The organism is Proteus myxofaciens ATCC 19692 (assembly GCF_001654855.1).
Classification (GTDB): Bacteria; Pseudomonadota; Gammaproteobacteria; order Enterobacterales; family Enterobacteriaceae; genus Proteus; species Proteus myxofaciens.
Map to the genome: position 1 here is coordinate 1 of NZ_LXEN01000031.1, position 57671 is coordinate 57671.

Annotated in this window: 48 protein-coding genes and 9 tRNA genes (1 of these 57 running past the window's edge); 15 read left to right on the forward strand and 42 right to left on the reverse strand. The window is 37.1% G+C overall.

Annotation, left to right across the window (positions count from 1 at the left end; genetic code table 11):
• The first annotated feature begins 213 nt into the window (after positions 1-213).
• Both M983_RS03270 and M983_RS03275 read left to right on the forward strand, forming a co-directional pair.
• Positions 214-2355, forward strand: coding sequence for a TonB-dependent receptor (locus M983_RS03270; RefSeq protein ID WP_245684002.1), 2142 nt, complete (start codon positions 214-216; stop codon positions 2353-2355).
• Positions 2356-2397: 42 nt separating this feature from the next.
• Positions 2398-3414 carry an ABC transporter substrate-binding protein gene (locus tag M983_RS03275; RefSeq protein WP_066746998.1) on the forward strand — a complete coding sequence of 339 codons (1017 nt, stop codon included), beginning with the start codon at positions 2398-2400 and terminating at the stop codon, positions 3412-3414.
• 523 nt (positions 3415-3937) lie between these two features.
• On the opposite strand, the gene M983_RS03280 is transcribed toward M983_RS03275, so the two are convergent.
• The 8 genes from M983_RS03280 to M983_RS03315 all read right to left on the reverse strand — a co-directional run bounded on the left by M983_RS03280 (position 3938) and on the right by M983_RS03315 (position 6822).
• On the reverse strand, positions 3938-4240 hold the full coding sequence (locus M983_RS03280; protein ID WP_066747001.1) for a helix-turn-helix domain-containing protein: 303 nt from the start codon (positions 4238-4240) through the stop codon (positions 3938-3940).
• A gap of 1818 nt (positions 4241-6058) precedes the next feature.
• A tRNA-Val gene (locus M983_RS03285) sits at positions 6059-6134 on the reverse strand.
• A 15-nt stretch (positions 6135-6149) separates the two neighbouring features.
• Positions 6150-6225, reverse strand: a tRNA-Lys gene (locus M983_RS03290).
• A 37-nt stretch (positions 6226-6262) separates the two neighbouring features.
• A tRNA-Lys gene (locus tag M983_RS03295) sits at positions 6263-6338 on the reverse strand.
• Between the two features lie 63 nt (positions 6339-6401).
• A tRNA-Lys gene (locus M983_RS03300) sits at positions 6402-6477 on the reverse strand.
• 37 nt (positions 6478-6514) lie between these two features.
• Positions 6515-6590 (reverse strand) — tRNA-Val (locus M983_RS03305).
• A 42-nt stretch (positions 6591-6632) separates the two neighbouring features.
• Positions 6633-6708 (reverse strand) — tRNA-Val (locus M983_RS03310).
• A gap of 38 nt (positions 6709-6746) precedes the next feature.
• Positions 6747-6822: transfer RNA gene (locus M983_RS03315), tRNA-Val, on the reverse strand.
• 313 nt (positions 6823-7135) lie between these two features.
• Between M983_RS03315 and gltX the strand changes: the two genes are divergently transcribed.
• The 3 genes from gltX (at position 7136) to M983_RS03330 (ending at position 8888) form a co-directional block, all read left to right on the forward strand.
• Positions 7136-8554: a glutamate--tRNA ligase gene (gltX, locus tag M983_RS03320; RefSeq protein WP_066747004.1), complete on the forward strand. Its 1419-nt coding sequence runs from the start codon at positions 7136-7138 to the stop codon at positions 8552-8554.
• A gap of 155 nt (positions 8555-8709) precedes the next feature.
• Positions 8710-8785 (forward strand) — tRNA-Ala (locus M983_RS03325).
• A 27-nt stretch (positions 8786-8812) separates the two neighbouring features.
• Positions 8813-8888: transfer RNA gene (locus tag M983_RS03330), tRNA-Ala, on the forward strand.
• 54 nt (positions 8889-8942) lie between these two features.
• On the opposite strand, the gene M983_RS03335 is transcribed toward M983_RS03330, so the two are convergent.
• A complete protein-coding gene (locus tag M983_RS03335) occupies positions 8943-9695 on the reverse strand; it encodes an SDR family NAD(P)-dependent oxidoreductase (protein WP_066747007.1) in 753 nt (250 codons plus the stop codon).
• Between the two features lie 182 nt (positions 9696-9877).
• On the opposite strand from M983_RS03335, the gene M983_RS03340 reads away from it, so the two are divergent.
• A complete protein-coding gene (locus M983_RS03340) occupies positions 9878-10318 on the forward strand; it encodes a MarR family winged helix-turn-helix transcriptional regulator (protein ID WP_066747010.1) in 441 nt (146 codons plus the stop codon).
• Here M983_RS03340 and M983_RS03345 read toward each other — a convergent pair.
• The 4 genes from M983_RS03345 to zipA all read right to left on the reverse strand — a co-directional run bounded on the left by M983_RS03345 (position 10315) and on the right by zipA (position 15252).
• Positions 10315-10533 carry a DUF3820 family protein gene (locus M983_RS03345; RefSeq protein WP_157091917.1) on the reverse strand — a complete coding sequence of 73 codons (219 nt, stop codon included), beginning with the start codon at positions 10531-10533 and terminating at the stop codon, positions 10315-10317. The genes M983_RS03340 and M983_RS03345 overlap by 4 nt on opposite strands.
• 173 nt (positions 10534-10706) lie before the next feature.
• Entirely contained in the window at positions 10707-11891 is a 1185-nt protein-coding gene (locus tag M983_RS03350; RefSeq protein WP_066747016.1) for a NupC/NupG family nucleoside CNT transporter, read from the reverse strand.
• A gap of 228 nt (positions 11892-12119) precedes the next feature.
• Positions 12120-14159: an NAD-dependent DNA ligase LigA gene (gene ligA / locus M983_RS03355; protein WP_066747019.1), complete on the reverse strand. Its 2040-nt coding sequence runs from the start codon at positions 14157-14159 to the stop codon at positions 12120-12122.
• Positions 14160-14217: 58 nt separating this feature from the next.
• Positions 14218-15252 carry a cell division protein ZipA gene (zipA, locus tag M983_RS03360; RefSeq protein WP_083954532.1) on the reverse strand — a complete coding sequence of 345 codons (1035 nt, stop codon included), beginning with the start codon at positions 15250-15252 and terminating at the stop codon, positions 14218-14220.
• Positions 15253-15474: 222 nt separating this feature from the next.
• Here zipA and cysZ point away from each other — a divergent pair, with 222 nt between their 5' ends.
• Entirely contained in the window at positions 15475-16245 is a 771-nt protein-coding gene (gene cysZ / locus M983_RS03365; RefSeq protein ID WP_066747022.1) for a sulfate transporter CysZ, read from the forward strand.
• 55 nt (positions 16246-16300) lie between these two features.
• Here the strand turns inward: cysZ and M983_RS03370 are convergent, their stop codons facing one another.
• Positions 16301-16840: a hypothetical protein gene (locus tag M983_RS03370; protein WP_066747025.1), complete on the reverse strand. Its 540-nt coding sequence runs from the start codon at positions 16838-16840 to the stop codon at positions 16301-16303.
• A 224-nt stretch (positions 16841-17064) separates the two neighbouring features.
• On the opposite strand from M983_RS03370, the gene cysK reads away from it, so the two are divergent.
• From cysK to crr, 4 genes are all read left to right on the forward strand, one after another.
• Positions 17065-18018, forward strand: coding sequence for a cysteine synthase A (cysK, locus tag M983_RS03375; RefSeq protein ID WP_066747029.1), 954 nt, complete (start codon positions 17065-17067; stop codon positions 18016-18018).
• Positions 18019-18361: 343 nt separating this feature from the next.
• The gene (gene ptsH / locus M983_RS03380; RefSeq protein WP_066747031.1) at positions 18362-18619 is read left to right on the forward strand and encodes a phosphocarrier protein Hpr; all 258 of its coding nucleotides are present in this window, start codon (positions 18362-18364) and stop codon (positions 18617-18619) included.
• Between the two features lie 138 nt (positions 18620-18757).
• Positions 18758-20485 (forward strand): phosphoenolpyruvate-protein phosphotransferase PtsI, encoded by a 1728-nt coding sequence (gene ptsI / locus M983_RS03385; protein WP_066747034.1) that lies wholly within the window; start codon positions 18758-18760, stop codon positions 20483-20485.
• A gap of 49 nt (positions 20486-20534) precedes the next feature.
• Positions 20535-21044: a PTS glucose transporter subunit IIA gene (gene crr / locus M983_RS03390; protein WP_066747037.1), complete on the forward strand. Its 510-nt coding sequence runs from the start codon at positions 20535-20537 to the stop codon at positions 21042-21044.
• Between the two features lie 110 nt (positions 21045-21154).
• Here crr and cysM read toward each other — a convergent pair whose 3' ends face one another.
• The 7 genes from cysM to M983_RS03425 form a co-directional block, all read right to left on the reverse strand.
• On the reverse strand, positions 21155-22036 hold the full coding sequence (gene cysM, locus M983_RS03395; RefSeq protein ID WP_066747040.1) for a cysteine synthase CysM: 882 nt from the start codon (positions 22034-22036) through the stop codon (positions 21155-21157).
• A gap of 166 nt (positions 22037-22202) precedes the next feature.
• Complete coding sequence (gene cysA, locus M983_RS03400; protein WP_066747042.1) at positions 22203-23291, reverse strand: sulfate/thiosulfate ABC transporter ATP-binding protein CysA; 1089 nt, start codon at positions 23289-23291, stop codon at positions 22203-22205.
• Between the two features lie 9 nt (positions 23292-23300).
• Complete coding sequence (gene cysW, locus M983_RS03405; protein ID WP_425415163.1) at positions 23301-24146, reverse strand: sulfate/thiosulfate ABC transporter permease CysW; 846 nt, start codon at positions 24144-24146, stop codon at positions 23301-23303.
• A gap of 11 nt (positions 24147-24157) precedes the next feature.
• Entirely contained in the window at positions 24158-24991 is an 834-nt protein-coding gene (gene cysT, locus M983_RS03410; protein WP_066747046.1) for a sulfate/thiosulfate ABC transporter permease CysT, read from the reverse strand.
• On the reverse strand, positions 24991-26010 hold the full coding sequence (gene cysP, locus M983_RS03415) for a thiosulfate ABC transporter substrate-binding protein CysP (protein ID WP_066747049.1): 1020 nt from the start codon (positions 26008-26010) through the stop codon (positions 24991-24993). Before cysP ends, cysT begins: the two co-directional genes overlap by 1 nt.
• A 283-nt stretch (positions 26011-26293) precedes the next feature.
• Entirely contained in the window at positions 26294-26890 is a 597-nt protein-coding gene (locus tag M983_RS03420; protein ID WP_245684003.1) for an RpoE-regulated lipoprotein, read from the reverse strand.
• A gap of 315 nt (positions 26891-27205) precedes the next feature.
• On the reverse strand, positions 27206-27643 hold the full coding sequence (locus tag M983_RS03425) for a GNAT family acetyltransferase (protein ID WP_066747051.1): 438 nt from the start codon (positions 27641-27643) through the stop codon (positions 27206-27208).
• 130 nt (positions 27644-27773) lie between these two features.
• On the opposite strand from M983_RS03425, the gene hemF reads away from it, so the two are divergent.
• Positions 27774-28682 carry an oxygen-dependent coproporphyrinogen oxidase gene (hemF, locus tag M983_RS03430; RefSeq protein ID WP_066747054.1) on the forward strand — a complete coding sequence of 303 codons (909 nt, stop codon included), beginning with the start codon at positions 27774-27776 and terminating at the stop codon, positions 28680-28682.
• A gap of 133 nt (positions 28683-28815) precedes the next feature.
• On the opposite strand, the gene M983_RS03435 is transcribed toward hemF, so the two are convergent.
• Positions 28816-29163, reverse strand: coding sequence for a hypothetical protein (locus M983_RS03435; protein ID WP_066747255.1), 348 nt, complete (start codon positions 29161-29163; stop codon positions 28816-28818).
• 174 nt (positions 29164-29337) lie between these two features.
• On the opposite strand from M983_RS03435, the gene M983_RS03440 reads away from it, so the two are divergent.
• Entirely contained in the window at positions 29338-30252 is a 915-nt protein-coding gene (locus M983_RS03440) for a Gfo/Idh/MocA family protein (RefSeq protein ID WP_066747057.1), read from the forward strand.
• A gap of 65 nt (positions 30253-30317) precedes the next feature.
• Here the strand turns inward: M983_RS03440 and der are convergent, their stop codons facing one another.
• From der to pepB, 13 genes are all read right to left on the reverse strand, one after another.
• Positions 30318-31805: a ribosome biogenesis GTPase Der gene (gene der / locus M983_RS03445; RefSeq protein ID WP_066747060.1), complete on the reverse strand. Its 1488-nt coding sequence runs from the start codon at positions 31803-31805 to the stop codon at positions 30318-30320.
• 118 nt (positions 31806-31923) lie between these two features.
• On the reverse strand, positions 31924-33096 hold the full coding sequence (gene bamB, locus M983_RS03450) for an outer membrane protein assembly factor BamB (protein ID WP_066747063.1): 1173 nt from the start codon (positions 33094-33096) through the stop codon (positions 31924-31926).
• A gap of 14 nt (positions 33097-33110) precedes the next feature.
• A complete protein-coding gene (locus M983_RS03455; RefSeq protein ID WP_066747066.1) occupies positions 33111-33731 on the reverse strand; it encodes a YfgM family protein in 621 nt (206 codons plus the stop codon).
• A 10-nt stretch (positions 33732-33741) separates the two neighbouring features.
• On the reverse strand, positions 33742-35028 hold the full coding sequence (gene hisS, locus M983_RS03460; RefSeq protein WP_066747069.1) for a histidine--tRNA ligase: 1287 nt from the start codon (positions 35026-35028) through the stop codon (positions 33742-33744).
• 122 nt (positions 35029-35150) lie between these two features.
• A complete protein-coding gene (ispG, locus tag M983_RS03465; RefSeq protein ID WP_066747072.1) occupies positions 35151-36272 on the reverse strand; it encodes a flavodoxin-dependent (E)-4-hydroxy-3-methylbut-2-enyl-diphosphate synthase in 1122 nt (373 codons plus the stop codon).
• 47 nt (positions 36273-36319) lie between these two features.
• Positions 36320-37279 (reverse strand): cytoskeleton protein RodZ, encoded by a 960-nt coding sequence (rodZ, locus tag M983_RS03470; RefSeq protein WP_066747074.1) that lies wholly within the window; start codon positions 37277-37279, stop codon positions 36320-36322.
• Positions 37280-37354: 75 nt separating this feature from the next.
• The gene (locus tag M983_RS03475) at positions 37355-37786 is read right to left on the reverse strand and encodes a hypothetical protein (protein WP_066747077.1); all 432 of its coding nucleotides are present in this window, start codon (positions 37784-37786) and stop codon (positions 37355-37357) included.
• A 78-nt stretch (positions 37787-37864) separates the two neighbouring features.
• Positions 37865-39046, reverse strand: a complete 1182-nt coding sequence (gene rlmN, locus M983_RS03480; RefSeq protein WP_066747080.1) for a dual-specificity RNA methyltransferase RlmN — start codon at positions 39044-39046, stop codon at positions 37865-37867.
• A 137-nt stretch (positions 39047-39183) separates the two neighbouring features.
• Entirely contained in the window at positions 39184-39609 is a 426-nt protein-coding gene (ndk, locus tag M983_RS03485; RefSeq protein ID WP_066747083.1) for a nucleoside-diphosphate kinase, read from the reverse strand.
• A 327-nt stretch (positions 39610-39936) separates the two neighbouring features.
• A complete protein-coding gene (gene pbpC / locus M983_RS03490) occupies positions 39937-42258 on the reverse strand; it encodes a peptidoglycan glycosyltransferase PbpC (protein ID WP_066747089.1) in 2322 nt (773 codons plus the stop codon).
• A 47-nt stretch (positions 42259-42305) separates the two neighbouring features.
• Positions 42306-47387 (reverse strand): alpha-2-macroglobulin family protein, encoded by a 5082-nt coding sequence (locus M983_RS03495; RefSeq protein WP_066747092.1) that lies wholly within the window; start codon positions 47385-47387, stop codon positions 42306-42308.
• Between the two features lie 319 nt (positions 47388-47706).
• Entirely contained in the window at positions 47707-48135 is a 429-nt protein-coding gene (locus tag M983_RS03500; RefSeq protein ID WP_066747103.1) for an enhanced serine sensitivity protein SseB C-terminal domain-containing protein, read from the reverse strand.
• A gap of 24 nt (positions 48136-48159) precedes the next feature.
• Positions 48160-49455, reverse strand: coding sequence for an aminopeptidase PepB (gene pepB / locus M983_RS03505; protein WP_066747106.1), 1296 nt, complete (start codon positions 49453-49455; stop codon positions 48160-48162).
• Positions 49456-49952: 497 nt separating this feature from the next.
• On the opposite strand from pepB, the gene ggt reads away from it, so the two are divergent.
• Positions 49953-51704, forward strand: coding sequence for a gamma-glutamyltransferase (gene ggt, locus M983_RS03510; RefSeq protein ID WP_066747109.1), 1752 nt, complete (start codon positions 49953-49955; stop codon positions 51702-51704).
• A 359-nt stretch (positions 51705-52063) separates the two neighbouring features.
• A complete protein-coding gene (locus M983_RS03515; RefSeq protein ID WP_066747112.1) occupies positions 52064-52969 on the forward strand; it encodes a nucleoside hydrolase in 906 nt (301 codons plus the stop codon).
• 103 nt (positions 52970-53072) lie between these two features.
• Here the strand turns inward: M983_RS03515 and iscX are convergent, their stop codons facing one another.
• From iscX to M983_RS03550, 7 genes are all read right to left on the reverse strand, one after another.
• Entirely contained in the window at positions 53073-53267 is a 195-nt protein-coding gene (gene iscX, locus M983_RS03520) for a Fe-S cluster assembly protein IscX (RefSeq protein ID WP_066747115.1), read from the reverse strand.
• Between the two features lie 15 nt (positions 53268-53282).
• A complete protein-coding gene (gene fdx, locus M983_RS03525) occupies positions 53283-53618 on the reverse strand; it encodes an ISC system 2Fe-2S type ferredoxin (RefSeq protein ID WP_066747118.1) in 336 nt (111 codons plus the stop codon).
• 2 nt (positions 53619-53620) lie between these two features.
• On the reverse strand, positions 53621-55471 hold the full coding sequence (gene hscA / locus M983_RS03530) for a Fe-S protein assembly chaperone HscA (protein ID WP_066747119.1): 1851 nt from the start codon (positions 55469-55471) through the stop codon (positions 53621-53623).
• Between the two features lie 11 nt (positions 55472-55482).
• The gene (hscB, locus tag M983_RS03535; protein ID WP_066747121.1) at positions 55483-56004 is read right to left on the reverse strand and encodes a co-chaperone HscB; all 522 of its coding nucleotides are present in this window, start codon (positions 56002-56004) and stop codon (positions 55483-55485) included.
• A gap of 48 nt (positions 56005-56052) precedes the next feature.
• Entirely contained in the window at positions 56053-56376 is a 324-nt protein-coding gene (iscA, locus tag M983_RS03540) for an iron-sulfur cluster assembly protein IscA (RefSeq protein WP_066747124.1), read from the reverse strand.
• 87 nt (positions 56377-56463) lie between these two features.
• Entirely contained in the window at positions 56464-56850 is a 387-nt protein-coding gene (gene iscU, locus M983_RS03545) for a Fe-S cluster assembly scaffold IscU (RefSeq protein ID WP_066747127.1), read from the reverse strand.
• A gap of 24 nt (positions 56851-56874) precedes the next feature.
• Positions 56875-57671, reverse strand: partial view of an IscS subfamily cysteine desulfurase gene (locus M983_RS03550; protein WP_066747130.1) — the 3' portion only. 418 nt of this gene lie beyond the right edge of the window; 797 of the gene's 1215 nt are visible here — the last part of the coding sequence; the start codon falls outside the window, past its right edge; its stop codon occupies positions 56875-56877.

Here is a 57671-nt window from a genome sequence, read left to right on the forward strand (position 1 = left end):
TTTTGATCTTTATTCAGAAAAGATTTCATAACTGGATTATTAACAATTATATCATTTTATTTGCATATTATTGGGTGTATAGTCTGCCTCCATCCTCGTTATATACCATTTTATATAGTGAAATATCACAAAATTTTTGTGACGCCTATCGCTATATATAATTTTACCTATCGCAGGATTTGAATAATTAAAAATACATATTTGGAGTTAATCGTGAATAAGTTTATTCTTTCAGCAGTAACTTGTGCTGTTACACACGCTTTCGCTATACCCGCTAGTTTTGCCGTTGGAACAACAGAAAAAATGATTGTGACTGCTCACCCTGTTAATAATAGTGAAGCCGGTGCAGGGTTTATTACTCGTGAAGTGGATATGGGCCCACTGGGTAATAAAAAGTGGTTAGATATACCTTATACAACAAATACATTTACTCAGTCTATTATTGAAAATCAACAAATTACCAGCGTTGCTGATATTTTAAAATATAATGCCTCATCACAAATGCAAGCACGTGGTGGAATGGATGTAGGGCGTCCTCAAAATAGAGGAATGCAAGGCAATGTTGTTGCTAACTCACGTTTAGATGGCGTTAATATTATTTCTACTACTGCATTTCCTGTCGAAATGCTTGAAAGTGTTGATATTATTAATGGCTTAACAGGTTCTCTCTATGGGCCAGCAAGTCCAAGTGGGCAATTTAATTTCACTCAAAAACGCCCTACTCTTAAACGATTAACTTCTATTAATGCTACTTATGTCAATGATGGACAATTCAAAGGACACCTTGATTTAGGTGGCTTTGTTGATGATATCAATACGTTTGGTTATCGTATTAATGTCTTACAAGATGAAGGTAAAGGCTATGTTGCGGGTAGTAAAACACGTCGCCAATTAATTAGTACTGCGTTTGACTGGAATATCTCACCTGAAACAGTATTAGAAATTAATTTCAGTGATTATTGGTTTAAAAAAATGGGTTACCCTGGTGCATTCTCTTATGGACCTAACGTTACTGCATTGCCTGATGCGCCAGATCCAACTAAAGCCGGTTATGGGCAAGCATTTGCTGGTGTTGATCTCCATACCAGAACCATGAGTAGCCGTTTAAAACATGATTTTAATGAAAACTGGCAAATGAGTGCAGCTGTAGGTTATCAAGTGGCTGATCGTGGTTTCCGCTCTATTTCTAATAAATTAAGTGCTGATGGCCAAAAATTTACGCAAAGTCTTTCTGTACCCTCTACTTATGGTCGTTTTACGGTATTAAGTAATTCATTTAATCTTAATGGCCATGTCATGACAGGCGCGCTTTCTCATGATTTAGTGCTTGCAACCAGTGGTTATCGCTGGGATATCTATAGCGCAAATGGTGGTGATAAAACATTTAATCTACCAGTTCAAGATATCAATCATCCTCATCGTTATGATGATCCTTCTCATGATGGTTTCTATACAGGCAGTGCTCGCACAAAAGGAAGCCGTTCTCAAGTACAATCTATTACGGTAGGCGATACTTTAACCTTTAATCCTCAATGGTCTGTTATGGGATCACTTAGCCAAAACTGGATCAAAGAAACGTCTTATCGTAATGGTGGATCAAATCATACTGAAAATGGGCTAAGCCCAGCAATCGCGTTAATGTTTAAACCTGTTCCCAATGTGATGACCTATGTCTCTTATGCTGATTCTCTTGAAGAAGGTGATGTAGCACCTGATACCGCTAAAAATAAAAATGAAGTCCTAAAACCATATCGTAGTGAACAATGGGAAATTGGGGTGAAATCTCAAATTGGCGACCTAAACCTTAATGCTGCTTTATTCCAATTAGAACGACCATTTGCTTATGTCGGTGATGATAATGTCTTTAAAGAGCAAGGCAAGCAGCGTAACCGTGGATTAGAGCTTATTGCTAATGGACAAGTGACTGATGAGTTTTTCATTTTTAGTAGCATGACTTGGTTAGACCCAACATTAACCAATACCGGTAATGCTAAAACACAGGATAAAGATGTTGTTGGTATACCAAAATATCAAGCAAATTTATTAGCGGAGTATCATTTCCCTACTGTTCCAAATATTACTTATAGTGCGAATATCCATCACACGGGAAAACGTGCTGCGAATACAACCAATACTATGTGGGCTAAAGCATATACCACGCTTGATCTTGGTACCCGTTATCAAACAAATTATTGGAATAAAAAAACAATCTTTAGAATTAATTTAGATAATGTCACAAACGAACATTATTGGGCATCTATCTTTTCAGGTAACCAAAATGGAGCTATTGGTGGTGCTAACGCATTCTTAGGCACACCTCGCCAAGTTTCAGTGTCTGTCAGTGTCGAGCTTTAATGAGAGAATAATATGCACAAAGGATTTTTTAAGATCCTGTGTATGACATTGCTGGGAGCTTTTGCTCTCAGCATGCCATGGGTGACACAGGCACAAAGAACTGTTAATTATTATCAAAATAAATCTGTCACTGTTCCTGATAATCCTAAAAGAATCGCAACAAGCTGGAATGCCCATAATGCGATTTTAGCCATGTTAGGTGCTGGTGATAATATTGTTTCTACTACTGATTTAGTTAAAACTATTCCTTTTTTTACTGAAATAGTACCCGCGATAAAATCAGCTTCTATTTCCAGTAAAGGAAATAACGATACACTCAATATAGAGACATTAATTGTTAGCCAACCTGAGATTTTTTTCGCGACAGGAAAACTGTCTGATGCTCAATCTAGTATACTAGAACATGCTGATATTCAAGTCGTTTTACTAAAATCAGGCTCAATGGATGCATTATTAGAAAGAACCTTAATTACTGGGGAAATTTTAGGTACTAAAAGCTATCATCATGCTCAACACTACATTGATTATTTTGAGAGAAATAAAACGCTCGTAAATAGTACAACCAGCAATATAGCTAAAAAATCCCCAATGAAGGTTTATCATGCCTTTGGATCACCGTTAAGAACATCTGGCGCACCTTCTTTAAATCATGATTGGATAACGCTTGCAGGCGGCATTAACGTTGCTGAACATTGGTTTGATACTATTCCTAGTAGGACCGGTGAAGTCTCTTTAGAACGAATTATTAGTGCTGATCCTGATGTTATAGTAACAATGTATGCAAAAGATGCAGAATTCATTAAAAATTCACCACAATGGCAAACTATCACTGCTGTTCGTAATGGGCGAGTGTATACAAATCCTAAAGGGTTATTTTGGTGGTGTAGAGAAACAACCGAAGAAGCGATGCAATTTTTGTGGCTAGCCACAATATTATATCCAGAGCAAACTCATGATATTAATATCAAAGAAGAAACACGCTATTTCTATCAAACGTTTTTTAATATTTTATTAGATGATACACAGCTAATCAGTATCCTTTCACCTAAGGATAACTGAGTATAATATCATTATCACCTTTTCGTTTTTATGAATGTTAAGGTGATAAATATTATTTATAAAACTCTTTATTATTGTATTTATTTTTTGACTTAATGATTAATTATTTCTCTTTTTTGTATGTCCAATATTCTTCTTTCACATTGCTTTGATATCTCTCAATAATACCTATAAAAGGTTATTATTACAAAATCAGTAACCCTCTATAAAGAGGATTTATTCCAATGAATACTTTTTAATTGTCTCTATATTTTTATATATCTTAATTTCTTAACATCTAAAAATAGATTTTATAATATAGAAATAACACTATTATTGGCTGTATATTTAATTTTTATACGGCTTCAAATCAGGGTGAATAGAAAAACGAAATGCCCTATAAAGGGCATTTAATATAAATAAAGACAATAATTTCATGGAGATAAGAAAATTCTCATTACTCAAAAACCACTAATTACTGCACAAGAATTTTCTCATCCTATCTAGTTAAATCCGAAATAAGCAAAAGTATATACGGATATTATCAAAATATAGAAAGAGCTTTACTGTCGAAATGAGTCGAAATATGTTGTTCATTGCTATCAGATTCTTGAGCAAATCCCCCCATGACTTCTTCGAAGAATTGCCCAATATTAACACCTAATACATCAAGAACCTTAACTAAGCAATCAATATCGATACGGTTAACACCACGCTCATAACGGAATAATTGTTGTTCACTGATATCAATCTCTTTTGCTAACTGGAATACAGTATAACCTTGAGATTTTCTTAATGACTTTATTTTTTGTCCAACTGCATAAGCGACTGGATACTTGCTACTCATAATATGTTCTCGCTTTTTACTTTGATTCATATCTAAATTTATAATAGAGTGTCAAATCAATAATATATAAAAACATATAATATTGGATGCACCTTTTTAGTATTAATAAAAAAATAATTATTTTAGATAAACATATGACTATTCATAACATTGCTTATCATATGTAAATAATATACTACGCATTCAAACACTTTCAACCAATCAAAAAAAGATAATATGAGTTAATCAACACTATTTATTTAGATGAAAATACGTAGGAATAATAGGTAAATCAATATTTATCAATACGTTAAACGAATTATTTAATATGAAAAATTGACAGACAACTTAAATCATACTAAACAATTGGAATTAATAACTATAAAGTTTTTAATTTGAAAAATGATAAACTGAATTGTGTGAAATTTAGCCACTATATTTTCGTTTAATTTATTTAAATTTACAAATTAACTTCAAACATTTAACTCTTTTCTTTATTATCACAATGGAGATTAACCGATATCAATGAAATTTTATGAAAATAAAAAAATCTATAGAATACATTTAAAATCAATAAATTAAATAAACTAAAAATGCCATATGTTAATATGGCTCATTTTAGTTTAAATAATTATTAAATACTTGGCATAAGCGTAAAAATCATCTTTTAAATTAATTGTGTTTTAGAGTTAAGATTAATACAGCGCCCTTCTTACAAAAATAGTTATTATTTTATTCGTGAAATTTTATATTTAATAAAAAATAAAATCAAAATATATCGTAGAAATAAAAATCTATATTTATATTTAATCCAACAAGATCTTTTTTAGATATTATTTTGTTTATCAACTAGTTAATAGCTTTTACTTTAAAGTTATATAGAATATACTTTAAATCATAAATTTTTTTTCGTTTTAATGACGTTATTTAAATATTAGTTAATCTTACAAAAATAACGACTGAGCTAAAAAATTAAATAGTAATCAATGACTACATCTCACTATGAAGATATCATCATACTAAAAACAATCAGGCTACCTCTTATTTATCTTAGGTAAAAACCCTTAACTCTAGTCATGATTATTATTAACACAATATATACATTAATATTTTTATATTATTGTTATTATTAATATAAACCATTGTCATTATGTTGTTATTAAAATATGACAAGCTTAAAAATTACTATAACAATATCTGAGATGTAGTTAACTTGACACTGAAAAATAAGAGTCGTTTATATTTTGTAACTAATAAGAATGAATCGGATTTATTTAATTTTAAATCAACAAGTTGCGTAAAAATCAAACAACACACTTCATATATAAAAATTTCATTAAGTTATTATTTGTTAGCCAAAAAATAAAAGGCTAACTTAATAATAGAGCTTAAAATAATCCATCATTTATAGATATTTTCTTTTCCATTAGAATTAAATTATTCTTATAAAAATAACTAAAATCACTCATATTATGGATCATAACTTATACTTTATACTTTTTAATTAGATTTAAATAATATATTAGAAATTATTAATAAAAATTAGAAAAATTTATCCTTTCAATATAAATTAAATAAACTATCTTTAAAAAAGCTGTAGGAACATTTCAATAATTTTTTAACTTTCACTGTATTATTGACTATTTATCATTATCTTATAGGATAATCATTAAAGATTATCTAATAAAAATTTTTACACATCTATTTAAACAAGATAAAAATCAAGTAAATATCTCATTATAAAAATATTTATATTTAAAAGATAAATAAACTTTAATGATAAACAACGGAATTGTTATAATAATGAGAGTTTTATTTGCTAATGGGGATAAATAAAGATGGTGGGCGGTATTGGGCTCGAACCAACGACCTCCTCCTTGTAAGGGAGATGCTCTACCAACTGAGCTAACCGCCCGCTTTGATTATTAAATGGTGGGTCGTGGGCGATTCGAACGCCCGACCAATTGATTAAAAGTCAACTGCTCTACCGGCTGAGCTAACGACCCATTTAATAATTTTTGCGATAAGGAAAATTTTTGAGAATGGTGGGTCGTGGGCGATTCGAACGCCCGACCAATTGATTAAAAGTCAACTGCTCTACCGGCTGAGCTAACGACCCATTCACAAAATATTACTTATTTTAGCCTTTAAGCTTATACAAACTTAAATGTTGTATCAGGAGTGGTGGGTCGTGGGCGATTCGAACGCCCGACCAATTGATTAAAAGTCAACTGCTCTACCGGCTGAGCTAACGACCCTTACCTGAATGTGATATTTTGAAAAAATAAAATGAAGTGGTGGGCGGTATTGGGCTCGAACCAACGACCTCCTCCTTGTAAGGGAGATGCTCTACCAACTGAGCTAACCGCCCACTTCATGATGACTTAATTCTTTTTACCACATTTGATATAATTGGTGGGCGGTATTGGGCTCGAACCAACGACCTCCTCCTTGTAAGGGAGATGCTCTACCAACTGAGCTAACCGCCCAATCATATCAATTATACAACTTATCACAACGAAAATAATGGTGGGCGGTATTGGGCTCGAACCAACGACCTCCTCCTTGTAAGGGAGATGCTCTACCAACTGAGCTAACCGCCCGTCGTGATGGGGTGCATTATAGGGATACTTGGCTGTGAGTCAACGATTTTTATCGGTTTTTTATCGTAATCATGATTGTTCGTTTTATTTTTAGACAAGATGCTTTTTTTAACAGCACAACTTATACAATAGTTATCCAAACTAGTCCTTCATGACGAGTTCGTCAAACAAAAAAGTAATTTTAAAACTTTTATTATGGTTAAAAGCGTAATGTCATTGAGGTATTAGCATCCAGTGATAAAATAAGGCAACAATTTCGTTTTTTTGATAATCACGTTTAACTTTATAAGTAAGACGTACTAAGGCAATTTCAATGAGTAAAATAAAAACCCGTTTTGCACCAAGTCCGACTGGCTACCTACACGTAGGTGGTGCACGTACCGCACTTTATTCCTGGTTATATAGTCGTCATAATAAGGGCGAGTTTGTACTGCGTATTGAAGACACCGATTTAGAACGTTCTACACAACCTGCTATTGATGCCATTATGGATGGCATGAATTGGTTAAACCTAAATTGGGATGAAGGTCCTTATTATCAAACCAAACGTTTTGATCGTTATAACCAAGTTATTGATCAAATGTTAGCAGCAGGCACTGCTTATCGTTGCTACTGTTCTAAAGAACGCTTAGAGCAATTACGTGAAGATCAAATGGCTAAAGGTGAGAAGCCTCGTTACGATGGTTGTTGCCGTGATGGTAATCATACTCATACTCCAGCTGAACCTCACGTTGTACGTTTTTTAAATCCTCAAGAAGGTTCTGTTGTTTTTGACGACAAAATTCGTGGCCCTATTGAATTTAGCAACCAAGAACTTGATGATTTAATCATTCGTCGTACAGATGGTTCACCTACTTATAACTTCTGTGTTGTTATCGATGACTGGGATATGGAAATTACCCACGTTATTCGAGGTGAAGATCATATTAATAATACACCTCGTCAAATCAATATTCTTAAATCGTTAGGCGCGCCAGTTCCTGAATATGCTCACGTTTCTATGATTTTAGGTGATGACGGTAAAAAACTATCAAAACGTTATAATGCAGTAAGTGTTATGCAATATCGTGATGATGGTTATCTACCCGAAGCATTACTGAACTATTTAGTGCGTTTAGGATGGTCTCATGGCGATCAGGAAATCTTCAGTATTGATGAAATGATTGAAGACTTTACTTTAGAAGCGATTAGCAAATCAGCAAGTGCATTTAACACAGATAAATTACTTTGGTTAAATCATCACTATATCAACACATTACCTGCTGAAAAAGTTGCCGTTTATTTAGATTGGCATATCCAGCAACAAAATATTGATACAAGTAATGGCCCATCACTTGTTGAACTCATTAAATTATTAGGCGAACGCTGCAAAACACTAAAAGAAATGGCTGAAAGTTGCCATTATTTCTATGTTGATTTTGAAGACTTTGAAGAAGCAGCCGCTAAAAAACATTTACGTCCTGTTGCTCGTCAACCATTAGAAGTTGTTCGCGATAAGCTATCTCTTATTACTGATTGGACTGCTGAGAATGTTCATAAAGCGATTCAAGATACTGCTGATGAACTCGAAGTGGGTATGGGCAAAGTCGGCATGCCATTACGCGTTGCTGTTACTGGCGCAGGTCAATCACCAGCTTTAGATGTCACTGTTCATGCTATCGGTAAAGCTCGTAGTGTTGCTCGTATTAATAAAGCATTAGACTTTATTACAGCAAGAGAAAACCAAGCATAATTTCTACATCTTTATTACCAAAAAAAGATGCGTTCTTAATTTTAAGGATGCATCTTTTTTTTTGCTCTCTTTTTCAGCAATCAATAAATAATGAGAGATTAAGTGATTGACAGCATTGCGCTTGTTGCCTATTATCAAGCCCGTTCGAGTATATTGGGGCTATAGCTCAGTTGGGAGAGCGCTTGCATGGCATGCAAGAGGTCAGCGGTTCGATCCCGCTTAGCTCCACCAATATATTAATAGAACATCCACATTTGTGGGGTTATAGCTCAGTTGGGAGAGCGCTTGCATGGCATGCAAGAGGTCAACGGTTCGATCCCGTTTAGCTCCACCAAAATTTAAGATCCTGAATATTATCCTTCAGGATTTTTTTTTATTTATCTTCATATCATTGCGCCGTATATCCTCCATCAACAGCATAAAAAGCCCCCGTTGAAAAACTACTCTCATCAGAAAGCAAAAATGCGACTGTTTTAGCAACCTCTTCTCTTGTTCCCATTCGTTTCATTGGATGAGTATTTGCCATCCATTGACGTGTTTCATCGGGTAATAACTGCATTCTTGGTGTGTCAACATAACCAGGACCTATTGCATTAATTCGCACTCCTTTATCCGCGAATTCAAGTGCAGCAGAGCGAGTTATGCCCAAAACAGCATGCTTTGCTGCTGTATAAGCAGAAATACCCGCAATTCCAACAATACCATTTGATGATGAAAGATTGACAATACTACCACCCCCACTTTTTAAAATGTTAGGAATACCGTATTTCAATCCGTAAAACACCCCGTTAATATCGGTATCTATCACTGTTTTCCAATCTTCAATATCATAATCAACAATAGAGGTATTATGAGGGCCTGTTATGCCTGCATTATTCACTAATCCATGTAAGGCGCCTTGCTGTGACATGACTATTTCAAACATTTTTTCAACTTGTGAAGGTGAAGTCATATCAGCCTGCAAAGCGATTACTTTTTTACCCGTTATATCAATAGAGCTTGCTGTTTGTTTCACTTGTTCTAAGTGACGTCCTGTAATAAAAACAGTCGCACCTCGTTGATAAAGTAATTGTGCAATACCTTCACCAACACCTGTACTTGCGCCTGTCACAAGGATGACTTTATCTTCAAAATATTCCATTTTTTAGCCCTTTTATTTCTCGATATTTCATATAAAGAAATGACTTTCCGCTTTAATATGATTAACCAAAGTTAACCATATCAAGTCTACTTGATTAACTTTAGTTAATCAATATGACGTTTATTCATGAATGCTGAGCTGGTATTATTAGCAAAGTGAATAACGGAATAAGTAGCAGATATATGGATAAAAATGAGTTAGAAAATGCATTATCATTGTTGCAATGTACTCTTGTTGCACAGCGTACCCGCTATACTCCAGAGCAGGTCACTTGGGGGCAATATGATATTTTAGAATTATTACGTTTACGTGGTGACCTTACCCCCTCGCAATTAAGTGATACTTTAGCGATTTCAAGACAAAACTTGTCTAAATTTATGCGAGGATTAAAAACATTAGGATTTATTGGGCAATATCGCTCAGATAAAGATAAACGAGAATTAATTACTCATTTAACAGATGATGGCCATGCTTTTTTAGCAAGAGCAGCATTAGGCCGTAAGCAAAATGCTGAAAAAATTCGCTTAGTTTTAACGCGTGATGAACAAGCACGCTTTATTGAACTAAGCCATAAAATTATCAACTCTCTTAGCCCTGAAAAATCAGATGAAAACAAAAGTTAACGAGCGTGTTTTAGAGGCTTTAGAAGCCCTTCTAAGCCATCAATTTTAATTGCTAGCGTCATCTCCATAAGTTGCCCTAGCTTTCCTTCGGGAAATGCGCCTTTTTTGGCAAACCACAATAAATACTCTTCTGGCAAATCGACAAGCATGCGTCCTTTATATTTACCAAATGGCATTTGTGTATTTGCTATATCAATAAGATGTTGTTTTTCCAGCATGGCAAGGTTCACTGTCTATTAAGAATAATCAGTACGATTATAGAGATTTTTTCTTATAAAAAAAGCAGTACCCAAAGGTACTGCCTTATTTTTCGATGACTGGCTAATGCTAACTAAGTATTCGAACTACATCATTATTTAATTCACATGCTACAAGTTTAACTTGTGTATTAAACAAATAGACCTGCGATAGCTGCTGATAAAAAGCTAACCAATGTAGAGCCAAACAGTAGTTTCAGACCAAAACGAGAAACAACGTTGCCTTGCATTTCGTTCAAGCCTTTGATAGCACCTGCAACAATCCCGATTGAAGAGAAGTTTGCAAATGAAACTAAGAATACAGATAAGATACCAACAGAGCGTGGTGTTAATTGCGCTGCCATATCTTGTAAGCTACCCATCGCAACAAATTCGTTAGAAACCAGTTTTGTTGCCATGATACTACCTACACGTAACGCATCTTGCTCAGGAATACCAATAACCCATGCTAATGGATAGAAAACATACCCTAAACAATCTTGGAATGTGATACCGAAAATCATGCTAAAAATTGCGTTTACAGCTGCAATTAAGGCAATAAAACCAATTAACATAGCCGCTACGATTAAGGCAACTTTAAAACCAGCAAGAATATATTCACCTAACATTTCAAAAAAGCTTTGGCCTTCATGAAGGTTACTCATTTGAATATCTTCTTCACTATCAACTGAATATGGGTTGATAACGGAAAGAACAACGAATGTACTGAACATATTCAGTACTAGAGCAGCGACAACGTATTTAGGATCAAGCATTGTCATATATGCACCAACGATTGACATTGATACTGTAGACATAGCGGTTGCTGCCATTGTATACATACGACGTTGAGACATTTTGCCTAATACATCTTTATAGGCAATAAAGTTTTCAGATTGTCCTAAAACCAGTGAACTCACTGCGTTAAAAGATTCTAATTTCCCCATACCGTTCACTTTAGAAAGCACAGTACCGATAATGCGGATCACGAAAGGTAACACTTTGATATGTTGAAGAATACCAATTAATGCAGAAATAAAGATGATTGGACATAATACATTCAGGAAGAAGAATGCTAATCCACCTTTAATCATACCTCCAAAGACAAATTCTGTACCTTGTGCGGCATAACCGAGTAAGTGATCAAAGAGCCCAGCGAATCCACGAACAAATCCTTCACCCACATCAGATGTGAGGAAAAACCAAGCGAGAGCTAGCTCAATAACTAATAATTGCACGATATAGCGAATACGAATTCCTTTGCGATTATTGCTCGCAATGAAAGCCAATGCGCCAATCACAACAAGTGCTAAAACGAAGTGAATGATAGAGGACATGCATGCTCCAAAAATAAAAATGAATCTTGGAGAGCATTTTATGTAACGCGCAACATTAGGATGTGACTATTGTCACAATATCATGAAACTATATACACACTATTTATTAAATAATCTAGGTTGATCACACTTTACAAGTGGTTGAAGTAACATGAAATATAAATTTGACTTAAGGAGAGGATGTTACTGAGATGTTTTCTCAGTAACACCATGCGCATACTAGAATGATTATTCAGATTGATCAAGCAATCTTATCATCTCATTTTCATCAATAACATTAATGCCTAATTCATTTGCTTTCGCTAATTTTGAACCTGCGGCTTCACCCGCTATGACCATATCTGTTTTTTTAGATACACTACCGCTCACTTTGGCACCTAACGCTGTTAATCTCTCTTTAGCTTCATCACGGGTCAGTTGTGATAGTGATCCTGTTAAGACAATCGTTTTACCCACAAAAGGATTATCTCCTGTTTTGTGAGTAACAATAACGGGTGCTTGCCAAGTAATTTTAGCGTCATTAATCAATTGATCAATAACCATTTTATTGTGTTCTTCTTGGAAAAAATTAACCACATGTTTAGCGACAATATCCCCAACGTCTGGCACTAATTTTAACGCCTCAACATCAGCAGTACACAGTGCATCTAATGTTGCAAAATGCGCGGTTAAACCACTGGCTGTTGCTTCGCCAACTTCTCGAATTCCCAAAGCATAAATAAAACGTGCAAATGTCGTTGATTTAGACTTTTCTAATGCATTTATCAGTTTTTTTGCCGATTTTTCACCCATTCTGTCTAAACCAACTAATGTTTTTTCATCTAAACGAAACAGATCAGCCGGCGTTTTGACATACTCTTTTTCAACTAGCTGGTCGATAATTTTATCGCCCATACCATCGACATCCATTGCTCGACGAGAAACAAAATGTTTCAGTGATTCTTTACGTTGAGCGCCACATATCAGCCCACCAGTGCAACGAGCCACAGCTTCGCCTTCAACTCGTTCTATATCAGATTGACAGATAGGGCATTGTGTAGGAAATACAATAGGTTGTGCATTTTCAGGTCGTTTTTCTTCAATCACACTGACAACTTGTGGAATAACATCACCAGCACGACGAATAGTCACTGTATCACCAATACGTAGACCCAAGCGCTCAATCTCATCCGCATTATGTAATGTTGCATTACTTACGATAACACCAGCAACTTGAACGGGTTCTAATCGAGCGACAGGCGTAATCGCACCTGTACGCCCTACTTGAAACTCAACATCTTTAATCACCGTCATTTGTTCTTGAGCTTGGAATTTATAGGCAATAGCCCAACGTGGTGCTCTTGAAACAAAACCTAACGTTTCTTGTAATGCAATATTATCGACTTTGATAACGACGCCATCAATATCAAAGCCTAATGTTGGTCTAATCTCTTCAACATGATGATAAAACTCAAGAACAGCTTTGCTTCCTTTACAACGTTGTACTTTATCACTGACAGGTAAACCCCAGAGTTTAAACTGCTGTAAACGGTCATAATGGCTATCAGGTAGCTCACCACCTTCTAAGACACCAACACCATAGCAAAAGAAGGTCAGAGGTCGTTTTGCAGTAATACGAGGGTCTAATTGGCGTAATGAGCCGGCAGCCGCATTCCTAGGATTAGCAAAGACTTTACCGCCAGTACGGCGAGCTTCTTCGTTTAAATGCTCAAACCCCGTTTCTGTCATAAAGACTTCACCACGAATTTCAATTCGAGCAGGAATATTATCGCCATATAAACGTAAAGGGATGGCTTTAATTGTTCTCACATTTTCGGTGATATTTTCACCTGTTGTACCATCACCACGGGTAGCCGCTTGAATTAATACACCGTTTTCATATAACAAGCTTACCGCTAAACCATCGAGTTTTAGTTCACAACAAAATGTAATTTCTTCACTATTTTTTAAGCGTTCACGTAAACGTTTATCAAATGCGAGATACGTTGTCTCATCAAAGGCATTATCAAGCGATAACATTGGAATTTCGTGTCTGACTTGCTCAAAAGCCGTCAGTGGTAAGGCACCTACACGTTGTGTCGGTGAATCTGACGTAATTAATTCAGGATATTGAGCTTCTAATGCTTTTAGCTCATTCATTAAACTATCGTATTGCACATCAGGAATTTCAGGCGCATCCATGACATGATAAAGATATTCATGGTGACGTAAAGTAATGCGAAGTTTATCAATTTGCTGTTGGATTTGCTGTTGGGTATTTGTATTCATGAGTTATCACCAAAGAAGAAAAACCCCCGCAAGCGGGGGCTTTTTTACAAACAAAAAACTATTGATGTAAATCTAACGTTCTGCGTATTCTCGATTTATAAAGTTCGATTTTTTGCGGTGTCAAAAGCTTACGCTCTTCATCAAGAACAACACCACCAACATCAGAAGCGATTCTCTGCGCTGCAAGTAACATCAACTTAAAGTTTTGATTAGCATCACCGTAGGATGGCACCATCATAAACATTGAGATACCCGGCGTTGACAGGCTTGCCATTGTATCGATGTCAAATGTGCCAGGCTTCACCATATTCGCCAAACTAAACAAAACAGGACCATTACCTGTTGGGTTTAAGTGTCGATGGAAAATATTCATTGCACCAAACTGGAATCCCGCTTGAATAATACTTTGCAATAAGATTTCGCCATCTAACATTTGACCATGATGAGCACTGACATTTAAGACCAAAACAAGCTCTTTTTCTGCTGGCTCTTCAGATACTGATTTTTCAGCCTCTTTTTTATCAGCAACAACAGTATCTTCTATATCAGTATCAGTGCTTGCCATATTAGGTGTAACAGGTGATGAAGGCGCTAGCTCAGAATTCACTGTAGAGTCTACTTTCGCTTCACGTGCTTGTTCAGCGTGTGTTTCAACAACGACTGTTTCTTTCTGTTCCTCTTTCACCACCGTTGTATTCTCTTCAATATCATCATAAACACCAAGGCTAGGCTCTTTGTGTGACGATATTTCATGAGAATGCATTGCTGATGATTGTGCTGTCGATTCAGACACAAGGGGATCGTTATCCTCAACTGTGGAAGTCGGTTCAAATGTTGGCGTCGGTTTTATCGACGGCACATTCTCCTCTTGCTCAGAAGTGGATAAAGAAGGTGTCTGATGACGAGTCTCAGCATATTGTGGTTCATCATCGTTCTCATCTGACTGATAATTCTGTTTCTGACGTTTTACTGGGCGATTACGGAAAAGCTTGGAGCGCTCTTTTCGACCAATCCATAAGCCGTGTAGTAACAAAGCTATGATTAAAATCGCACCAACAACGATTAATATCAGACGCAAATTTTGCTGCATCATTTCTATCTCTGTTGTCTTGAGGTTTAATAGCCACGTTGGCGAATATACTTTTTACTAAGAGTATTTGCCAATGCTTATAAGTGCAAGCCAATACTTAATTTTCTTGTCACAAAGATACACTATCGATAATCTTATGCGCATTTTTTAGACAATTCATGACTAGTAAGGCTGATTATCTGTCTATATGATACTAGCTTGGGTTTATCGATGAGAATAGGAAGTATGACAAATTTGACAGAAACGAATAAAAATTTAAATGGATTTCACTATTTCAATTTAGGTTGGCGCTTAATTACGCGTCCTGGCCTAAAACGTTTTGTTATCTTACCTTTACTTGCCAATATCATTATTCTCGGTAGTGCTTTTTGGTGGTTATACAGTCAAATTGGTACTATGGTCAATTGGATGATGGAGAAAGTACCTGACTGGCTACAGTGGCTAAGTTATGTTATTTGGCCATTATCTGTAATTTTTGTTTTATTGGTATTTACCTATTTCTTTAGTACGTTAGCCAATATTATTGCTTCCCCTTTTAATGGTTTGTTAGCTGAAAAACTTGAGGGAGAAATTACAGGTATTGCGCCACCTGATACGGGAGTTATGGGAATATTAAAAGATCTCCCCCGCATTTTAAAAAGAGAAATGGTAAAGATAGTTTATTATCTTCCTCGTGCTATCGTCTTATTATTATTTTATTTCATTCCCGTTGTAGGTCAAACAGTTGCACCTATTTTGTGGTTTGTTTTTGGAGCTTGGATGATGGCTATCCAATATAATGATTTCCCTTTTGATAATCATAAAATTCCTTTTGCTGATATGAAGTCAACATTGAAAAAAGATAAATGGAATAATCTGCAATTTGGCATGGCTGTAAATATTTTCACTATGATCCCAATTTTAAATTTAGTGATAATGCCCGTTGCTATTTGTGGTTCAACTGCAATGTGGGTCGATCGTTATCGCGATCAACATACCTCAAAAGGGCATTGGTAATTTATTATTAAGATAGGCGCTTTAACAGCGCCTATCTTATGTAAACCTTTTAGATCTATTCATCGGAATGAAGTAGCGATTGGATAAATTCTAATGTTTGCTCTTTATCCATCGGCGTATGTTCATTAATTCCCATCTCAAATATATTTAACGCTGTATCTAATTTTTCGATAATGTCTTCATCGTCGCGAATACAAAAAATATAGCCATTTTCAAAAGGCGTTAATTCAACAATTCGTAATCCTTTCTCAGATAAAAAGTGATTAATGTACTCTAAATATGGCAACTCATAAGGGATAGTATAAGGGTCGGTATCTAACTCATCCCATTCTACATTTTCCATTTGAGATAAAATAAGTTCATTAGGTGATACAGGAAAAACGATTTGTTCTAATGGCTTTAAATCAGGAATTTCACCAAAATACTCTTTCCACTCGATATACTCCATTAAACCTTGTTCTGATAGTGATGCATATAACCAATCAAGCACTTCATCCGATGTATCTGATAAAGGTAAATTTTCACGTAATGCTTGTATATCAAGCTCAGGAACGGCTTGTTCAAGTACTGAAATTAGCTCTTCTATCGTTTCCATTGTTACCTCAGAGTTTCAATTGTTTAATTATTCACCTAGACTATCAGAATAACATCATTCATAGGATGAATTCTGTCCTTTGATTCATGCACTACGATTAGATTTTTTTGGAATAAAAAATCTAAAAAGTTATAAGGATATACATAAACCTTATTTCCATCTTTTTCTTGATGGCGTATTGTAATTTTATCTGACCTTATAAAAATGATGTACCGAGGATAAAAATGAGCAAAATTTTCGAAGATAACTCGCAAACTATCGGCCATACACCTCTTATCCGTTTAAAACATTTCGGAAATGGAAATATTCTGGCTAAAGTAGAATCTCGTAACCCAAGCTTTAGTGTCAAATGCCGTATCGGTGCAAACATGATTTGGGATGCAGAAAAAAAAGGTATCCTGAAACCAGGTGTTGAGCTTGTTGAACCAACTAGCGGTAACACCGGTATTGCATTAGCCTACGTTGCCGCTGCTCGCGGTTATAAATTAACGCTAACCATGCCTGACACTATGAGTATTGAGCGACGTAAGTTATTGAAAGCCTTAGGCGCTAATTTAGTACTAACAGAAGGTGCTAAAGGCATGAAAGGTGCAATCGATAAAGCGAATGAAATTCGTGATAGCGATCCTAAACGCTATATTTTATTACAACAATTCAGCAATCCTGCTAACCCCGAAATTCATGAAAAAACAACAGGACCTGAAATTTGGAATGATACTGATGGCAAGGTAGATGTCGTTATTGCAGGCGTTGGTACTGGTGGGACTATCACTGGTATAGCTCGTTACTTGAAAAAAACACAAGGTAAACCAGTTACTATTGTTGCGGTTGAACCAACAGGTTCTCCTGTTATCACACAAGCATTAGCGGGTGAAGAAATAAAACCAGGCCCACATAAAATCCAAGGCATTGGTGCTGGCTTTATTCCTGAAAACTTAGATTTATCTTTACTTGACCGTGTTGTACAAATTACCAATGAAGAATCCTTTGAAACTGCACGTGAAATTATGACAAAAGAAGGTATCTTAGCGGGCATTTCATCAGGAGCGGCAATAGCGGCTGCTGTAAAATTAGCAAAAGAACCAGAATTTGCTGACAAAGAAATTGTCGTTATTTTACCATCTTCGGGTGAACGTTATTTAAGTACACCACTTTTTTCTGATATTTCGGAGAGCTAAATCGCGTCAGCTCAATTGTAAAATATTTATTACAAAAGCACCTAATTGGTGCTTTTTTTGTGGTTTTTTTGTGCTCGAGATCAAACTTTGTCATGTCAATAGGTGATTTATTCTTTCGAGTTTAGTATTTAATCAACTAATTATTTCGCGGGTCGAAATTAATCAGAAAATAAACATCGCAATAAAATATTATTCGCTCTGTTTTCTGGAATGATTTTTTATCAGATGATACGGTATGACTTAATATTATCTGATATTGTTACGCAAAGCAGGACAAAATCATCTACACTTAGAGAGTCCTGACTTAATGTGAATACTTGAGTTATAAAAGGAAAAAAATCCTATGTACCAGCAAGAAGTTACTATTACAGCACCAAACGGCCTACATACTCGTCCAGCAGCTCAGCTCGTAAAAGATGCAAAAACCTTCTCTTCTGATATCAGCCTCATCTCTGGTGGTAAATCTGCCAGCGCTAAGAGTCTCTTTAAGCTACAAACTTTAGGCTTAACTCAAGGTACTGTTGTGACCATCTCAGCTGAAGGCGAAGATGAAAAAGAAGCTGTTGAACATCTGGTAAAATTAATGGCTGAATTAGAGTAATCCTCTTTTCATCATTAACACGGTTTTGTTCCCCTGCTTATATTCAGGGGAACTTTCACTTAGTCGATTATTTTAAAACAGTAGTATCTTTTGATCCTATTCTTTTAAAATTATCACCAGCAAGTCGTAGGATAAATTATGATTTCAGGAATTTTAGCATCACCAGGTATCGCTTTCGGTAAAGCACTTCTTCTTAAAGAAGAACCTATTACGATTAGCCAACGCAAAATTAAAAGCGAAGAAGTAGATACCCAAATTGAACGTTTCAAGGATGGTCGGAATAAATCAGCACACCAACTAGAAATTATCAAAGAGCGTGCTGAAAAAAACCTAGGAGCAGATAAAGCCGAAATCTTTGAAGGTCATATCATGCTCTTAGAAGATGAAGAATTAGAGCAGGAAATCGTTACACTTATCAAAGGTGAAAAGAAAACGGCTGAAGCTGCGGTGCAATCTGTTATTGAAGATCAAGCAACAGCCCTAGAAGCATTAGATGATGAATACTTAAAAGAACGTGCCGCAGACGTGCGTGATATTGGTAAACGTTTACTGCAAAATATCTTAGGTATGACAATCATCGACTTAAGCGCTATTTCAGAAGAAGTGATTTTAGTTGCGACTGATTTAACCCCTTCAGAAACCGCGCAGTTGAATTTAGATAACGTGTTAGGCTTTATCACAGACTTAGGTGGTAGAACCTCTCACACATCTATCATGGCACGTTCTTTAGAGATCCCAGCTATCGTTGGTACTTCTAATGCAACTAAACAAATCAAAAAAGATGATTATCTTGTTCTTGATGCCATTAATAACAAAGTCATTATTAATCCTTCAGATGAAGAACTTGAAAAGTTAAAAACAATTAAAGAAGACTATCTTCACGAAAAAGAAGAACTTGCTAAGTTGAAAGACTTACCAGCAATTTCACTGGATGGTCATCAGGTTGAGGTTTGTGCCAATATTGGTACTGTACGTGATGTAGCAGGAGCTGAGCGTAATGGTGCTGAAGGTGTAGGCCTTTATCGTACTGAGTTTTTATTTATGGATAGAGACTCATTGCCAACAGAAGAAGAGCAATTCCAAGCTTATAAAGCAGTTGCTGAAGCAGTAGGTAGTCCGGCGGTCATTATCCGTACTATGGATATCGGTGGGGATAAAGATTTACCTTATATGAATCTGCCAAAAGAAGAGAATCCTTTCCTTGGATGGCGTGCAATTCGTATTTGTCTTGATCGTAAAGAGATCCTTCACGCTCAATTACGTGCTATCTTAAGAGCGTCTGCTTTTGGTAAACTGCGCATTATGTTTCCAATGATTATCTCTGTTGAAGAGGTACGTACATTGAAAGCAGAACTTGAAATACTGAAAAGCCAACTTCGTGAAGAGAATAAGTCATTTGATGAATCTATTGAAGTTGGTGTGATGGTTGAAACCCCTGCGGCAGCTGTTATGGCGCGTCACATGGCTAAAGAAGTTGACTTTTTCAGTATTGGGACTAACGATCTAACACAATATACTCTGGCTGTAGACCGTGGAAATGAGCTGATATCTCATCTATACAATCCAATGTCACCTGCTGTATTGAATTTGATTAAACAGGTGATTGATGCATCACATGCTGAAGGTAAATGGACTGGAATGTGTGGTGAACTTGCTGGGGATGAAAGAGCAACACTGCTACTTCTGGGCATGGGATTAGATGAGTTTAGTATGAGTGCCATTTCAATTCCTCGCATTAAGAAAATTATTCGCAATGCGAATTTTGAAGATGCGAAAAACCTCGCTGAGCAAGCACTTGCTCAACCGACGGCTGAGGAATTAATGGAATTAGTAGAAACTTTTACTAAAGAAAAAACACTGTGCTAATCGCATTAGCCAGAGCCCGGTCCCATTTAAAATAATTAGGAGAAGATTCATGGGTCTGTTTGATAAATTAAAATCACTGGTTTCAGAGGAAAAGAAAGGCAGTGGCACGATTGATATTGTTGCACCACTTTCTGGTGAAATCGTCAATATCGAAGATGTACCTGATGTTGTTTTCGCTGAAAAAATTGTAGGTGACGGTATTGCTATCAAACCTGCTGGTAACAAAATCGTTGCCCCAGTAGATGGTACTATCGGTAAAATTTTCGAGACTAACCATGCGTTCTCTATTGAGTCTGACAACGGTATCGAGTTATTTGTCCACTTTGGTATTGACACTGTTGAACTGAAAGGTGAAGGTTTTAAACGTATCGCTGAAGAAGGTCAAAAAGTAAAAACGGGTGATACTATTTTAGAGTTTGACTTGGCTGTATTAGAAGAAAAAGCTAAATCGGTATTAACACCGGTTGTGATTTCTAATATGGACGAGATCCAAGGTCTAACAAAAATGACAGGCCCAGTAACAGTTGGTGAAACTGTGGTTATCCAAATTAAAAAATAAGTTTTATCACTTATTATTAAATAGAAACCGCCACTGATGTGGCGGTTTTTTTCGTTGCTATTCTTTTATGCTTTTTTATATTGTCTTGTTTTATAATGACTGCATATCTATCAACCAAATACGCCTGTTGATAAATAGCGATCACCTCTATCACAAATAATAGCAACGATAACGGCTCCAGGATGTGTTTTAGCAATGCGTAAAGCGCCTGCAACAGCCCCACCAGAACTTACTCCGCAGAAGATGCCCTCTTGACTTGCTAAAAGGCGCATTGTCTCTTCTGCTTGTGTTTGAGACATGTCAATGATCTCATCCACCAGCTCTTTCTCAAAAATACCAGGTAGATAAGCGGGAGACCAACGACGAATTCCCGGAATTTGGCTTTTCTCTTCAGGCTGTAGACCAATAATATTAACGCAATCTGATTGCATTTTTAAATAACGACCCACACCCGTAATCGTTCCTGTTGTGCCCATACTCGATACAAAATGGGTAATACGTCCTTGTGTTTGTTGCCAAATTTCAGGCCCCGTTGAAACAAAATGTGCACGTGGATTATCAGGATTATTAAATTGGTCGAGTACTTTACCCTCGCCTCTTTTTTCCATCTCTTGCGCCAAATCACGAGCGCCTTCCATGCCTATCTCTCGGCTGACTAAAATAAGTTCAGCGCCATAAGCTTGCATAGAGGCTTGACGCTCTTTGCTCATATTTTCAGGCATTAATAACTTTAAGTGATAACCTTTCACTGCAGCAATCATTGCTAACGCTATTCCTGTATTACCACTTGTCGCTTCAATAAGCGTATCACCCGGTTTAATTTCGCCTCGTAATTCTGCTTGCTCTATCATCGATAATGCAGCTCTGTCTTTTACTGAGCCCGCGGGATTATTACCTTCAAGTTTAACCCAAATTTCAGCATCGATATCTTTTGTTAATCTTTGTAATTTGACTAATGGAGTATTACCTATAAATTGCTCTAACCCTGCCACTATAATTCCCTGCTTATTTATTTGTCTGTATTAATGAAGAAATCATATTTAACTTATTAACGCAATCATATTCATATAATTTGATCTGTAGATAAGATAAAAAAAAATTACCCGCGCTGAAAACAGCACAGGTATAAAAATAATGAGAAACTATGACTAAACCTATTTATGCAGTATATGCTAAAGAAACTGTTTTTAGAGGTGTATCACCTGAATATAAACGCGCTTGAGACCCTCCCATATAATAAGTCATCCCTTTAGTTGGTAACGAGTTCATATCATGCCAAATCGCAGTAAGTGGTGTTTCACTCCAACCTATAGGTTGTAAAATTAATTGCCAATAATGCCCTTTTGGCGAAACTTCTACGATTTTAATAGGTAGACGACAAACACTATCAGTGTGTGCACTTAAAGCAATTTCCCAAGGTCTTAGAAAAACATCAACACGGCCTTGATGAAGAGGCGTTACCGATAATGGTAAGTGATAGCCCCCAATTTGTAGTTGAGCACCGTTAATTTCACCTTGTAAATGATTAACATCACCTAAAAACTCTAATACAAAGCGACTTGCAGGTGATTGCCAAACTTCTTGTGGTGTCCCTACTTGCTCTATTTTGCCATTACCCATTATCACAACACGATCAGCAACTTCCATTGCTTCTTGTTGATCATGCGTCACAAATACACTGGTAAATTTGAGCTCTTCATGTAATTCTCGTAACCAACGACGTAATTCTGTTCTGACTTTAGCATCAAGTGCACCAAAAGGCTCATCGAGTAATAGGATTTGCGGTTCAACGGCTAAGGCTCTAGCTAAGGCAACACGTTGTTTTTGTCCTCCTGATAATTGTGCAGGAAAACGTTCAGCTAAATGAGGCAATTGGATCATTTCTAACAATTGCTCGACTTTTTTACGAATTATCTTTGAAATTGGGCGTTCACGTCGTGGTAATACTGTTAATCCAAAAGCAATATTATCAAATACCGTCATATGGCGAAAAAGCGCATAATGTTGAAAAACAAAGCCCACTTTACGATCCCTTGCATGTAATCGGCTTACATCATTACCTGCAAAACTGATTATTCCACGGGTTTGATTCTCTAATCCTGCAATAATACGTAAAAGTGTTGTTTTTCCTGAGCCTGACGGCCCTAATAATGCCACCATTTCACCTGATGCGATATCAAGGCTGACATCATGCAACACTTCAGTGCGATCAAAATATTTTGTGACTTTATTAATTTCAATACTCATATTTTGCTCCTACTTTGCGTTTTGCTGACGCGCCAAGTGCCACTGCAATGCGCTTTTAATGATTAAAGTAACGATAGCCATTAAGGCAAGTAATGATGCTGCGGTAAAAGCACCAACGGTATTGTAATCTTGGTGAAGTAATTCAACTTGTAATGGCAAAGAATATGTTTCACCTCGAATAGCGCCAGATACCACAGATACCGCACCAAATTCACCAATCGCTCTTGCATTGGTTAAAATAATGCCATAAAGCAAAGCCCAACGCATATTTGGTAGCGTTACACGCCAAAACATTTTCCAACCACTTGCCCCTAATAACACAGCAGCTTCATCTTCTTGGCTACCTTGACTCATCATTACAGGAACTAACTCACGAACCACAAAAGGGCAAGTGACAAACACAGTAACTAACACCATGCCAGGCCATGAAAACATCAACTGAATATCAAACTCAGCTAACCATTGCCCAGCCCAACCATTACTACCATAAAAAAGAAGGTATAAAAGTCCAGCGACAACAGGTGAAACAGCAAAAGGAATATCAATTAATGTCATTAATAATTGACGTCCTACAAAACGAAAACGAGTGACTAACCATGCCATGCTGATCCCAAATAGTAAGTTCACTGGCACAGTAATTAATGCAATTAAGACGGTTAACCAAACAGCATGTAACATATCGGGGTCTAATAGATTTTCAGTAAAAACTGAAATTCCTTTTGAAAATGCCGTCATAAAAATCCAACCAATAGGCACAACTAAAAAAAGAAAAGAGAGTGCTATTGCGGTAATAATTAAACCCCATTTTCCCCAATTAATTGGATAGCGATAATGTATCTTCTCTTGTTGTGACATTAAATCCGACATTAATGCCCTCCTAAACGCTTGCCAAATCGGTTTTGTAGACCATTAATTGCAAACAGTAAGACTAAAGAAACCATTAAAATAACGGAAGCAACGGCACTTGCTGCGGAATAATCAAATTCTTGTAATCGCACAAAAATCATTAAAGAAACGACTTCTGTCTGCCATGCAATATTGCCCGCTATAAAAATCACTGCACCAAACTCACCTAGGCTACGTGTAAAAGAAAGCGCCGTTCCTGCTATTAATGCAGGAGAAAGTTCAGGTAAAACAACTTTATAGAATGCTTGCCAACGTGTTGCCCCTAATGTTTGTGCTGCTTCTTCATATTCAGGACCTAATTCTTCTAAAACAGGCTGAACTGTTCTTACAACAAAAGGTAAGCTGGTAAAAGCCATAGCAACTGCAATACCAATCCAAGTGTTAATAACTTTGATATCAAATTTATCTAAAACAAAGCCATACCAGCCTTGTGTTGAAAATAAAGTGGCTAAAGTTAAGCCTGCAACCGCCGTAGGTAATGCAAAAGGTAAATCCATTAATCCATCAAGAAGCTGCCTACCTGGAAACCGGTAGCGTGTAATAACCCACGCTAATAACATACCAAAAAGTGCATTAAACACACTGGCAACAGCGGCCGCTAATAAGGTGACTTTATAAGCCGCGATTATTTGTGGATGCGTAATAACATTCCAATACTCAGTCCAGCTCATATCTGATAATTGAACAACTAATGCACTCATTGGCAAAAGCAATATAAGACAAGTGTAAAATAGCGAACTGCCTAAACTGAGTCCAAATCCGGGTAAAACTCGCTTACTTGTAATGGCAAACATTATCGACGTCCTTGTGCTAATAACTGATCAAGCACTCCATTAGTTAGAAAATGTGTTTGCATAACATTATTCCAATCACCAAAAACGTCTTCGATGGTAAATAGTGAAGTTTCTGGGAATTGGCTACCTTTTTGCTCCATTACCACGCTATCGTTAACCCGATAATTAAATTGCGTCATGGTTTGTTGCGCTTTTGGGCTATAAAGATAATTAAGGTACTCTTTTGCAACTGTTTCAGAGCCATTACGCTCAACGTTTTTATCAACCCAAGTCACAGGAAATTCAGCTAAAATATCAACAGGAGGTACAATCACTTGATAGTCATCTTCGCCATATTGCTGGCGAATATTATTAACTTCAGACTCAAAGCTTATCAGCACATCACCGAGTCCTCGTTCAATAAAAGACGTTGTTGCACCACGCCCACCAGTATCAAAAACCTCAACATTTCTAAGTAGCTTAGTCATGGCTTCGCGCGTTTTTTCATCGCTACCATAAGCTTTTTCAAATGCACCCCATGCTGCTAAATAGGTATAACGACCATTTCCTGATGTTTTTGGATTTGGGAATACGACTTTAACGTCATCACGGGTAAGATCTTCCCATGATGTAATATTTTTAGGATTTCCTTTGCGAACAAGGTAAGCCATTGTGGAATAATAAGGTGAGCTATTGTTAGGCAAGCGTTGTTGCCAATTAGCAGGAATTAATTTGCCTTTATCGTGTAGGATTTGAACATCTGTGACTTGATTATAAGTCACAACATCAGCAGGTAGACCTTGTAAAATAGCAAGTGCTTGTTTAGATGAGCCTGCATGGGATTGTTTAATTGTTATTTTGTCATCAGGATGTTGTGCATCCCACTGTGTTTTAAAATCACGATTTAACTGCGTAAATAACTCCCGTGAAATATCATAAGAGCTATTTAATAGTTGTGCAGCGCCTACATAGCTACTGACAACTAAAGATAATGCCGTAGTTGCCTGTATTGCCAAAAGGGTTATTCTATTTTTTTTCATTAAAAGTACCCATCAGTGTAAGTGCAGTAAGTGCAAATCTTAATCTAATGGCTACTTTATCGGCTTTATTTATAACAGGGTAGTTAGGTTTTGTTATTTGATATAACTAGTAGCTATTACAAACAAATAAGAGTGATCTAGTTTGCTAATAATTCAGTAATGCGTTACTAACTTGAAATGTTTTCAATCTGTTGCAGGACAATAAAAATAAATCATAAAAAATGCCAGCTTAATTAATAACTGGCATCACTCAATATTGAAACGTTTTATTTGATATAACGACTTATTTATTTTGCCAAACAATCTGTGTTAATGACCAATTAGATAGGGCCTCATCTGGTGGCATTAAACCATCAGGACCATCCCATCTACCACTAAACACATAACTTACCGATTTGGCTTGCTGTGATTGACATAGAATTGTCTTTTTATCTTCAGCTTTAGGGCCTTTAGTACAGGCACCAAAGGCTTTTTTATAAATATCTTTAAATGGCATTCCTACTTTGGTACCCCATGATGTGGTGGCATTAACATCAGAAACAGCAATTTTTTCTACGTTACCTTTTTCCTTACCGTAAAAAGCAACTTGTACTTTATTATCTTCTAGCGCTTGAACTGTGACTACAACATCACCATTTTGCATTTCCATACCTTGGCGATAGTGATAATGACTCCCTAACTCATTTTTTATATCATCTTCAGAAATTTTTGTTGAGCTATTAATATTACCAAGGCCATCAGCTGAAATTGCTAGAGGTTCGCTAGAAAACCAATTCATTGGATTTAGTGCAGAAAAAGACATTCCCCCCATGGATGAACAGCCACTTAATAGCAAAACACTTGCGCTTAAACACAAGGGTAACCAAAACTTCGGCATCATAAATATCTCCATTACACTTTTTCATAGCACATTGAAATCAAATTTTAAATCATTTTATAGGCTTATATTATGGCAAAATATAGATAACGTATTCGTTAATAACGGCCTAAAAAAGAGAGCTTAATTACGACCATTAAGATTTCCATTTGTTCAACAAATCCCTTAATTCGCAATTTTTGTAGCCAATAATTTAACTTATGAATGACTTTTAATCAGAAAAATAAAGCAGGCGAGGAAAAGGTAAAAATAGCATGGCAGAAATACAAAAAATCGCCCTTATGCTTTATATAGAAATAAGAGCGATGATTCTGTTTGTTAAATATCAAAATCTTGGTCGATAATTAAGCGTTTACTATACATTGTATTTTCTTGATTTTGGTCTTCATACATGAGTTTTTCAAACATGAAAATCGTTGAGTCATTTTCTTCAGGTATGACCAAATTAATTTGTGGACATCCCTTTGCAATTAATTTTTTCTCAAGACGAGAAACTAATGCATTAGCAATACCTCTACCGCGAAAATCAGGATGAACACCGAGATAATATAATGAGCCTCTATGTCCATCATATCCGCCCATTGCACTACCTACAATCTCACCCGATACTTCTGCAATTAAAAACAGATCAGGTGAATGGTTTATCTTTCTTTCAATATCTATTTCCGGATCGTTATCAGGCGAAATTAAATCGCAACGTTCCCAGAGTGTAATGATGGCCTCGAAATCTTCTTGGCGAAATACACGTATTTCCATGGTTTAGCCTGTTATTTTCATATAAATCTTGAATTATTATCCCTTGTTTGGTTTATGAATCAACTCGAAAGTGAGAACATAGGGGATAAGACTTTATTTTTAATAAATATGATAAAAATTATAGGTTATTATGAGTTTACCTGACATTCATCGTGTTAAAGAGTTTTTCTTATCACTACAAGATAATATTTGTCGTTCTCTTGAAAACATAGACCAAAAGGCAACCTTTAAGCAAGATAATTGGCAAAGAAAAGAAGGTGGTGGTGGTCGTACCCGTGTATTAACAAAAGGGGGTATATTTGAGCAAGCTGGTGTTAATTTCTCTCATGTTTATGGCGACACATTACCACAATCAGCCACTGCACATCGCCCTGAATTAAGTGGGCGCCGATTTCAAGCAATGGGTGTTTCCCTCGTCATTCACCCTCTCAACCCTTATATTCCAACATCTCATGCTAATGTTCGTTTTTTTATTGCTGAAAAAGACGGTGAAGCCCCTGTTTGGTGGTTTGGCGGTGGTTTTGATTTAACACCTTATTACGGTTTTGAAGAGGATGTTATTCATTGGCATCGCGTTGCAAAATCAGTTTGTCAGCCATTTGGTGACGATTATTATGTGCGTTATAAAAAATGGTGCGACGATTATTTTTATATTAAACATCGTAATGAACCTCGTGGTGTTGGTGGTCTTTTCTTTGATGATTTAAATACACCTGATTTTGATCATTGCTTTGATTTTGTTCAACATGTTGGTCAGGGGTTTCTTGAAGCTTATCTACCTATTGTTGAAAAGCGCAAAATCATGGAATGGGGTGAAAGAGAACGCAATTTCCAATTATATCGCCGTGGACGCTATGTCGAATTTAATTTAGTGTGGGATAGAGGCACTTTATTTGGTTTACAAAGTGGTGGACGTACTGAGTCTATTTTAATGTCAATGCCACCTTTAGTTCGCTGGGAATATGATTATTCTCCTGATCCTGATACTCCTGAGAATAAGCTTTATCGTGATTTCTTAATCCGCAAAGAGTGGGTATAAAAATATCAAATCAAACTACCCTTATATGCTCATCATTTCATAAAATAAATGATAGGAGATAAGGCGCAGTTTGATTTTGACTCAAAGGCGATGTAATTATCGCAAATAATAAAAGTTAGATAAATGGCGAAATTTAGTTAAAAAGAAAACCAAGTAACCCGGTTACTTTGGTTTTATTTTCCCAACCTTCTGCTTTCATACACGTATTAAAATAGTCTTTGCGTGCCCATTCATTTCTATCTGATGAAAATGAGTGACCATTTCCTGGATTAGGAACACTTACACCATTAATAATCATCGGTGAAAACGAAGGTGATGGACTTGATGATAACATCACTGGATATCGTTCTTTAGCCTGCTGTAAGCACATCTCTTTAGCAATTTCTAAAGGTGATGGATTAGTTGTTTTAGCTTCCCATTTATCAGGTGTTGCACAAGATGAAAGAATAAGTGTTGATGCTATAAGAATATATTTTTTCAAGATAAACTGCTCATTAAAACGAATAAGAATCACTCTTATTTTAAACATTTTTTTTAAACTATAATTAATTTTTTATGAAAAAATGATGAGTTGGCATTTTTTATCATTGCTATAAATTCTTTTTCAGTCACTTTATAGTGATAATTGCGTAAAAAGAAAAACTTGAGGATAATTATGAGAAAATTACGTATTGGACTTGTTGGTTTAGGCTCAATTGCACAAAAAGTTTATCTTCCTATTTTGAGTAAAGCAACACAATGGGAAATTATTGGTGCCTTCACTCCTAATCAACAAAAAGGCAACTTAATTTGCTCCTCTTATCGTATCCCTTATTTTGATAATTTAGCATCACTCGCTAAACACTGTGATGCAATATTTGTCCACAGTGCAACCTCAAGTCATTTTGAAGTTATCAACTATTTATTGAATGCAAATATTCATGTTTATGTTGATAAACCATTAACAGAAGATATTCAGCAATCTGAAGCATTAATTGAGTTGGCGATAAAGAAAAAGAAAAAGCTCATGGTTGGCTTTAATCGACGATTCGCGCCTTTTTATCAATCGTTAAAACAGCAAAATACCGGTTTATCTTCTCTTCGTATTGAAAAACATCGATGTAATAGTATCGGGCCTAACGATACGCGTTTTACACTCTTAGATGATTATTTACATGTTGTTGATACAGCACTTTGGATAGCGGGTTCACAAGCAAAACTAGTCAGCGGTAGTATTATTGAGACAGATAAAAACTGTCTTTTTTATGCTGAGCATCATCTACAAGTAAATAATTGTTGGGTAACAACATCAATGCATAGGAAATCAGGTAGCCAGCAAGAACAATTAACGGCTATTTATCAAGATGTTATCCATCAAATAACTAACATGAATACGTGGCATAGTGAAAATAGTCAAAGTTCAACAATAAAATCACCTAATAGTTGGGATTCTATATTATTGCAACGGGGTTTTATTGGGGCTGTTGAGCATTTTATTGATTGCGTAAACAATGACACCGCGCCAATAACAAGTGGCGAACAAGCTATCATTTCACAGCTAATGATAGAGAAAATGTTAGCTAATCGCTAAAGTCTAAAGATAAAAATGGCGTTCATAACAACATGAACGCCATTTTTTTGTAAGATTACTTAGCGCTATTTCGATTTTTTCAAGTGTGCTAATAAACGTTTACGCTTACGCATTTGAGATTGCGTGAGTTTATTTTTCTTATCAGCATAAGGGTTTTCACCCTCTTTAAATTGAATACGAATTGGCGTTCCCATCACTTGTAATGTGCGTCGGAAATAATTCATTAGATAGCGCTTATAACTATCTGGTAAATCAACAACTTGATTACCATGAATAACAACGACTGGTGGGTTGTAACCACCTGCATGCGCATATTTCATTTTTACACGGCGACCACGGATCATTGGTGGTTGGTGATCATCTTCTGCCATTTTCATGATACGTGTAAGCATTGACGTTCCTACACGACGTGTTGCACATATATATGATTCTTGAATAGATTCAAATAAGTTACCAACACCACTACCATGTAATGCAGAAATAAAGTGAACACGTGCAAAATCAACAAAGCCTAATTTAAGATCAAGCATCGCTTTTACTTGCTCACGATCTTCTTGTGTCATGCCATCCCATTTGTTGACAGCAATAACTAATGAACGCCCTGAATTAAGAATATAACCTAATAAAGAGAGATCTTGATCTGAAATACCTTCTCTTGCATCAATGACCAATAAGGCAACATTACAATCTTCAATCGCTTGTAGTGTTTTGATAACAGAGAATTTTTCAACCGTTTCTTTAACTTTACCGCGTTTACGCACACCTGCTGTATCGATAAGAATATATTCTTTATCATCACGTTGCATAGGAATATAAATACTATCACGAGTTGTTCCTGGCATATCATAAACAACAACGCGCTCTTCACCTAACATACGGTTAGTTAATGTTGATTTACCTACATTAGGACGACCAACAATAGCTAGTTTTACAGGTAATGTAGAAGGATCGAATTCATCTTCTTCTTCACTTTCTTGTGCTTCTTGTTCTGCTTCAAATGCAGCCCAATACGCCGCATTTTCTTCTTCTTCAGTTAGCTCAACTTCTTCTTCAATCACTTTGCCTGTAATCGGTAATAATGCTTGTTCAATAAGTTGTGCAACACCTCTACCATGAGAAGCCGCGATGGGAAATATTTCCCCTAAGCCTAAAGAGTAAAAATCAGCTAACGCTGTATCAATATCAATACCGTCTGTTTTATTCGCAACTAAATACGTTTTTTTCTCAACACCACGAAGATGTTTTGCAATGCCTTGGTCAGCAGGCATTAATCCTGCACGAGCATCTACTAAAAAAAGAACAATATCCGCTTCTTGAATAGCCTGTAATGATTGTGATGCCATATGGGTTTCTACACCCTCTTCAGCGCCATCAATACCACCAGTATCAATAATAATAAATTCTTCGCCGTCTAACTCTGCGCGACCATATTTACGGTCTCGTGTTAAACCAGGAAAATCAGCTACCAATGCATCTCTTGTGCGTGTTAGTCGATTAAATAATGTGGATTTACCCACATTAGGGCGCCCTACAAGGGCAATAACGGGTATCATTTTTTGATGCCTCATAAAAATACAATCATCATCCTAATTGTATTTTACATGTAATTACTAAAAAGACGAAACGGCTCCTTAAAGGAGCCGTAAAATAAATAAAGTTGTTAGCGATTAGTTATCGACTATAAAGATATAACTTACCATTACGAGCTTGGATCATTAGCTTATCTTTAGCAACTTGAGGGCGACTTAATAGACCTGAGCTATTTACTTTGTTTTGTGCAATAAATTTGCCAGTGCTGGTATCAATCCAGTGAAGATAACCTTCTGCATCACCAACAACCAAGTAGCCATCATAAATAGCAGGTGCTGTTAGATTACGATGCAGTAAATCTTCTTGTGTCCATAATGTGACACCATCAGATTTACGAATAGATAAAACACGATCATTTTGGTCAACAAGGTACAAATTATCGCCTGACATAACCATGTCATTGACTGAACCTAAATCACGTTTCCAGAGAATTTGTCCTGAACGCATATCTAAGCTGACTAAATTACCATTATAAGCCACCGCATAAACGGTATTTTCATCAATGACTGGCGTAATATCAACATCATTTAATCGGCTAATTTCTGTAGAACCTTTAATTTGTGAGATATTTTGTTGCCAAATCAATTGACCTTGGGATAACACAACCGCACTTACACGACCTGTGTCTGCACCAATAATTGCCGCACCATAAGCAACGGCGGGTGCTGACTCACCGCGAACAGATAATGATGGCGTATCAAGATTTACTGACCATGAAATATTACCGTTAAGTAAATCAAGACCTTGAAGCATACCGTTACTTGTGTGGATTAGCACTAAACCATCACTCACAACAGGTCTTGAAATAGCTTCACCAGCAACATCTGATTCCCAGTCAATAGAGCCATCATCTGTATTTAATGCATAAACTTTTGCTTTTTCAGTTCCCACAAATACACGGGTTCCTGAAACAGTTAAACCACCAGAAAGTAATGCGGATTCATTAGACGAGAAAAAGCCTTTTTTAGTAGAAAGATCTTGCGACCATAGCTCTTTACCCGTTTCTAAATCTAACGCTTTAACTAAACCATGGCGATCAGCGACATACACAACTGAACCATCCCATGCTGGTGACAAGTGGGAGTAATATTTTCCAATACCATCTCCTACTGATTTGTCCCAAATAACGTTTGGTGTAAATTGATTCTGCACCTCAGGCAATGGAGACATTGTCACATTATCCTGTTCACTAGAACATCCTGCTAAGAAAACAGAAGCTAGTAGACCAACCAGGAGAGTTTTACGCAGTTGCATGTCTGAAGATCCCTTTAGTTGGATAAATTATTGAGTTTAAGTTCTACCAGTGAACGAATAGCACCCGCATTTTCGTCACTTAAAGCACTACGATAAGCAGCTGCGGCACCGGTGTTATCACCTTTTTTCGCTAATACATCACCACGGATATAATTTTTCATGCCATTCCAAGCTGTATTTTTCACTTTTTCAAGTGAAATCAATGCTGCATCTGTTTTATCTAATGCGAGTTGAACACGTGCTAAACGCAGGTTAAGCATATCTGCGAAAGCATCGTTCTGAACTTTTGAAGCAGCAGCCGTTAGATGGCGTTCACCATTAACTAAATCATTAGATTCAATAGCGACTTGGGCTAGCTCTAGCGATGCTAATACACCGTAAATATCATTTGTGTCAGTAACAAATTTTTCAGCAGCCGCAATACTCTCTGGCGTTGGTTTTGTCAGTGCTTCATTGACTGTTGCAAAAGAAGTTGCACTTTCTTGTAAGCGATTTTCTTTGTGTGATTGCCAATATTTCCAACCATATAGACCACCACAAGCCACTGCAATAGACAAAATAATCGTTAAACCATAGCTTTTAAAAAATTGCTTAATTGCATCAACTTGTTCATTTTCAGTGCCGTAGATTTCCACACTTCTCTCCTTAGCTTAATAACAACGTCAGTTGCTCTGCTAGCTCATTACGAGCAACGATTTTTTGTTCTCCTGAACGCAAATCTTTAACTGCAACAGTGCCCGTATTAATTTCATCTTCGCCTAAAATAAGTGCAATTTTAGCACCTTGCTTATCAGCGCGCCCTAATTGCTTTTTAAAGTTACCTTTACCGTGGTTGGTCATTAAACGCAATGTAGGTAATTGATCACGAATTTCTTCAGCTAATTTTAAGGCTGCACTTTGGCTATCATCACCGCCAAAAGAGGCAAGATAGACATCAGCAACATTCGTATCAGCAACAAATTCTGGATTAACCGCTTGAACCAATAAGATCATGCGTTCCATACCCATTGCAAAGCCAACCGCAGGTGTTGGGTGTCCGCCTAATTGTTTCACTAAACCATCATAGCGACCACCAGCACAAACTGTACCTTGAGAGCCTAGTGCACTTGTCACCCACTCAAAAACAGTACGGTTATAGTAATCTAACCCTCTGACTAAACGCTGATTGACACGGTATGTGATTCCTACAGAGTCTAATAATGCGCAAAGACCATCAAAGTGTGCTCTTGATTCGTCATCAAGATAATCGAAAAGTTCAGGCGCATCATTCAATAAAGTCTGAATTTCAGGATTTTTAGAGTCTAAAACACGCAATGGGTTAGAATACATACGACGTTTGCAGTCTTCATCTAACTTATCAACGTGTTGCTCTAAAAATGAGACTAATGCATCACGGTAATTTGCTCGCGCTTCAAGTGAACCGATAGAATTTAATTCTAATGTCACATGCTCGGCAATACCTAAAGCACGCCACCAGCGAGCGGTAAGCATAATTAGCTCAGCATCAATATCAGGACCTTGTAAACCAAAAACTTCAGCACCTAACTGGTGGAATTGACGATAGCGACCTTTTTGAGGGCGTTCGTAACGGAACATTGGCCCTAAATACCATAAACGTTGCTCTTGGTTATAAAGTAAACCATGTTCTATACCAGCACGTACACAACCAGCTGTATTTTCAGGGCGTAACGTTAAACTTTGTGAATCTTCACCACGATCGGTAAAAGTATACATTTCTTTTTCAACAACATCGGTAACTTCACCAATTGCTCGCTGAAATAGAGGGGTATGCTCTACGATAGGTGTTCTAATTTCACTAAAACCATAACCCGCTAAAATTTGTTTTAGCGTATTTTCTATTTTCTGCCATACACGTGTATCAGCAGGGAGATAATCGTTCATACCACGAATGGCTTGGATTTTTTGTGCCACTTTTTTTCTCTAATAGTTATTAATTGATAGTTAAGATGATTATAGAAGCGAACTCAATCTGTATTCAACGTAAAATCTAAAGTAAAACTGGCTCATTATAAAATGAGCCAGTGAGTTGATCGTTATTTATCCAGTTGATTTATGTTGATTCGCATGCTGTCATCGAGCATTGAGGCTTTAGCGCGAATTTTAGCTTCTAATAAATCAATCATATTGCTGTTATCAAGGCGTTCTTTTTGTCTCACACCATCTTCATAGAAACCGCTGCGCGTTTTTGCACCAGTAACGCCTAAGGTTGAAACTTCTGCTTCGCCAGGCCCATTAACGACACAGCCGATAATAGAAATATCCATTGGTGTGATAATATCTTCAAGGCGTTGCTCTAACTCATTAACAGTTCCAATAACATCAAACTCTTGGCGAGAACATGTTGGACACGCAATAAAATTAATGCCACGTGAACGGATACGCAAAGATTTTAGAATATCAAAGCCCACTTTCACTTCTTCAACAGGATCTGCTGCAAGTGAAATTCTTAATGTATCGCCGATACCTTCTGATAATAAGATCCCAAGACCAATTGCTGATTTAACCGATCCTGCCCTTGCGCCACCCGCTTCGGTGATCCCAAGATGTAAAGGTTGATCAATTTTCTTTGCCAGCAACCGATAAGAATCAACAGCAAGGAAAACATCGGATGCTTTTACACTAATTTTAAATGTATCAAAGTTTAATCTATCTAAGATATCGACATGACGCATTGCAGATTCAACTAGGGCTTCAGGTGTTGGTTCACCGTATTTTTCTTGAATATCTTTTTCAAGAGAGCCTCCATTGACCCCTATACGAATTGGGATATTATAAAAACGTGCACAATCAACAACTTGTCTAATTCGCTCTTCATTACCGATATTTCCTGGGTTGATACGTAAGCAATCAACGCCATATTCAGCAACTTTTAATGCAATACGATAATCAAAATGAATATCAGCGACCAAAGGAACGTTAACTTGTTGTTTAATAAGTTTAAATGCCTCAGCAGCATCCATAGTTGGTACAGAAACACGAACAATATCCACCCCAACACGTTCCAGAGATTTAATCTGGCGGACAGTCGCTTCTACGTCTGTCGTTCGTGTATTCGTCATCGATTGAACTGCGATAGGTGCACCATCGCCAATAGGTACATTACCAACATAAATTCGCTTCGATTTACGACGAATAATAGGTGATTCTTTATGCATTGATTAATTCTCCCACGCTTCCATGCTTGCTCAAATATGTAGTCAGATTAAGCGCTCGGTACTGTTATTTTTGCTATTTTTCCAGTAAAACGACTTAGATCAATCGATTCGCCATTAAACTGTAAGCGAGTTACAGTAGGTGCGCCTATTTTTAGTTTATAAGGTTGCTCACCATTAAATTCCAAACGATCACCTGCTTTCTTAATACCGTTAAATACGACTTTATTTTGAGCATTACGGACTTCTAACCAACATTCACCATCGAACATAATAACGAGTTGATCAGCAACAGCCGGTGTATCTGACGTTGTATTTTCATCTGCATTAGCACGAGATGTAGTTGATGTTGTCAGCGGTGATACGGGTAATGGAACCGTTTTTACCTCAGCTGTCGATGCGGTATCAATGGTTGATAATTCACCAGCCTTATGAGTCTGATTATCTACTAACGATGTTGCAGGTTCTTGTATATTTTCGCCTTCAGACATATCCGTATTATCTAAGGTTGAAAGCGGAGAATCTATCTCATTGGTGTCTTCATGTTGATTATTTTGCCCCACATCTTGTGAAGCCATTGAAACTAGATTTTGTTGATCTGCTTGATGACCTTGCCACCACCAAGCACCGACTAACGCAACAAGAATAATTAAAATTACCCAAGTAATTTTCATTAACCAGCCTTCACGTTTTTTGTGACTTTTGCCTAATGAATAGTTTTGCGTTGTCGCCATTTTGACTTGTTTAACAGGCGCCTGTTGGTTAATTAAACCAATAATTTCACTTTCAGGAAGACCGACAAGTTTTGCATAAGAACGCATATAACCGCGTAAAAATGTTGGTGCAATATTGGCGGGAACAGAGTCTGCTTCAATTTCGCGAACTGTCGTTAACTTCAAACAAAGTCTATCAGCAACAGTTTCTTGTGTTAACCCTACCTTTTCACGTGCCTGACGTAAAAGTTGACCAGCTGTTAATTTCACTTCTTCGGTTTTGTTTTCAGTATTCATTAGCAATCTAGGCACTGTGGCTATTGGATGTTTAACATTGATGAATCCGCAAAAGCACAAAGTACCTTAGCGTTTTCACCGCGAATTCTGTGATATATCACTATCACTACGCTGACAAACTAAGTATTCTGACGGTATATTTTCAACCAACGCACGATTACCGTTTAGTCGATTTTGCTCACAAAGAAAATTACCATAATGTCTTAATACATTAACATTTACTGGCTTCGACTTCATCGCTAATTTGTAATATTCGAACGCCTTTAGATGATTGCCTAATAACTGAGAAGTTAATGCCATTCCTAAATTTGCATCAACATTATTCGGCATCACCGATAACACCTTTTGAAAATGGTATTGTGCAATAAGGTATTGTTGTTGTGCTATATACGCATCACCTAATTGTAAACGTGTAGAAACAGCAACATATTTTTGATGTGTTGTTGAATGGCAACCTAAAATTAATAACAACAAACCAAAGATAGCTACTGATGATATCCTTATCATCGACATATCCTCAAAGATATTTATCCCTAATTTTCTCTCTATTATCACAAAGATAATAAAGAGAGAACACCAGTTTTATCAGACTGCTTTTACAGAAATTAGTTCACCTTGTTGACGTTTTTTCAGTGTACGCTTAGTACGGTCAATAACATCTCCCGCTAACTGTCCACATGCAGCATCAATATCATCGCCACGAGTTTTACGAACAATCGTGGTAAAACCATATTCCATTAGTACTTTAGAAAAACGGTCAATACGGCTATTTGAGCTACGTCCATAAGGTGCACCAGGGAACGGATTCCATGGGATTAAGTTAATTTTACACGGCGTATCTTTTAAACATTCTGCTAATTGATGAGCTTGTTCTGTGCTGTCATTAATATGATCTAGCATCACATATTCAACTGTAACGCGACCTTGGTTTGCATTCGATTTTGAAATATAACGACGTACACCTTCAAGAAACATTTCAATATTATATTTCTTATTAATTGGCACAATTTCATCACGCACATCATCCGTTGGTGCATGTAAAGAAATCGCTAAAGCAACATCAACTGCATCAGCTAGTTTATCTAATGCGGGTACAACTCCTGATGTAGAAACAGTGACGCGACGTTTGGATAATCCAAACCCAAAATCATCCATCATAATTTCAAGAGCAGGAATAACATTATTTAAATTCAGTAATGGTTCGCCCATTCCCATCATAACAACGTTAGTAATAGGACGACGCCCCGTTTCTTTTAAAGAGCCGATAATTTTAGCAGCACGCCAAACTTGACCAATAATCTCAGAGACTTTTAAGTTACGATTAAAGCCTTGTTGTGCTGTAGAACAGAATTTACATTCTAAAGCACAACCAACCTGTGATGAAACACATAATGTTGCGCGATCGTCTTCAGGAATATAAACCGTTTCAACTTGTTGATCACCGACTTTAATCGCCCATTTTATGGTGCCATCAGTTGAACGTTGTTCTTCTGAAACTTCGGGTGCTTTTATTTCAGCAATTTCTTTTAACTTAGCGCGTAATACTTTATTGATATCTGTCATCTGATCAAAATCGTCATAACAGTAGTGGTACATCCACTTCATTATTTGATCAGCGCGAAAAGGCTTTTCGCCCATAGAGACAAAAAGTTCACGCATCTGTTTACGATTTAAATCTAACAGATTAATTTTAGTTTTTTGATTCACGGTATTTTCTTTAGAAACAGCGACAGAAGCGCTCAGCGCTGGAGTTGTAGATTGGGTCATGACATTGCCTCGTTGTTACACTATGCGGCCTGCGTTAACGAATAAGTTAACGGGATACTTATAAAAATAAAAGACGCCCTGTCTATTTTTAACAGGGCGTCGCATTGTACAGTTTTTCGTATAGAGATGCTAATTAATTAGCGTGCGCAGATTTCATTTTCAGTAAAGAAATAAGCAATTTCACGAGCTGCTGATTCTTCTGAATCTGAACCGTGTACTGCATTTTCAGTAAAGCTATCTGCGTAATCAGCGCGTAAAGTACCTGCTAACGCGTTGTCTGGATTTGTTGCACCCATTAAATCACGGTGGCGTTGAATTGCATTTTCGCCTTCTAACACTTGAACCATGATAGGGCCAGATGTCATGAATTCGACTAAACCGTCAAAGAAAGGACGGCCTTTGTGCTCTTCATAAAAACCTTCTACTTGTTCACGAGTTAAATGAAGCATTTTAGCTGCAATGATGCTAAAACCCGCACTTTCAAAGCGATGGTAGATAGAACCAATCACATTTTTTTTCACAGCATTAGGTTTAATAATAGAAAATGTACGCTGAATAGCCATGTCTTACCTCAGAATTGTTTCACTAATGACAACTTTTTGTTATCTCTTTTTATCGCAGATCATGGAAAAGCGAATCAAAAACCGCATTTCCTGCAAAAATAAGGGCACGATTATAGGGGCATAGAACCTAATTGCACAGATGAAAACGTTCTTTTTTTTAAAAAACTGTAGCAAAAAAGTAATAAATTATCGAGCCAATCACATTTTTGTGCTTTCCATGACAATAGATGTAAAAAAATAAGATAAAAAAAGCTATGCGATATATTGATAATTAATCACTTTAATTAATGATGAATATGATTAATTATCAATTTTTATTAAATAGTTTTAACGAAAAGTAAAGTTAACCATAGCGGTTTGCCCACTTAAATCAAGAACAGAAAGTTGATATTTACCTCGTTTTTCCAATAAATAGGAAAAAACCTCACCATTTTCTGTCTTACCTATTTGTTCTCCATTTAAAAACCACCATTGAGTTCCATTTCCGCCTTGTGTTGAAACAGCAAGTTCAACCGTAGTTTCACCAGGTAATGGTCTTAGTAAATCATCAGCTCGAACACCCGAAATAAACAATGGAATGATATCTTCTTTAATAGGTGGACATGTTAATGAAATAGACGGTAATCGTTTCGCTCTACGCTCTTTTTCAGGCAACCATGCATCTAATGCTATCGGCCATAATGCGATATCTTTTAATTGCGCATTTGGGCAATTAGGTCCTGTTCGTTTTCCGTCTTTATCTAGCCATATTTTTTCATTAATTCCAAGAATACCCTCTTGGCTTGCATTAATTAATGTAGGAGGGATAGTATTGTCTAATATCCAACTACGTCGACTTACACGACAATTAGTATCTTCTTTTGGTAGAGCTTTGCCTGTAGGCCAACAAATTAATGCGGTAGTAACGCTACTTGGTCTTAAATCCGTTGGTGGTGATTGCTTATTTTGGTAGAGATAACCCATTAATAAGTTATTAACTTGGTTCATAATTGGCACAGCGGTCGCAAAACCAAACTGCCCAGCAACAGGTGTGCCATCAGGTCGCCCAACCCATACACCAATGGTATAACGCGCATTTACGCCAATAGACCAAGCGTCACGATAACCATAGCTAGTACCTGTTTTCCATGCTAATGGGGCAATAGGTGAAAGTGCATTATCAGGGCGAGGTCTTGCTTCACCCGCTAATATTCGCCTAATAATCCAAGCTGCACCGGGTGACATTAATACACGATTTTCAATCGTTTGCTCTGGTGTAAAGCGTAATGGCGCGGTTTTTCCTTGTCTTGCCAGCGCACTAAAAGTAGCGACTAGCTCATCCATTCGTGTTGCTGTTCCACCTAAAATCAGAGCCAAATTAGGCTCTGAGCCATAAGGAAAACGCAGTTCTAAATGATTATGACGCAATTTGGCTGCAAATTTTTTAGCACCATATACTTCGATAAGTTGCACTGCGGGTAAATTAAGTGAACGACTTAATGCCTCACTAGCACTAACTGCACCGTTAAATCCTGAATCAAAATTACCTGGTCTATAATTATCAAAACGTCGTGGCACATCTTGTAATAAAGATTCAGCATGAATTAGGCCTTCATCTAATGCCAACCCATAAATAAAAGGTTTTAATGTTGAGCCAGGAGAGCGCCATGCACTAATCATATCAACATGACCAAAGCGATTATTATCACTAAAATCCGCAGAACCTACATAACCTTTGACACTCATATCAGTGTGATCAACAACCAGAATTGCGAGAGATGTTTTATCGGCTAATTGGTATTTCCATCGATTAGCGATATCTTCAAGTTGTCTTTGGATGTTTACATCAATCGTTGTGGTGATAATAGGAGCACGCTTTTCATTATACATACGACGAGCTAACAAAGGCGCTAATTGTGGTGTCTGTCTTGGCGCTAATAAAACTTGCTCTTCTTTTATCTCATCGACTTTTTCTTGTGACCAAATCTGGTAGTCAGCCAATCTATCTAATACTTTATCTCTAGCAACTTGTGCCCTATCAGGATATCTATCAGGTCGTAAACGGCTTGGTGCCTGAGGTAATACCGCCATTAATGCAGCCTCACCTGCTGATAAATCTGCTGGCGATTTACCAAGATATGCCCAACTTGCTGCCCCTATTCCTTCTAACGTACCACCATAAGGAGCTCGATTAAGGTAGATTTCCAGAATTTCGTCTTTTGAGTAATACCATTCAAGCTGTAATGTGCGCCAAAGCTGTTTAATTTTACCGCCTATCGTTCGTGAATGAGGATCAATCAGGCGAGCAACTTGCATAGATAATGTACTTCCACCAGAAACAATACGCCCTGATGTAATGTCTTGCCATGTAGCACGAATTATCGCCATTGGGTTAACACCAGGGTGTTGATAAAACCAGCGATCTTCATAGGTGAGTAACGCATCTAAATATTCAGGAGAAACATCAGAAAGTTTAACGTGATAACGCCATACCCCTTGTTTATCAGCAAAACGCCAAAGCGGTGTACCGTCTTGTGCTGTCACAATCGTTGCAATTTGTGGTTCAGGATCGGGTAATGGCCATATTTTATTTGCTATCCAAATACAGATTGGAGCAACAAATAGAAAAATAATGACAACGGCAAAAAACCACTTATATCTCAGTTTCATTCAATTACTCAAAGGAAAAGCCCTTTCCTAAGAAAGGGCTATGAAGCTTAAGGAACAACGTCAATTTTAGGTTCTGTCATTCCTATTGCGCGCCAATAAGGCACATACATTGATTCAACTTGCGGTGGTGGAACTTGATAGCTTCCTGGTGTCACAGCCCTTGCTAAATAAAGCAAGGTTGTTGGGCGATATCTATCAATAGAAACAGCAGCGACAAAACGATCATCTCGGTATTCAAGATGTTTGATATTCGCATGTCCCATATCATCAATAAATTCCTGCAAGTCTGTTGCACTATCACTTAAACTTGCACTACTTGATGCTAGGTTTTGGTTCTCTATTTCAAGACCGGCTGGTAATAAATCAACCACTAATGCATCAGGTACATCTCTATCTGCTGATACTTCTAGTTTTACCACTAGCATCTCACCACTTTGTAAACGGCTAGGATTTACACGACGTCCTTTAAGATCATAGTAGCTACGGTTAACATTCAACACATTACTATAAGGTGCAGGAATAGTTTTAGGATAACCTACAATATTCATTCGTGAATAAATCGTTGTACCACCACGATTGTTTAGTTCTAGCCCTTCTTGAAGTTGCGTTGCCGTTAATGTTTCATTGACAGCGCGATCGCTATTAATTGGCGGAACTTGTCTATTAACAACAACTTCCCACGGTTGTTCTGCCATATTAATGAAGAAGCGACCAGCAAGGTATAGAGAGTTACTCTCTTGCGTTGAGAACCATTCACGTCCTGTTAGATTATCAGAAAGCGTCATTACGCTAGCATCACGAGATTGTGAATCAAGGTTATTTTCACTCAGTAAAGCGATAATCAGAGCTTGATCTCGAATAACACTACCATAGTCACCTAGTCCGTAATTGTATTTACGTGTTGTCGTTACGCCTTCAGCAATCAATCCTTCAGCACGGCTGTTATCCCCCATCAGCTTAAGCGCAATACCTAATTGTACTAATGCTAAACCACTACCTGATTGGTTACGTTCAAGATAAAGACGGCGTAATTCACCTAAAGGTGCTTTTTGCTGATTTGCTAAAACCAGTGCGGCATAAGCCCTTGCTGAGAAACGAGCAGCATCTTGATTAACGGCATATTCATAGTTAACAAGATTCTTGTCTTGTAAATAGCGCAGTAAACGATCATTAGCACGTTTTAATGCATCAGCAGGAACAGCATAACCTTGTTGTGAAGCACGGAATAAGAAGTCTGTTGCATAAGCTGTTAACCAATATTCTTCACTACCACCTTGATCCCATAATGAGAATCCACCCTCTGTTTTCTGCATTGTTAATAGATGAGCAATTCCTTTTTCAATCGCCACTTTTCTATCAGCATCAGTTTGTGTTTTGATACCTAGCTGTTTTAGCTCTTTTTCAGTGGAATAGAGAGATGGATACAGCCCACTTACAGTTTGTTCTAAACAACCATATGGGTAGGCAAAAAGCTCTCTAACATAACGTGCAACCTGCAATGGTGGGCGACTTGTTAGTAATAATTCACCTTCGAGTGTCGCGTTATTAAATTGATTTAACGTTTCTGAAGGTAAACGCCATGTTTCACCATCTTTTAAGGTATTAGCATAATGTACAGTTTCTGCTGGATATGCAGGACGCACGCCAATTTTCCATGTGTTATGATAAGGTTTTATCTCTTCATTAGGCACTTTAATACCCGTAATTGAGAGTGAAAACTCACCTTGACCAAAGCCATATTTCGCTTTAACTGGAATTTGAACTTGTGTACGTTCACCTTTATTCAATGAAACGGTTTTGCTTTCAGCGCCATTTAAGCCAACAAGCCCAGATACGGTATAATTTAGTGTGATGGCTTGTGGATCATCAGTTAAGTTAGTTAAATCTAATGAAAGCAGTGCACTATCTCCTCCTGCCATAAAGCGAGGTAATGATAATTGAGTGACTAATGGTGCAGCAATCACGACTTTACCTTCTTGGCTACCAAATTTATCAGCAGTCCATGCCTGTGCCATTAAGCGTACTTCACCGTTAAATTCAGGAATAGGTAGAGAAACTTCACCTTCACCCTGTGCATTTAATATTACTGGGGCTGATTGTTGTGCGATGATTTGCACTTCAGTTAATGGTTTTTTACCACCGCGAGAAAGAGCCGCCTCTTCGCCACCATCGCCCCCAAAGCGTAAATTAGCTAAACGACCTTGTCCTTCAATTAGTTGCCCATAAACATCATATTGATCAACGCTATAGCGTTTACGACCAAAGAAAGCATCATAAGGATTTGGGGTTTTATAATCTGTAATATTTAAGACACCAGTATCAACCGCAGAGACGAGGACATTGATTTTTTCAGGTAATGACTCGCCTTCATTAGGTTTAGCCTTAATGCGAATTTTTAAGTCTTGATTTGGTCTTATTTTTTCAGGTGCATCAAGTGCGATATCAATACGACGGTTTTTATCTTGTAATGGCAAATGCAAAATACCCACAGCACGTTTAACTGTCGCTTGTTTTGAGGCATCACCAGGTCTTACAACAACTGTTGTCAGATAAAGGTCATGCCTTGCCCATTCTTTATTTATAGGCACTTCAATATCAAGGCCTTTTTCAGGCATATCGACTTCTTGCCACCATAATGGTCCATTACTTGATTCTAATAAAACATAGCCTTTACCAGGGTGAGGAGCAATAACATTCAGTTTTACTTTGTCACCGGGTAAATATCCTTTTTTATCAAGAGATAGCTTAACTTGATCTGGTCTAACAGCACCTGTACCGTTTGTGTTGTCCATCCAAGAATAGCCTGCCCAAAAGCGTAAGCTACTGACAAGATTTGTTTTAGGATCAGAAACTTCAATACGATAAGAGCCCCATTCAACAGGAAAAGCAACCTTTGCAGTACCCTCTTTTGCTATCTTGATAGTCTGCTCATCCATTTGAAGATCTTTTTGGTTATATCCTGACTCCCAACCATTAGAGTTAGACCAACGCCAGTAATAATCATGACGTTCATAAATCAGTTTCACATTAAGATCATTGGCTGGTAATTTATTGCCATCTTGATCGGTGTAAACAATATCAAACTCTGCCATTGAGTTATCATCAACAGAATACCCTGCTTTGTATTTATCAGCTCTATAGTCATACACCTCTTTTTTTACAAAAAGAGGACGAATCCCCGCAAGATGGGTTGCTGGCCATACTGCTTGCTGATAACGGCGTGTTACAGGACGGCCACCCGCTTCAAGTAAGCTTGCTTGTAGAATAATATTTACTGGTGATTTTAATTCGGCATAACGTTCATTATCGACACTCAGTGTTGTTTCACCATCAGCATCAAGATTTAATTCGAATTCATCTAATAAACGATTAAAGCTTTCATCTTTTACATCACCAAATTCATAGCCAGGTAATTTACTTACGGCTTCACGTGATGATTTTAAGAAAATTTGCCCTTGTAAGCGGTTATCTGAGGCAGGTGCACCATAAAGATAACGTCCTTTGATATCAAAATAAGCATTATTACCACTTAATAAAATGCCTTTTTTACCCGTAATATCAAGCGCCATACGCTCTGGCATAAAGTCTTCAACTTGGAACTCATAAAAACGTGGCGTTCCATCACCAATATCGAAACGTAATGTTCTTGTTCCTGTACTTTCATTTTCAGGAATAGACAGTTTTAATTGGTAAAGCCCATTTTCAGGTTGCCAAACAAAGCTTTGAGATATTTGACCATCTGTTTTTAATAAATCAACTTTTACTGGCTGCTCTTTAATTGGATTACCATCACCATCACGCAGTAACGCATTAACAATTAAGATCTCGCCCGGTCTATAGAGATCACGAGGTCCAAAAACAAAAAATTGTTTGCTATAACCTTGAGGTCCACCAATATCAAACTCTGAAAGATCTAACGCAGGCTTACGCAGGTCAATCATACTTGTTTGTCCATCACGAATAGCCATCAATAAACGTGCTTTATCATTTTTCTCTAATGATGCATGTCCTTGATTATCTGTTAGTGCTTTGGAGATAAGCCCACCTTTTTCATCTAATAAACGGAGCTCGACTTTATTTAGCGCAGCGCCGTTATTTAGAGATTGGGTGAAAATATCGATATTATTGAGGTAGCTATGAACTGAAATCCCAATATCACTGAATGTGAATACCGTAGCGGGCATGGTGTAAGAGTATTTTCCAGCTTGTTGCATCACTGCAATATAAGCGCCCTCTTTTTTCAGTGCATCAATAGATTTAAGAGGAAGTAATACATTTTCACGCGTATTTTTTTCTGTGTTTAATTCAAAGCGACCGGTATAGACAAGATCAGCCTGAGATAAAAATTCGTCAGATTCCCAATAATTAATATTAGAACGATTTTCCCATTGGGTTAAAAACTGCGCTAATTTATCATCTTTAACACGGAAAAAGTTAACATCAACCTGATCCACATTTAATGCCGTAATAGATAAGCCTTCAGCAGATTCTAAAGGTAAAAGAGAACCTTTGCTGGTGAAGCCAACAGAAGGAAAAATTTCTTCTGTTGTTAATTTCTGGCTAAATGGTGTAACTAAAGTACGATCGTTAATGCCTTTAATTGTTTTATCAATGGTTAAATTTAATTCTGTTGATGGGGGTAAATGTCGAAAACGCAGTTCCATCAGATTATCCGATAGCTCCCATGCACCTTCTAATTTACCTTTTTTGGTATCAACAAGGCGGATAACATCATCAAATTTTTGGTCAGGATCAAGCGGGACAGAGAAAGTCACTACCATCGTGCTTGCACCATCACGCTGCAATTCAGAAGCATCTAATACAGTGACATCTTTGGCTGCATAACGCGTTGCTAATTCATTGCGTTTTTCTTGGCTAGTTAATGCAGTTTGATTATTTATTTTCGTTGTAACTGACGATTTTTCACCATTTTGTGAAGCAGAAGTTGCTTTTGTTTCTGTTTTATTGCTTTGTGTCGTTTGTACATTATTTGCTGTTGATGAAGCGCCTTCATCGGTATTTTTATCATCACAGCCAGTAACAGCCAGTGCTGATGCCAGTAATACAGCAAGAGAGCACCAACTATACCCCCTCTTTTCTGTATACTGTCTAAATTGGTTTTGGTTCATATCCTTTTCCTTTAATTCAACCCAATAATAATGTGATATGTGCAATGTGCACTCTGTTTTATACGCGGTGAAATGAAATATAAAATGATTCAATCAAATAAGAAAAAAAGCCGTTTTAGGCAGTCTTATTTAATAATATAGAATCATTGAATATACTATTTCGATGCTTTTTGACTTTTGTTATTTCCCTTAATCAGGACGCTAGAGTAAAGATTTCATAAATAATATGTTACATAAAATATAAATAATTTACCGATTAGATCATTATAGGGTAAAAAAAAGCGATATCTCATGAGATATCGCCTAAATATGAAAAGGTTTATTCGCCGGTTATATTGACAATTGGAATGCCTTTTCGAAGAAAGCCTCCTAATTTCCGTTGATAAAAAGGTGTAACATGATGAGCCATAAAGTGCGCTACACCTTTTTCTTCTTTATTCACAAAACAAAAATCAATAGACTGCCCTTCTTCTAAGTGTTCAAATGCTGATTTCGCCGCTTTAGGAAATAACTCTGCAATCGTGCTTTCTTCTCCCGTTATTTCTAGCCCAATAAGATAAAATGTTTCTTCTTCATCTTGCTCCTTTGCATTAACAATAAATGCGCGACGAATAGGTTTATATTCGCCAAATAATTCACTTAATGCATTTGTTAACTTTTCAGGAAGTGGTTCTAGAACACTTAACTTTAGAGAAGAACCCTCAACGGTAACAATTTCTTGTACCTCGAATTGCTCAGATAAATCCATGACAAACTCCAACTTAGCTTATTGTTATTTTGCTTTTGTTAATAACAAATTAGCAATTGAACGAACACCATAACCTGTTGCACCAGCAGCCCATTGTTCTACAGAAGATTTTCTGTAAGTTGCAGAACAATCGATATGTACCCAGCCTTTTTTATAATCGGTCACAAAGTGTGATAAAAAGGCTGCCGCAGTACTTGCACCAGCAGTATGAGATGGCGCTGCAATATTATTAAGATCAGCAAAGCTTGAAGGGAGTTGGCTACGATGGAAATCAGCTAATGGTAAGCGCCAAAATAGTTCATTTTCTTGTTCAGCACTTGCTAATAATTCAGTCGCTAATTTGTCATCAAAGCTGAGAATTGAATGATAGTCATTACCTACTGCAACTTTTGCAGCCCCTGTTAAGGTTGCTGCATCAATAATAAGCTCAGGAGATGCATTACTTGCATCAATTAGACCATCAGCTAATACTAAACGACCTTCAGCATCTGTATTCATAATTTCAACAGATTTACCATTACGATAACGAATAATATCACCCAGCTTAAACGCATTACCACTGACCATATTATCTGCAATGCAAAGTAGTAATTTTACTCGTTTATTTAAACCACGAGTCACAGCAAGCGCTAAAGCACCAGCAAGGGTCGCAGCCCCACCCATGTCAGCTTTCATTGAGTTCATTGATGATGTGGGTTTAATGCTATAGCCACCTGAGTCAAACGTAATACCTTTACCAACAAGACATGCAAACACAGGAGCATTAGGGTCTTGAGTAGGGTTAAAATCTAAAGCCAAGTAGACAGGATCACGAGAAGATCCACGACCAACAGTATAGATGCCGGCATATTGTTGATCTCGAAGATCAACGCCTTTCGTTATTTTATAACTTATTTCTTCTTTATCTAAGCCACAAAATAAATCAACAGTACGTTGTGCTAATTGCTCAGGACCGAGTTCTTCTGCTGGTGTATTGATTGTATCTCTTACCCAATCAACAATGCGGATACGCGATTCTAATTCCTTTTTATCTGCTTCACCTAATTGTGGCCATTCGATAGAACGAGCGCCTTTAGGTGCTCTAAATCCTAACCAAAAAGCCCAACTACGCTCTAAATCCCAATTATCACCAACGAGTGCAACATTACGAATACCTTGGCCGTCAACTTTGCGACCACCACGTTGTATAGCACCTAATCGATTTTCTTCGGTTAAGTGAATTGTCATGCCAGTTTCGCTAGTGCTAATTAGTGCTTTTTCACCCCAACAAGCTGCAGCAGGTTCATTAGACAGCATGATAGGCATTATTTGTTTGTTCATTAATTATCTCACTTATTATTACTGATGGCAGTTAACCCATTCAGACTACCAGATATTTATCTTTCAGAGTGATTAATTTACTGCAAAAAGAATACAGACTCCATTATCGTCAAGTTGTCTCATAGGCATACAAAGTATTCTTAGAAGAATATCGCACAACCTAGCGCGATGATTTCCCACTTTGTGGTTATTTTTGATTTTATGTTAATAAAGATATCGATAAGGTTGAGATTTGATAGCGCGTTAATAATGAAAAAAATTCAACATAGTTACCTTTAAATTTGAGCGTGTTCACCAAATTGAATGATATCGACTAATAACCCATTGTTTAAATAGATTAATCATTTTAAGTCTTCTATCTTTAATAAGCATTTTTATATTAATAAAAATGATAATGATACCAATAAACAATTATTTATTTTCGAGTTCAGTATGTAGTCATTAATACTGTAAGTTAAAGCGTGTAGAAATACGCATATTTAATTTAAGGGCTTAGTATGAAGTTAAATTCTGTATTTTCTTTTCCAGTTATGTTTTCCTTATGCTTTATTAGTTATACTTCAAATGTTTATGCCATTAATACGTATGAACAAGGTCAATATTGTCAGACTGCTTCTGAATGTATAAATCCCATCACACCAAATGCCATGGTGACATCACCAAATTATTTAGCGACACAAGCCGGTATAAATATATTAAAACAAGGTGGGAACGCGGTTGATGCTGCTATTGCTGTAGCGTCTACACTTACTGTTGTTTATCCTCAAATGAATTCTATTGGCGGTGATAATTTTTGGCTTATTTATAATGCCAAAGACCAAACAGTGGTAGGAATTAATGGTAGTGGTCGTTCAGGGCAGCAAGCAACTATCGATTTCTACCGTCAAAAAGGATTAGATAAAATCCCAGCTCGCGGTTATTTATCCATTAATACCGTACCTGGCGCTATTTCAGGATGGGATGAAGCCTATCGCTATGCAACAAAAAATATGGGAAATTCATTACCATGGTCTTCATTGTTAGATTCAGCGATTAATTATGCTCAAGATGGATTTCCTGTTTCTTACAGCCTAGCTTATTGGTCACAAATTAATCTTGATCCTAATGATAAAGAGTTTCGTGATTTAGCGCGCTTTAAATCATTCTCTGAGGTTTTTTTAAAGCCAAATAAACAACCTTATCATGTTGGCGAAATAATAAAGCAACCTGCTCTTGCTAATTCACTAAAATTAATTGCTAGCAATGGTGCGAATGTATTTTATCAAGGTGAGCTAGCTCATAAAATAGTTGATGATATTCAACAAAATGGTGGTTTGTTAACATTGGATGATTTTGCTAATCACAAAGCACAATGGATGACGCCAATTCATGTCAATTATCGAGATTATATTGCTTATAATTTGCCTCCTAATACACAAGGAATCGCCTCTCTCGAAATATTAAATATTTTAAACAATATTGATATTAAATCACTCGGTGAAGGTAGTGCAGATTATTATCACACGATGATTGAGGCAACAAAAGAAGCCTTTATTGACAGAGACCAATATCTCACCGATCCTGCATTTAATGATATCCCTATTGAATTTTTACTTTCAGCGCAACATGGTAAAGACCAAGCCAAACGTATTGATATCACAAAAGCAAAACAGGATAGAACCTTATTAGATCCTAAAGGAGATACAGTATGGTTTGGTATTGTTGATAAAGACGGTAATGCTGTTTCAATGATCCAAAGTATTTATCATGATTTTGGCTCTGGTATTGTGGCTAAAGATACCGGAATTTTATTACAAAATAGGGGTAGCTTCTTCTCTCTCGATCCTAAACAAATTAATAAGTTAGAACCTAATAAATTAACTTTCCACACTCTTAATCCAGCCATGTTATTAAAAGATAATAAACCTTATCTTGTCTATGGAACGATGGGAGGTGAAGGACAGCCACAAACTCAAGCAGCCTTAGTTACTCGTATTGTTGATTTTGGATTATTACCACAAGATGCAGTAAATGCTCCACGCTGGTTATATGGCCGTACTTGGGGAGCCTCATCAAATGATATTAAAATAGAATCTCGCGTTGGTGAATCTATTATTGAAGTACTACGTAAGAAAGGTCATCCCATTAAAGTAGAAAAACCCTATACTGAAATTATGGGACATGCTGGTGCTATTTTAATTGATAACGAAAATCATGTGTTATATGGCGCATCAGATCCACGAAGTGATGGTGAAGCCGCCGGTTATTAATATTTCAAAACAACGCGTTGGTAAACAGTTTTATAGATATGAAAAAAGTTAAACCGTTTTAATTTAATCAATCGCTTGATCTTAATATAAAGAGAGATTGAATAAAGTATTCATTCAATGTCTCTTTCAACTGAAAATATGAATCACATCGTATTTTTTAAAAACGCCAGTTTCATGAAAGAAATAAAAACATTAGTATCCCAACATCATAAATCAACCATCCCAAAAGCATTCCATTTTTCATTTCACCAAAATGCAATTGTAGAATAACGATAAAAACTAGTTTTATCGTTAATCTCTACAATTAGTTAATTACTATAGTTATATTTTCTATATAAACCCAAATTGAGGAGTTGTAGATGCATAGAATTATCATTGATAGTGATCCCGGTGTTGATGATGCTGTCGCTATTTTTCTCGCTCTCGCTTCACCTGAAATTGAGTTAGTAGGGATCACGACTGTTGCAGGAAATGTAAGCTTAAATAAGGTTTATAATAATGCTAAACGCTTATTATCCTTAGTAGAAAGACCTGATATACCGGTAGTTAAAGGTTGCTCTCATCCTATTATGGCGAGAAGAAGCAATCACACAGAAGTACATGGAGAAGATGGCTTAGCCGGTATCGCTTTACCTGAATCAAATTACCCTGATTATTCAGGACATGCGATAGACTTTATTATTGATACTGTCATGTCAAATCCTGGTGAAATAACACTTTGCCCAATAGCACCTCTAACAAATATCGCAATGGCAATGATTAAAGAACCAAGATTAACCGATAATATAAAAGATATTGTACTCATGGGTGGCGCTGTATTTACCCAAGGAAATATCACACCCGCTGCTGAGTTTAATTTTTACGTTGATCCTCATGCTGCTCATATTGTTTTTGATAGCGCTCGTCATATCACTATGCTGGGTTTAGATGTCACTATGAAGGCAGATATTAGAGCTGGTCTTTGTCGTTCATTAGAAAAGAAAGGCCATATTGCTAAGATAGTTGCAACAATGTCTCAAAAATACGCTGAGTTCGATCCATTTCTTCACGATCCTTGTGTCATTGCCTATCTTATTAAACCCGAGATATTTTCATCGATAGAAGGAGATATCTATATTGAGTATGGTTCTAAAACACTTTTTGGACATAGTTTAGCTTGTAGCGCTAAAAATAAAGAGGCTGAGCCCAAATGTACTATTGTTACCGATGTCGATACTTCAAAATTAATGCCTCTTATCGCAGAGCGTATCGGTACACTTGGTTAAATAACATTATTCAGTTGTTATTCAATGTATTATATTGATTGTGCTACTTACAATGCAAAAAGACTGGTACTTGACCAGTCTTTTTCAGTAAAAATACAATCAATTATTCAAATTCATCAAGCCAAACTAATAATATAGCTTCCAGAATCTTTTCATTCGATTTTTGTGGATCATCATCAAAATCTTCTAATTCACAAATCCATTTGTGCATATCTGTAAAGCGCACCGTTTTAGGATCTATATCAGGATATTGGTCAAATAAGGTTTCCCCGATTTCACGAGTATCACTCCATTTCATTTTTGACTCCTAATATTAGTGCTCTCTTGCATGGTTAATTGAATATTTTGGTATTTCAACCACTAAGTCTTCATCAGTCACTTTTGCTTGGCAACTTAAACGACTGTCAGGCTCTAACCCCCAAGCTTTATCTAGCATATCGTCTTCAAGTTCTGAGCTTTCTTCTAAAGAGTCAAAACCTTCACGCACAATGCAGTGGCATGTCGTGCAAGCACATGACATTTCACAAGCATGCTCTATTTCAATGCCATTGCGTAACGCGACATCGAGAATAGATTCACCTTCAGTGGCTTGTGCTACCACACCTTCAGGACAAAGTGTGCTATGGGGTAAAAATACAATTTTCGGCATAGTTATATCTCATCCACAGAATGACCTGCCAGCGCTTGACGAATAGATGAATCCATACGACGCGCGGCAAATTCCTGAGTTTGCTTATCCAGTTGTTTAATGGCGTTTTCAATGGCGACTGCATCAGTGCCTTCAACGCTTTCTATTAAGGTATTTACAACATTGTCGATAGCTTTTTTCTCATCCTCATTTAAAAGGTGAGCATCTTCTTGTAATGCTGCGGTTAAACTTTCTAACACGCGAGCTGCTTCGACTTTTTGCTCGGCTAAACGGCGAGCTTGTAAATCTTCTTGGGCATTTTCCATCGAAGATTTGAGCATATTAGCAATTTCATTATCACTAAGACCATAAGATGGCTTAACTTGTACAGAAGCTTCTACACCTGTTGATTTTTCCATCGCACTCACACTGAGTAAACCATCAGCATCAACTTGGAAAGTCACACGAATATGTGCACCACCAGCAGCCATTGGAGGTATGCCTCGAAGTGTAAAACGAGCAAGCGAGCGACAATCATCAACCATTTCTCGTTCACCTTGTAGAACATGAACACTCATGGCTGTTTGCCCATCTTTAAACGTGGTAAATTCTTGTGCTCTAGCAACAGGAATAGTGGTATTGCGTGGAATGACCTTCTCGACTAATCCTCCCATAGTTTCTAACCCTAATGAGAGAGGAATAACATCAAGAAGTAGCATTTCGCTATCTGGTTTATTACCAACAAGAATATCAGCCTGAATTGAAGCACCAATAGCGACTACTTTATCAGGATCAATCGAGGTTAAAGGTTCACATTTAAAATAGTCACCCACCATTTTACGTACAAGGGGTACGCGTGTTGAACCACCTACCATGACAACTTCTAATATCTCATCAATATCAACTTCAGCATCTTTTAATGCTCTACGTACTGATAAAAGCGTACGTTTAACTAAAGATTGGATTAGTAATTCAAATTCAGCACGCGTTATTTCGCCTTTCCAATCATTAATCGAGATATCAGCAACATCATTATTACTTAAGGCTATTTTAGTTTCACAAGCAACATCGAGAAGTTGACGTTGTAATACCCTGTCATTTTGATGACCAAAACCAGCTCTGTCTCTTATCCAGTCTGCTAGCATCATATCAAAATCATCACCGCCTAACGCGGTATCACCACCAGTCGCTAAAACTTCAAAAACGCCTTTAGTCAAACGTAAAACAGACACATCAAAAGTACCACCACCTAAATCATAAACAATAATAGTACCTTCTTTTCCTGAATCTAAACCATAAGCAATAGCCGCTGCTGTGGGTTCATTCAGCAAGCGTAAAACATGTAACCCAGCACGACGAGCAGCTTCTTTTGTGCCTTGACGTTGTGCATCATCAAAATAAGCAGGAACAGTGACAACAACGCCATCTAATTCTCCACCTAATGATTCAGTCGCGCGCTTCGCTAACACTTTTAAGATATCTGAAGAAACTTGAATGGGATCAACAATACCTGCCGCCGTTTTAATAAGGGGTAATCCCTTATCATTTTCATGAAAATGATAAGGGAGATTAGGATAACGGGTTTGAATATCAGAAAGTGAGCGCCCTACCATTCTTTTAATTGAACTAATAGTATTAGCGGGATCTTTTTCTGCGTCTTTTTTCGCATTCCAACCCACATCAATATTATCAACCTGATACTGTACAACAGAAGGCAATAAATAGCGTCCTTCATTATCAGAAAGCGCTTCGGCTTGCCCACTACGTACAGTAGCAACCAATGAATGCGTGGTTCCTAAATCAATACCCGCAGCACGTTTGCGTTGATGCGGTGCAGGTGTTTGGCCTGGCTCGCTGATTTGTAATAATGACATAGAGGTTTCCCTTAAAGATTGTCAAGCAAACGTTCTTCTAGCTGTTCAACTTGTTCTTTCAATTTAGCTAAAAAGCGTAATTTTCTGACACTATCAGCCGCTAACTCCCAATTCTCTTGATTGAGTAACACGACCATTTCGTTATAGCGCGAGGTGTACATTTGATTTACACGTTCAGAAAAATCCGCTAATAAAATACCCACATCACGACTATGCGTAATATTTTCAAATTCTTCACGAAGCATAAGTTGCTCCATAAGAAACGCAGAGTCTTGCATTGTTTGCTGTTCATTAGCGATATCGATTCCCTGTAAAAAGAGAATATATTCCGCTCTTGTCAGTGGATTTTTTAAGGTTTGATAAGCCTGATTGACCGTTGAAGCTAGGGATAATGCTTGTGCTTGTTCTTTTTCTGACTTACCTGCATAGCGATCAGGATGATATTGGCGTTGCATTTCTTGATAGTGTGTAGCAAGTTGCTGTTTATCAAGATCAAAACAGTTAGGCATGCCTAATAGCGTGAAATAGTCCATACATCTACTCTTGGATTAATTAACGTAAAGTCGCAGTTTTAACATAAATTACACAGTAAAACTTTCACCACAACCGCATTCATTTGATACATTTGGGTTGTTAAATTTAAAACCTTCGTTTAATCCTTCTTTGACGAAATCAAGCTCTGTTCCATCTAAATAGACTATACTTTTTCCATCAACAATCACTTTCACACCTTTATCTTCAAAGACGCTATCTTCATCATTGATGATATCAGCAAATTCAAGAACATAAGCCATTCCAGAACAACCAGAAGTTCTAACCCCAAGACGTAAACCTTCGCCTTTTCCTCTGTTAGCAAGAAAAGAGCGAACGCGATCTGCGGCCGTTTCTGTAAGGGAAATTGACATAGCACACCTCACTCATAAAGAACGAAAGCGGATACTGAAACAATGTCAGCATCCGCCAAAATTTTATTTTTTTATTATAAAAGGCAATTATTTGCCTTGGCGTTTGCTTTTATAGTCTGCAATCGCTGCTTTTATTGCATCTTCAGCTAAAATTGAACAGTGAATTTTAACCGGAGGTAATTCTAATTCTTCGGCAATCGCTGTATTTTTAATGGACTCAGCTTCATCTAATGTTTTGCCTTTCATCCATTCAGTCACTAGCGAACTTGAAGCAATGGCAGATCCACAACCGTAGGTTTTAAAGCGTGCATCTTCAATAACACCTTTATCATCTACTTTGATTTGTAGTTTCATCACGTCACCACAAGCAGGTGCGCCGACCATACCACTACCGACAGTTGGATCGTTATTATCAAATGATCCTACATTACGAGGGTTTTCATAATGATCAATTACTTTATCGCTATAAGCCATGATTTAACTCCTGAAAACGTCTAATTAATGGTGTGACCATTCGATACTGTTGATATCAACGCCTTGTTTATGCATATCCCAAAGAGGAGACAGTTCACGTAAACGACCTATTGCGCCGTGAATCTGTTTAATTGCATAATCAATTTCTTCTTCAGTTGTAAAACGACCTAAAGAAAAACGAATAGAACTGTGTGCAAGTTCATCAGTTAGTCCTAAAGCACGTAGTACATAAGAAGGCTCTAAACTTGCTGAAGTACATGCAGATCCCGAAGAGACAGCAAGATCTTTCAGTGCCATCATTAATGATTCGCCTTCAACATAATTAAAGCTCACATTAAGAATATTTGGCGCAGTATGTTCTAATGAACCGTTAATATAAACTTCTTCAATATCTTTGATACCATTCCATAAACGTAAACGTAATTTATTTAAACGTTTCGTTTCATCAGCCATTTCTTCTTTTAAAATACGATATGCTTCACCCATACCAACAATTTGGTGAACAGGTAATGTGCCTGAACGCATTCCGCGTTCATGTCCACCACCATGCATTTGTGCTTCTAAACGAATACGAGGCTTACGACGGACATAAAGTGCACCTATACCCATAGGTCCATAAACTTTATGTGCAGAAAGGGAGAGTAAATCAACTTTTAACGTTGAGAGATCAATCGGTAATTTGCCTACGCTTTGTGTTGCATCAACATGATAAATGATACCTTTGCTACGACATAATTCGCCGATAGCAGCAATATCTTGAACAACACCAATCTCATTATTAACATGCATAATAGATACTAAAATAGTATCCTCACGCATAG

What these genes read in the sequence shown, in the direction of transcription:
- M983_RS03275 (WP_066746998.1), top strand. Translation starts at nt 2,398, where the DNA reads ATGACATTGCTGGGAGCTTTTGCTCTCAGCATGCCATGGGTGACACAG.
- M983_RS03280 (WP_066747001.1), bottom strand. Translation starts at nt 4,240, where the DNA reads ATGAGTAGCAAGTATCCAGTCGCTTATGCAGTTGGACAAAAAATAAAG.
- gltX (WP_066747004.1), top strand. Translation starts at nt 7,136, where the DNA reads ATGAGTAAAATAAAAACCCGTTTTGCACCAAGTCCGACTGGCTACCTA.
- M983_RS03335 (WP_066747007.1), bottom strand. Translation starts at nt 9,695, where the DNA reads ATGGAATATTTTGAAGATAAAGTCATCCTTGTGACAGGCGCAAGTACA.
- M983_RS03340 (WP_066747010.1), top strand. Translation starts at nt 9,878, where the DNA reads ATGGATAAAAATGAGTTAGAAAATGCATTATCATTGTTGCAATGTACT.
- M983_RS03350 (WP_066747016.1), bottom strand. Translation starts at nt 11,891, where the DNA reads ATGTCCTCTATCATTCACTTCGTTTTAGCACTTGTTGTGATTGGCGCA.
- ligA (WP_066747019.1), bottom strand. Translation starts at nt 14,159, where the DNA reads ATGAATACAAATACCCAACAGCAAATCCAACAGCAAATTGATAAACTT.
- zipA (WP_083954532.1), bottom strand. Translation starts at nt 15,252, where the DNA reads ATGATGCAGCAAAATTTGCGTCTGATATTAATCGTTGTTGGTGCGATT.
- cysZ (WP_066747022.1), top strand. Translation starts at nt 15,475, where the DNA reads ATGACAAATTTGACAGAAACGAATAAAAATTTAAATGGATTTCACTAT.
- M983_RS03370 (WP_066747025.1), bottom strand. Translation starts at nt 16,840, where the DNA reads ATGGAAACGATAGAAGAGCTAATTTCAGTACTTGAACAAGCCGTTCCT.
- cysK (WP_066747029.1), top strand. Translation starts at nt 17,065, where the DNA reads ATGAGCAAAATTTTCGAAGATAACTCGCAAACTATCGGCCATACACCT.
- ptsH (WP_066747031.1), top strand. Translation starts at nt 18,362, where the DNA reads ATGTACCAGCAAGAAGTTACTATTACAGCACCAAACGGCCTACATACT.
- ptsI (WP_066747034.1), top strand. Translation starts at nt 18,758, where the DNA reads ATGATTTCAGGAATTTTAGCATCACCAGGTATCGCTTTCGGTAAAGCA.
- crr (WP_066747037.1), top strand. Translation starts at nt 20,535, where the DNA reads ATGGGTCTGTTTGATAAATTAAAATCACTGGTTTCAGAGGAAAAGAAA.
- cysA (WP_066747042.1), bottom strand. Translation starts at nt 23,291, where the DNA reads ATGAGTATTGAAATTAATAAAGTCACAAAATATTTTGATCGCACTGAA.
- cysW (WP_425415163.1), bottom strand. Translation starts at nt 24,146, where the DNA reads ATGTCACAACAAGAGAAGATACATTATCGCTATCCAATTAATTGGGGA.
- cysT (WP_066747046.1), bottom strand. Translation starts at nt 24,991, where the DNA reads ATGTTTGCCATTACAAGTAAGCGAGTTTTACCCGGATTTGGACTCAGT.
- cysP (WP_066747049.1), bottom strand. Translation starts at nt 26,010, where the DNA reads ATGAAAAAAAATAGAATAACCCTTTTGGCAATACAGGCAACTACGGCA.
- M983_RS03420 (WP_245684003.1), bottom strand. Translation starts at nt 26,890, where the DNA reads ATGATGCCGAAGTTTTGGTTACCCTTGTGTTTAAGCGCAAGTGTTTTG.
- M983_RS03425 (WP_066747051.1), bottom strand. Translation starts at nt 27,643, where the DNA reads ATGGAAATACGTGTATTTCGCCAAGAAGATTTCGAGGCCATCATTACA.
- hemF (WP_066747054.1), top strand. Translation starts at nt 27,774, where the DNA reads ATGAGTTTACCTGACATTCATCGTGTTAAAGAGTTTTTCTTATCACTA.
- M983_RS03440 (WP_066747057.1), top strand. Translation starts at nt 29,338, where the DNA reads ATGAGAAAATTACGTATTGGACTTGTTGGTTTAGGCTCAATTGCACAA.
- der (WP_066747060.1), bottom strand. Translation starts at nt 31,805, where the DNA reads ATGATACCCGTTATTGCCCTTGTAGGGCGCCCTAATGTGGGTAAATCC.
- bamB (WP_066747063.1), bottom strand. Translation starts at nt 33,096, where the DNA reads ATGCAACTGCGTAAAACTCTCCTGGTTGGTCTACTAGCTTCTGTTTTC.
- ispG (WP_066747072.1), bottom strand. Translation starts at nt 36,272, where the DNA reads ATGCATAAAGAATCACCTATTATTCGTCGTAAATCGAAGCGAATTTAT.
- rodZ (WP_066747074.1), bottom strand. Translation starts at nt 37,279, where the DNA reads ATGAATACTGAAAACAAAACCGAAGAAGTGAAATTAACAGCTGGTCAA.
- M983_RS03475 (WP_066747077.1), bottom strand. Translation starts at nt 37,786, where the DNA reads ATGATAAGGATATCATCAGTAGCTATCTTTGGTTTGTTGTTATTAATT.
- rlmN (WP_066747080.1), bottom strand. Translation starts at nt 39,046, where the DNA reads ATGACCCAATCTACAACTCCAGCGCTGAGCGCTTCTGTCGCTGTTTCT.
- ndk (WP_066747083.1), bottom strand. Translation starts at nt 39,609, where the DNA reads ATGGCTATTCAGCGTACATTTTCTATTATTAAACCTAATGCTGTGAAA.
- pbpC (WP_066747089.1), bottom strand. Translation starts at nt 42,258, where the DNA reads ATGAAACTGAGATATAAGTGGTTTTTTGCCGTTGTCATTATTTTTCTA.
- M983_RS03495 (WP_066747092.1), bottom strand. Translation starts at nt 47,387, where the DNA reads ATGAACCAAAACCAATTTAGACAGTATACAGAAAAGAGGGGGTATAGT.
- M983_RS03500 (WP_066747103.1), bottom strand. Translation starts at nt 48,135, where the DNA reads ATGGATTTATCTGAGCAATTCGAGGTACAAGAAATTGTTACCGTTGAG.
- pepB (WP_066747106.1), bottom strand. Translation starts at nt 49,455, where the DNA reads ATGAACAAACAAATAATGCCTATCATGCTGTCTAATGAACCTGCTGCA.
- ggt (WP_066747109.1), top strand. Translation starts at nt 49,953, where the DNA reads ATGAAGTTAAATTCTGTATTTTCTTTTCCAGTTATGTTTTCCTTATGC.
- M983_RS03515 (WP_066747112.1), top strand. Translation starts at nt 52,064, where the DNA reads ATGCATAGAATTATCATTGATAGTGATCCCGGTGTTGATGATGCTGTC.
- iscX (WP_066747115.1), bottom strand. Translation starts at nt 53,267, where the DNA reads ATGAAATGGAGTGATACTCGTGAAATCGGGGAAACCTTATTTGACCAA.
- fdx (WP_066747118.1), bottom strand. Translation starts at nt 53,618, where the DNA reads ATGCCGAAAATTGTATTTTTACCCCATAGCACACTTTGTCCTGAAGGT.
- hscA (WP_066747119.1), bottom strand. Translation starts at nt 55,471, where the DNA reads ATGTCATTATTACAAATCAGCGAGCCAGGCCAAACACCTGCACCGCAT.
- hscB (WP_066747121.1), bottom strand. Translation starts at nt 56,004, where the DNA reads ATGGACTATTTCACGCTATTAGGCATGCCTAACTGTTTTGATCTTGAT.
- iscA (WP_066747124.1), bottom strand. Translation starts at nt 56,376, where the DNA reads ATGTCAATTTCCCTTACAGAAACGGCCGCAGATCGCGTTCGCTCTTTT.
- iscU (WP_066747127.1), bottom strand. Translation starts at nt 56,850, where the DNA reads ATGGCTTATAGCGATAAAGTAATTGATCATTATGAAAACCCTCGTAAT.